Source organism: Martinezella rhizogenes, from assembly GCF_027460065.1.
GTDB classification, from domain to species: Bacteria; Pseudomonadota; Alphaproteobacteria; order Rhizobiales; family Rhizobiaceae; genus Agrobacterium; species Agrobacterium rhizogenes_C.
Genome location: NZ_JAPYZZ010000017.1, coordinates 1 through 57,671 on the forward strand (window position 1 = coordinate 1; position 57,671 = coordinate 57,671).

The following is a 57,671-nucleotide window of genomic DNA, read 5'->3' on the forward strand; positions in this document are numbered from 1 at the left end:
GGTTAAAGCCTGAATTGCCGTAACCCGCCATCAGACCGGTGGATTTCTCGTCGGCGTCGATACCACCTTCGATGACTTCAGGCTCGGCCTGATGGCGGGTTACGGCAATTCAGGCTTTAACCCGCGCCAAAACGCCTCATCGGGATCGAGCGACGATTATCACCTTGGTCTCTATGCCGGCACGCAATGGGGCAATCTAGCTTTCCGCTCCGGCCTTGCCCATACTTGGCACGAGCTTGATACTCGCCGCCGCGTCGTGATCGGAAGCTTAGAGGAGAGGCTTGATGCGAGTTACGGCGCCGGCACACTGCAGGCCTTTGCCGAGCTCGGATATCGCTTCGATGCGACGGCGGTGTCTTTCGAGCCCTTCGTCAATCTCGCTCACGTGGCCCTTCGGACTGCGGGGTTCACAGAAGACGGCGGGGCCGCCGCGCTCGACAGTTCAAGCCACACCACCAATACCACCATCGCCACACTTGGCCTGCATGCCGAAATGGATATTCGCTTGGGGGAAGCGAATGCCACCCTGCGCGGCATGTCGGGCTGGCRGCATGCGGCCGGTGATACCGTTCCGCTGACGACGCATACTTTTGCGGGAGGCGGCGACTTCACCGTCGCCGGCATCCCGGTGGCGCGCAACGCCTTCATCTTTGCTGCCGGGCTCGACTACGACCTCAACCCAAGCTCCACTCTCGGTATTGCCTATTCCGGCCAGATTGCTGAAGACGCCCAACAGCATGGGGTCAAAGCGACGCTATCGGTGAAGTTCTAAAATCCGCTTCCTACGGTGCGCCGGCATCCTTGCACTTCACGCTTTGAAAGCACGGAACGGCAATGCCGGAAATTCCTGCGATAAATGGCCTGCCAATTGCACCCTCGCCCATGGAACAAGGCTACATGGCGTCCATAGAGCGCCGGCGACCTCTATGACCGCTTCCGACCCGATTGCGGCCGGTCGATGATAGGAGACGAAGACGACTAAAGCGGAACATCTAGGTCCCTGTCATTTTGAATCATTTCTGCCGCAGGTTTCAGGAATTGTGCGACAGCTTCGTTCCAGTTTTCGATGCGATTTGTCAGTGTACTCTCAGAAGGTACTCCAAGCCCTGCGTGAAGCCACGCGGCGCGACGGTGAGGTGATCCTCGTCGTCGAAGACCGCTGACTTCAATTGCAGGTTCGGATACTTTCGACTCTGCAACGCTAGTTCTAAAGCCCGGTTGTCGGCGACCATATCTACCGTCTGGTTGTAGCGCAGGTCACCTTTGCGCTGCGCCTCATAGGCGCCGACATAAAGATAGACCTTCGCCGGCAGGTCCTTGTTCTGTGCGGCGTAATCCGTTTCGAGCTTCAAGGTGTGGCGCTTGTCGTACCAGAGAGAGGGGCTACCGAGGATATAACCGCTAAACAAGCCAGGTTCCGTGAACAGGATCTGTGCGCCAAGCAAAGCACCGTAGGAGTGGCCAAGGAAGAGCGATCTGGCGGGATCGGTCCGATAGCGGGCGGCGATAAATGGTTTCACCTGATCACCCAAATAACGCTGATAGGCCCGTCCCTGCCCATGGATCGCACCAGCAGGTGCGCTTTTTGGACCGTTCGACGTGGGGGTGTAATCGCGCTGACGGCTGACCTTGCCATCCTCACCCTTTCCATAAGACAAACCGACAAGAATGAACTCCTCGATCCGGGACCCTTCGACGTTCAGACGGCGGCCGATCTGCCGGATGATAGGGAAAGCGTAGTCAGCATCGGTGACGTAAAGCACGGGGTAACGCCGCCGAGGTTCCTTCGCATAGGACGGTGGTAAAGCGACGAAGACTTGGTAAGTGCGACCCGAAACCGGATCGGGCACATCCCAGACTTCGCTATCGATGATCTCGTATGCACGTCCCTCTCCCAACTGAGCTTTTGGAGTCGACTGAGCGTACGTGTGCGTCGGACCGCTAGGGACGCTGAAGCCGGCGATGACAGCTATCAGTAAGGGATTCAGAAAGCATCGTCGCATGTGAAGTCTCCGCGCGTGGGATTACTATGGTGTCGACCACTAATGGCGTACCCGCGCGGCATTAAGACTAAAATTTTATCGAATGGATTCGTACTTAACGAAACGTGACGGCTGAGATTGGTGGTTTTGGCTTTCAGCCAGCCAAGCCGTAAGGCTGTCCGTAATTTGTCGCAAAAACTAGGCAGACCGTCCGAAAACCCTTATCAGGAACCGCTCTGAGGGTTTTCGGACGGTCTGCAGGATATTTGCGACGAAAGCCTCGCGTCGTTATTGGCTATCACGAACGGGGAAAATTCATCGGCACTGCCACCGAGGTACGCAGTTCTGTTCTGGAAGCCCCGTGACGGAGAAACGCTCATTAATCTCGGAGAGTTCTTGATCGTTGACCAAGGTCACCACCCCATTCCCGATGCTGAAGGCATTCCTCGCAGATTCCACTCGGATGAGAATGGGGTTTAGCCGTTGAGCCAGTTCCGACGGCAATGCCATGCGAACATTGCCCAGATCGGCTGATAGACACTGGAGAGCTTCCTCTTCCGAGAAATCGTCATCTAGCAGGTGATCGAAGTCCGCACAGGCTTCAACGAGCTTGATGTACGCAAACTCGGCAAATGATCGGGCGCACCATTGGAGTTTGCCAGAGTCATGAAAGATCAAAGCGACCGGAGCCATGTCAGGCGTAATAGGAACCAGACTGTAGCAGTCACCAGCACCGCCCCGCCCGAAGGGCAGAAAGCGCATACCGTTTTGACGATCGGGATTTAACCACCGACCGATATTATCTTGCGATTGATCCGCATTGAGCCATTGAAAATCATAGATACTGGCAAGAGCCGGCGGTGAATTGAGCATTCGTTCCCGCCACGTCTCTTGCCAGTTCTCATAAACTGTCAGGCCACTTTCTACCCAATGTACCAAGAGCATTGGGAGAGGAATTCCCGTTTGGTCAGAAATCGATTGGTAGCTATTCATCGCATCACGTTTCTCGTCTGTCGCAAAATTCCCGCAGGCGGTCTAAAAACCTCAACGGAGATTCCTTACGCTAGCCTGCCATGATATATTTCTCCATGGCACATCTACCAGGAACAGACCGCTCACAACTACTCCTTCTGCCTGAATCAGTGGACGATTATGTCGGACCGGATAATCCAGTTCGCTTCATCGAAGCCTTAGTTGATGGCCTTGATCTTGCCTCTGCTGGGTTCATGCGCGTGACGGCGAAGGAGACGGGTCGTCCGGGTTTCGATCCTGCCGATCTGCTTAAGCTGTACGTTTACGGCTATATCAACCGGGTGCGTTCGAGCCGGCGGCTGGAGGCCGAGACGCATCGCAATATCGAGGTGATCTGGCTGCTGCGGCACCTGAAGCCGGACTTCCGCACGATCGCCGACTTCCGCCGGGTGAACCGCTCCGCGTTTCGGCAGGTGTTTCGCGAGTTCGTCATCCTATGCTGGCAACTCGACCTGCTCGGCCGGGAGTTTCTGGCCGTTGATGGCACGCGCATCAAGGCGGTGAACAACAAGGATCGCAACTTCACGCGCAGGTCGCTGGCGAAGTTCATCCGTGAGGCGGACGAGAAGCTGGCCGACTATATGAAGCGGCTCGACGAGAGCGATGCCGATGAGGGCAAGGTCGGCGGCGACACTGGTCCTGACGGTCGTGGTGGCAACCTGCGGAGAAGATCGCGGCGATCAAGGGCAAGCGGGATCGCCACAAGGCGCTGCTGGACGAGCTGGATCGCACCGGCGAGGACCAGATCTCGCTGACCGATCCCGATGCCCGCGCCATGGCGCGCATGACCAAGGTCGGCGTCGGCTACAATGTCCAGCTCGCCGTGGATGTGAAGCACAAACTGATCGCCGAACAGGAAGTCAGCAACCAAGTTCTCGACATGGGGCTTCTGGCGCCGACGGTCGAGGCGGCGATGAACACGCTCGGTGTCGAAAAGATCGAGGCGGTTGCCGATCGCGGTTACTTCAAGATCGAGGATATCGAGGCCTGCGAGAAAGCGGGCATCACCGCTTATGTGCCCAAGCCGATCCGCGGTCCCGCCGTCGCTCAAGGCTTCTTTTCCAAGGAGGACTTCAGCTACGATCTGGAAAAGGACGTTTATCTCTGCCCTGGTGAACAAATGCTTTCGCCGCGTCATTTTGGTAAATCGCGCGACAATGTGAAGATCGATTACGTCAATCGCGATGCTTGCAAGGCGTGTCATCTGCGCGAACGCTGCACCAAAAGCTTCCGCCGCGTCTCACGACTGGAGAACGAAGCCGTCCTCGACCGCATGGCGGCGCGGCTTGCCGCTCGACCGGACATTCTCGACCGACGACGCGAAAGCGTCGAGCATCCCTTCGGCACGATCAAGCAATGGATGAACCAGGGCGCATTCCTGATGCGTCGGCTCGACAATGTTCGTGGCGAGTTCAGTCTGACCGCGCTTGCCTACAATATCCGGCGAGCCATCACTCTCATCGGCGTTTCCGGTCTGATAGCGGCAATACGGGCATAAGATGCCTTGTTTTGCGCTGACACTGGCAAAAAATGGGCCTGCCACACGCCATCAAGGCCGCCCAAGCGCCCCGGAGACGGAAAATCCTCGAAATTGACTAAACTGCTGCCGTACACGCCGGGAACAAGCTACCCTCTATCGCGCAAAGAGTTCTCGGACGGTCTGTAGGAGTTGCGCGACAACACCGACGTGGGCTTGTCCTTCAGGCGGGAACGAGCTGCTTGCCGCCCTGTTGCCGCCGCGCTGGCTCGCTCTGGTGAAGATAAACGGCGAACGTATCCCACGGCGGGGTGATCGAAAGCTGCCAGAGAATGCGGCCCACCTCGCCCCGGTGATAGCCTCCATGCAGAGCAACATGGGTCAGCATTTCCTCGCGGGTCATATAGCCCTTGTCGCCATCGGTGAAGGCGAAGGCGACCGGTTCGGACAAGATGGCGGGAGAGACCGTGCGAAGATAGTCAAGATACCATTGGTCGGAGGACGTGACGGCGCTTAACAGCTCGTCCAGCGCCGGGGTTTCTTCAAGATTGTCGGACGTGAAGCCATGTGGGACGCCTTGGAGATGTCCGGCGAATATCCGCGAAACCACATAATAATGGCTGATCAGCCGAAGGGCGGTTTGCAGCTCCGTGCCGTATTTTTCCGCGTCCACGCTTTCCAGCTTCTTGAACAAGTCGACATTGGCCCAGGCGTGATAACCGTAAAGCGTTTGGAGCAAGGTACTCATTGCCACCGATCCTTTCGCGAGTTAGAAATGTGAGCAAGTCCTTCACATTCTCTCCGAGACAGGTTTCTTGTCTACTCGCATTGCAAAACGACCGTCCGTGATGCGCAAGGAGCCGCGACAGGCCCGATCCCGGGCGACCGTCGAAACGATCATCCAGGCCGGGGCTCGCATTCTGAGCGATGAAGGGTGGGTGGGGTTCACCACGAACCGGATCGCGGAACTGGCCGGCGTCAGTATCGGCTCCCTTTACCAATATTTCCCCGACAAGCTCTCTCTGGTCGATGCCATCCGCCATCGTCATCTGGACGATAGCATGGCGGTGATGCGGAACATTCGCGCGGACGGACTTTCTCCCGCAGAGTTCGCCTTGCATCTCGTCCGGGCCGTGGTCGCGGCGCATAGCAAGTATCCGGGCCTACATCGCGTCCTGCTGGACGAAGCTCCCAGTTCCGAAGAGTATCGAAACCCCAATAGCGCATTCGAGATTGAATATCTGTCCTATTACGCCGAGGCCGTCGCCACATACCGAAAGCGTCAGCCCAATTTGGCCGACCATGTTGCCGGTCGTGTGATCTCGGACGCGATTGACGGCGTGATCCACAATGCGGCGCGACGGGGTGCGATTGAGGACCAGGCAATGCAAAGAGAGTTGGTCCGCTTGATCGCCCTATACCTCGCGGAGCCGAATTAGATTCTCGAAGGTCAGGAATTCTGCGATTGCATTCCTTGCGTTTCTGAAGACGGCCGCCGGCGCAGATGGTAGAGGAAAACCAGTAGGAAAAGCGCGCAGACGCTGCAAGCGACGAGGAGGGCGAGGGTAGGCTTGGCACCAGCCCCGGCCAAAAGTCCCGACAGAACCGGCGCGGCAACAGCGCTTGTCAGGTTCATCGGCAGCGCTATCGTGGATATGGCGGCCGTGTAGTCGGCCTTACGGTAGAAGACGAGCGGCATGGTTGCGCGAGCCACCGCGAAGGCTCCACTCCCGATCCCAAAAACAGCCAGACAGGCCACCACGGACCACGGCACAGCACCGAAAATCAGAAGTATCATAAGCCCGGCTGGGATCATCGCTCCGGCCGCTATTCCGGTTGCCAGCGCGTCCCATCGCTTTCCGCCAAGCAGATCGATCAGGCGTCCGCAGACCTTGAGAACGCCAAGGAGGGATGCCATGCCGATTGCCCATGCCGGTTCTGCTCCGAGCGTGCCGAACAGTTCGATTCCGGTGGCCTCCATGCCGAACGTGACGAAGCTGTTCAGTGCGATCGCCGCGACGAGGAGCCAGAAAATGCGCCCCTTTCGCACTGCGCCGCTGCCTTCCGTTTTCTCCTGCGTGGTTCCGCCAACTTCGGGCAGTCCCAGCCAGATCAGTGGAGCGATGATGGCGATCATGCCTCCGGCATAAATCTGTGTAGTGCCGCGCCAACCAACCAAATGTTCCAGATACGCCGTTACCGGCCAAAACACGCTGCCGGCAAGGCCGGTGACGAGCATCAATGTACCGATCATCCCGCGCGCGCGCTCATCGGCAAAATCGGCTAGGTAGATGTAGGCGGCGGTTGTCAGAAGCATCGCGCCAGCCAAGCCGATCAGACCCCACGCGATCAAGTAAATCGCCACGGATTGGGCTGCTCCGACACTCGCTAAGCCCAAGCCGATCAGCACAGCGCCGACCGTCATAATTCTACGTGCGCCGAAGCGGCGAAAAGCCTTGCCGACAACCGGAGCCACCAACCCCATGACAACGAACATGACCGTGGAACCTATGAACGCCATCGGCAATGTCGTTCGCAGGTCTGCGGCAATATCCGGGGCCGTAACGGGAAGTATGCTGACGACACCCCATGCAGTGATCTGCGTAAAGGCGAGGATAACGAAAACAATCAGATTCCGACTCATCAAAACACGTTACGGCATCAGTATGTCAGTGCGAATGCATCCTTGCGCTGTTCCCTGAGAAAATCCATTCACATGCAGCCATTCAACACCCTTAAATATAATAGAGGATATTTTACATCTCCACAGGTTGTAATTAACCATTTTTTTAATAGCGCGCAGCCTAAGCTACGCAAAGGCATGACGCTAACCTGCGATTGAGGGTCCCGAATGAGCCGGGGGATAGTCTATTCTCACCGAAGCCGGCGTCATGATCTCATCAGTCAATAATATTTCCAGCAGTTCCGTCGCTATGTTGTTCGGGACGTCGGGAGCCGCGTCAACGGGTTCCTCCTCAGCAGCATCCAAGATTCTCGCGGACGCGACAGCCGCGACCTCGGCCGGATCGCGGAAGACAGACCGCCCCACCGATTCCACGGCTTCAAATCGCTGTTCGAACGCCGGCATGGCCTTTTCGCGGGCGACATCTTCAATACTGCGATCATGTCGGGTGATCGCCGGCACCAGAGGCTCGGGCTTGCCGGCCTCGGCCGATCCATACCCCTGCGCCTGGCGATCGCTATGCTGCTGCGCACGACCATCGCCGGCGCCAGCCGGCGACATGACATCCGACCAGCTGATGCGGCGAAGATCCGCATGCAGATCCTGCGCGAGTTCTGCGCTGGCTTTGCGAACAGGCCCGGCCAGATCGCCGGCACGTTCCTCGTAAACCTGCTGACGATCAGATGGCCGGTCCTGTTCATCCCGCACCGGATGGGCCGCGCGGGACAAAACGTCTTGGCGCTGCTTTTGGGCGGGAGCAAGGTCGATTTCGCTTCGAACTGTTCCGCGATCCCGCGCCGCTCGGCAAATTCTTTGATGTAATCCAGCGTGGTTTCTTTCGCGCCGGAACGCGACAGGCGGCTTTCGAGCTGCGGGTAAGCCAGTTCGCCACCCTCCACGACGCGCCACGAATTGTGCTCGGTCTGCGTGCCGTCCGGAAGGGTGACGGGAGTGGCCCCTTCATGCTGCAGGCCGATCCTGTCTCCGATCGCAGGCGAGGCCTCCTGCAGGGCGCGCTTGAGATCGACGCCCCACACCGTGCGCTGATCGGGGTTTGAGTAGCAACGGAGCAGAAAACCTACATAAGACTGCTTATCTCGCAGAAACATGACGGCAGGGAGTTTGTCGGCTATAGGTTTCTGCACGGGTATTTATGAATTTGACGACTTTTTCGGGAATTTTTGTGATCTGGTCCGCCGAGTCACATCAAACCGGGGTTTGTTGTATAGGCCAGCATCAAAAAATGGAGGACGAATGCTACACCACGCTTCACTAGGTGTTTCCGATATCGAACGCGCCGCTGCATTTTACGATGCAGCTCTTGCCTCACTTGGATACGTCCGGGTCTGGGAAGATTTGCGGCCGGGAGAGGCTGACCAGGCGATCGGCTATGGGCCGGAGGGTGGCGGCGATAAGCTTGCCATCAAGTTCAGGCCCGAGGGGCAGCGTCCGCCTGGGCAAGGCTTTCATCTTGCTTTTACCGCTCCGGATAGGAAGGCTGTCGCCAACTTCCATCAAGCTGCGCTCGATAACGGAGGGCGAGACAATGGTGGCCCAGGATTACGCGCGGACTACGGACCACACTACTACGCCGCCTTCGTCGTCGACCCGGACGGACATCACATCGAGGCAGTGTTCAACTCAGCCCCGTAAATCCGAAGATGGATGGAACGGCCCTGTGATCCTTATGTAGGTTTTCTGCTCCGTTGCTACTCAGGCCCCAGGTTGTAAAATAGCGCTGTCGCCTAAGCTGAAAGCTGGCTTGCCTGACGGCCACGTTGATAGGTTGCCAATGACGATCCGAGCAAATCGAAGAAAGATCCTCAAGTACATGGGAGCAACGATAATGGTCGGTACGACCCCAGCCATCGCAGACGGAAAACATACCGATTGGCAGATTGCCGTTTCGGGTGAGACAGAGTTCAAATCCGACCCCGCAACGCGTTTCGATGATCTGGCGAAAAGCGGAAAGTTATCGGGTGTGCACGGAGTTGTCGCCTTGCGCGGCGGTCGTATCGCCTTTGAACGTTATATCGACGGCAACGACATGAGTTGGGGACAGACGCTAGAAAATGTGAAGTTCGGGCCGGAAACCCTTCACGACATCAGATCCGTTACGAAAAGCATCGTCGGTCTACTCTACGGTATTGCGCTCGCTAAGGGGCGAGTGCCGGCGCTCGACGAGCCGATCATCGCGCAATTTCCCGAATATGCTGATCTTGGCCGTGATCCCGAGCGCGAGCGTATCACCATTCGCCATGCACTGACCATGACGCTGGCCATGGAATGGAACGAAGACGCCCCCTACACCGATCCTGCCAATAGCGAGATTGCTATGGAGCAAGCGCCGGATCGCTATCGCTTCATTCTGGATCGGCCGATCCTTGCCAAACCGGGAAGAGGCTGGATTTACAGCGGCGGAGCGGTTGCGCTGATTGGCAAGATCATTGAGCGAGGCACCGGGCAGAGTTTACCGGACTTCGCGAAAGAAGTGCTGTTTGATCCCCTCGGCATCGACGCCATGGAATGGATCCGAGGCCAGGATGGTGAGCCATCGGCTGCATCGGGGTTACGGCTGTCGCCTCGCTCACTGGCCCGCATCGGGCAGGTGATCTTGCAGGGCGGCGAATGGCAAGGCCGCAGTGTCATTCCAAAATCCTGGCTCGATGAAAGTTTCCAACCTGCCGCCATCGTTGATATTGGCTGGCGGGGAATGCATTACGGTTATCTCTGGTATCTCGGCGAGGAGGCTATAACAGACAAGACAGGAACCTATGGCGAGCGTTTCATCGCTGCGTTCGGCAATGGTGGGCAACGGCTGTTCGTCTTCCCCGGTGTTGACTTTGTCCTCGCCATCACCACCGGCAATTACAATTCCCCGGATCAGTGGGTGGCACCTGCCGCGCTGTTGTTTGACGTGTTCCTGCCCAGCCTCACTAAGACGTGAAAGCGGGCGTCTTTTCGTTCCTATGACGGCTAAACACCATTAACATTTGGGATTGGGAAGTCGTGTTGCGGCTTCAGGCTGAATGCCCGCCATGAAGGGCATTTTCGCCAACATCAGTGATCCGAATACCGCCGCAGAAGTTGTGATCGAGCTGTTTGGCGCAAATGCCGCGACCGCTGTCGCGTACTGCGCCCTTCAGGCTCGCGCAGACCAACGAAATGAAGACTGCAGGTTCTGGTTTGAGCCTTTCTGCCCTCTCACCGGGCTGCCATTAATGCGGGACGCACATTGGCCGAGCAACTGGTGAGCTTACCTCTCACAAACGAGCAGGCCGCAGTTGCGCCCACGCAATTCGATACGAGTTCCTTTTTTGTTCCGATCATGATATGCGTGCGTTCGAACCACAGAAGAGGCGCGGCGATGTCGAACCAGCAGATCAAATTCAATCGGTTAAAGGCTCTCCACGAAGGAAGGCAAGCGTTCGTCATACCCAATCCGTGGGATGCCGGTTCGGCTCGTCTGTTAACCAGTCTAGGCTTCGAAGCCCTCGCCACCACTAGCGCCGGTTATGCGTTCTCGAAAGGCAAGAGGGATTCCTTTGCAGGTCTTTCCAGAAGTGAGATTCTTGAGAATGCCGCCGAGATTGTCGGCGCGACAGAGCTTCCCGTCTCTGCCGACCTCGAGGACGGCTTCGGAGCCGCGCCGGAAACCTGCGCCGAAACCGTTCGTCTGGCTTGCGGAGTCGGCCTAGTCGGCGGATCAATCGAAGACGCAACAGGCGATCCCGCTGTTCCAATCTACGATCTTTCCCACGCCGTTGAGCGCATCCAGGCAGCATCGGAAGCAACTCGCGATCTGCCCTTCCTGCTGACCGCCCGGGCCGAAAATTATCTTTGGGAAAAGCCTGATCTGGATGACACGATCAGACGGCTTCAAGCCTTCTCCGAAGCGGGGGCAGATGTCCTTTATGCTCCCGGCCTTCCAGACATCGACGCGATCAGAACGGTGTGCCAGGCTGTCGACAAGCCTGTGAACGTTGTCATGGGGCTTAAAGGACAGAGCTATTCCGTTGCTGAGCTGTCCGAAGCTGGGGTGCGCCGCATTAGCGTTGGCGGCTCGTTCGCGCGGACCGCATTCGGCGCTTTAATAAGCGCAGCGCAAGAGGTGAAATCGGTTGGCACTTTCACCTATGCGGTGGATGCGATCCCCGCGCCGGTCATCAGTCAACTCATGTCACAGGACAAAAGCTCCGACCGGACATGAACTTTTCGGCTCTTATATCACGCGATCAACTGAATAAAGATTGTGAACCTTCGGCAGAATGGCAATTAGCTCGGGCGTGGCGGCATGGCGTAGGCGATGCCGACAGACCGTGAGACAGGCAGACGAGGACTTGAGGATGACGTACTTTATCTGCATTACATGCGGCACACAGTTCAGCGAGAGTTCCGAACCACCGGCAGCCTGCCCGATCTGCCAGGACGATCGCCAATTCGTGCCGCAAGCAGGCCAAGAGTGGACGAACAGTGCAGCGCTGAGCCAGACGCACAGCGTCATCTGGAACGAGGAAGCGCGCGGCATTCACAGCCTGCAAATCTCACCTCACTTCGGAATTGGTCAGCGTGCCTTTTTAATCGAAGGACCAGAGGGCAACATCCTTTGGGACTGTCTCAGCCTAGTCGACGAAGCAAGCAAAGATCGACTTTCTGCCATGGGTGGCTTGAGCGCAATCGCCATCTCCCACCCCCATTTCTATTCATCGATGATCGAATGGAGTGCAGCCTGCGGCGGCGTGCCGATCCATATCCACGCTGATGACGGCGAATGGGTGCAAAGATCCGGCGCGGCCCTAACGTGTTGGACGGGCGAGACGCTGCAGCTGGGCCTGGCGACCATGATCCGATGTGGTGGCCATTTCGCGGGCAGCTCTGCGCTTCATTGCCCCTGGCTCGAAGGTGGACGCGGCGCACTCTTCGTCGGCGACACAATGCAGGTAACCATGGATCGCAAATGGGTCAGCTTCATGCGCAGCTACCCGAACCTCATTCCGCTCAATGCCCATACCGTGAGAGAAATTGCGCAGGCGGTGCGGCCATATCGATTTGAGACCATTTATGGAGATTCCCTGGCAGAACGATCGAAAGCGACGGGAATAGTGCCGTGGAGCGGTCCATGGAAAGATATTTGACCGCCATTGAAGGCCAGCATGCATCTATGACTGCATCCTGATTCCGAGCGCCTTGAGCGGAATCGAACAGCCGTTCACCTAGTGCTTTTGCCTAGCACCAATTCATTTCTTCAGCGACAGCGTGTACCGGGTATGCCGACGTTCGCCTGTGCGCGTCAGTGCACCGATCTCTACGAGCTGCTGAAGGTCGCGTGTTGCTGTAGCACGGGATGTGTCTGTGATCGAAATGTAGTTTTCGGCGCTTAGCCCCCCCTTGAAGCCTGCCGTGCCCTCTTTGAAGATGCGCGCGACTACCTTTTCCTGCCGCTCGTTCAGCTGGCCCCGAAAACGATCATAGAACTTTGCTTTCTGAATGAAGAAATCGATGCGCTCAAGCGTCGCCCGTTGAGCATCCAGGACCGTTTCTGAAAAGAAAATGAGCCAGCCGGTGATATCAAGCATGCGCTGGTGCCGCTCAAGCTCGGAATAGTAGGCCTTCCGGCGCTTCTCGATTGTAAAGGCGAGAGAAATGAGACTTGGCTGCCCTATGTTTTGCGATAGGGATTTCTCAGCGAGCGCGCGCCCAATTCGGCCGTTGCCATCCTCAAATGGATGTATGCTTTCAAAATAAAGGTGTCCTACTGCGGCGCGCGTCAAAGCTTGAAGCGACGTTTGACCATCTGGCCCAGATTGATTGAACCATGTGATGAAGGTCTCCATCTCAGTGGTAACCTGGCGAGACGGGGGAGCCTCGAAGTGGATTGTGGGCTTGTCCAATCGACCTGACACGATCTGCATGGCGTCTTCGTGCGTGCGGTAAGCACCAACCGTTTCAATATATCGATTTCCGGTCATCAGCATTGAATGCCACTGGAACAGTCCCTCGTGACGCAGCGGCCCATGCCAACTTCGATAGACATCCGCCATCATCTCGGCGATCCCCCGCTCCTGGGGGCCGATCTGTCTGTCATCAGTGTTTAGCCCGAACTGTCGGCGGAGTGACGACTGGACGCTCACGCGGTCGAGATATTCACCCTCAATCTCTGAGGTCTTGACCGCTTCGTCGCTCAGCAACTCAATGCGAAGTTGGTTGCTATCGTCCTCGTTGAAATGTCGAACAGCACCGATAACCTCGCCCGCGGACTGCAGGAATTTCTGCTCCAACGTTACCAGGCTTGCGGTGTCGTATCTGAAGTTTGGCCAATCCGTGTTTTGCCAGTTCCATTTCATGAGTTATAGCGCCTCTCTCTATAACTCATAATTATTGCCAGAAATGAGCTATTGCAAGCCCGTCTATCGCTCGGCACCACATTCTGCAACGCTCCATTCAAGAGGCAGCGATCGACAGCTAACCACTTGTCCTAAAGATATTTTGTTAACGGGCGCCCCCTATTCCCGCTCGCCCTCGGCACTGGTGCCGAAAGAAACGGAATGAGTATGACCAAACACGACCTTTCATCACGTCATTTTCAGCGAAAAATTTCGGAATTCTGCGAGCTTCGCATCGCTCCGATCGCATCCAGGCGAGTGTTGGAGAATATACGACCTTATCTGTCCAGTTTGATTATCTACCGGAAATCGCCCCCGCTTCTAAATGGCCATATCGACTGGACGATGATCAGTCAGGCCTGTGGGATCGAAGCCGATTTGACAGCAGAACTGAAAAAGCAGCTCCGGCCAGGCTTGGATGCAATCATCCGCTGGCTCGGTACACCACCAGCGGCCGAAGAACGACGACCGCCAAAGCAGACAGCTAGCTCGAGCAAAATGGCGCCCGCCAAGAAGGCAGCTTCCGCATCCTCGACCAGAAAGCCGCAATGCGCGGCGACCGACGGTGCCTTTGCCCGGTCCGCGTCGACACAGCGCGGCCCTGAACCAAAACCGATAAGCCCGTTCCCGGACGCACTATTTGAAGCGACAGAAGATCCGGCGAGCTTTCAGGACGCATTGATGTATCATATGCGGCGGTTCGGCGACACCTATTGGCAGCTTTATCGCGCTGTTGTTCATCTGAATGAGACCTTCGACAATAAGACGCTGCTATCCTGGACCCAGGGCGAGCGCGTGCCCCGATCTGTTGCCAGTTTCAATATTCTTCGCCGCATCGAGCGACGCTATCGACTTTCAGAGGGGTATTTCAAAGAGAAACTGCCGCATCAGGCGCGCTCGCTGTATGGTCACGATCTCGGTGATATCAGCCCAGCCGAGCGTCGACGAATTTCATTGCACCTGCCCGAGGACTTCAACAGCCTGCCCTTTACCAAGCGCGAGGAGATCCTCGACTGGGTGCGCCGGGTGATCATTTCCGGCTCTACGGAATATCGCCGCTATCAGGCGGCGGCCAGCAAGCAGCGATACGCCATCCGCTTTCCCGGCGTCACCTATGGCAGCAGCTTTCTTCCCTCTCGATCATTGGCCTCGGCGGCCGGCGCCAATCAGAACGTTGCCGCAGAAATTGATGATCCTGATCTGCTCTCTGGCGTCGTAGACGCGCCGCCAAGGCTTGCCATGGAAATGGCTGATCTCATCCGCTTCAAAACCTCGACACTGACGGCGATTGGTTTCCAGCGAAATGGCGTCTGGGGTGAGGAAACGGCCTCCCAGAAGATTGAACACCTCGGCTTGATGTTTGGTGCGCTTGCTGCCTCGCCAAACGGCGTCGTCAAGGGTTTTGGTCTACCAGTCAGCAAGTTGAGCTTCGGCCTTCTCGTCTTCCCCGGTGTTTGGGACTGGTATCTGCAGTGGCGGGAAAAGCGACGCGGTTTCTATACCAAGTGGGAAGAAGACATGCTGATGGTCGCCCAGGCTCTTACTCGTGCAGACGTAGGCTGGATACGGCAGCACCCGGAGCTGCTTCGGAATGTCAGGCCCATCGCGGGCTTGATTGAGCAGGAAGAAATCGACTTCGCGGCTCGCGACTGGCATGGCGCGTGTGACGCGTTTCACCGACATGCCGCGAACCGTTCCAAGGAGATCCAGCGAGTGATGCGCGTGCATCGCGACCCATTTGAACCAATCATGTGCGTCCTTGAAGCGGACAGTCCGCTGGCGGAATATCGCAAGATCACGGACGAGATTCTTAAACGCATGCCGGATGAGAACAGATATCCACGACCGGCCGCCGAAGCCGTCAGATCATTCCTACTGCTTCGGCTTGGCCTGCACCTTGGGCTCAGACAAAAGAACCTTCGCCAACTTCGTGTCTGCCCTCGTGGACACTATCCGACATCGGAACGCCGGCTTGAGGACATGAAATGCGGAGAGTTGCGCTGGAGTGATCGCGACCATGGCTGGGAGGTCCTTATCCCGTCGGTCGCATTCAAAAACTCTGGTTCCTCCTTCTTCGGACAGAAACCGTTTCGGCTGGTACTGCCGGACCTGCTCGATCTCTACGAATATCTCGATGCCTATATCGACCGTCATCGGGGCGTCCTCCTTGGAGGAGCCAAAGATCCCGGAACCCTGTTCGTAAAGACGGCGAAGACCACCAGCATCGACGCAGCTTACAACTCGACCACATTCTATGAGGCTTGGAGGACCGTCATTCAACGCTATGGCATTTATAACCCTTATACCGGGCGAGGTGCCATCAAGGGCTTGTTGCCGCATGGACCGCATAACCTGCGGGACATTCTCGCGACGCATATCCTGAAGCAGACCGGATCCTACGAGCAGGCGAGCTACGCAATTCAGGATACGCCCGATGTCGTGCAACAGCACTATGGTCGCTTCCTGCCGCAGGACAAGGCGGCGTTGGCCGCCAAGATTTTGAACCAAGTGTGGGAGGCTGCCTGACCGCCGTGAAAGCCGACATACTGACGCTGCAGGATCACAGGACGCGTCAATCCTCACATGAGGATCTTTAGTAATCACTTGAATTTAATAATTATGCGCATATTATGCGCATAATTATTGGAGATGTAGATGGCTAACAAACTTAAGAAGTATAGAGTGGATGCTGGCCTGACCCAGGCTAAACTGGCTGAAATTGCCGGAGTAACCCAATCCACATACCAGAGATGGGAGACTGGCCAGATACCTATTCCGGATGGCAAGATAGAACGACTTGCGGCAGTGCTTGATAAAACTCCAGATGCAGTCTTAGGGCTTCGCAAGCCGGTGGAGGCGGCGTTATATGATGCCAAGGCGCCGGATTTCGCGCAGTATTATGGCGAAGTAGCTCTCCATTTCAAAGATGGCGGTGATCCGCTGCTATTGTCCATTTCAGAAAAAGCATACGGGCAATTCCATCAGGATCTGCAGGGCGACGATAAATTTTTTATCGTTCAAAGTCTGTCCAATCAGACCGTAATAATCCGTGCGGCTTCAATTGCAGATGTTTATTTTTCCAGTGAAGCGTACGATTACTATGGCCCAAAAGACCAAGTCTATCTCCGCAATTCTCCCTTGCAACTACCGGATTCCGGCGATTGGGAAATCATTGAAGCTATCGCCCATGATGTTATTGGAATGTATGACTTTGACAAAAACCACATCCAACGGGTCGAAGAGATTCTGTCGCTCACGTCTGACGAAAAGTTTGCAGAGTTAGTGGCGGAGGGCCTTCTGCAAGAAAGCGAAGTCGAGATTGAAAGGTCGCGAGAGCTAGAAACTCAAGAAGCGATTTTTGATGTGGCGACCAATATTACATATCAGCTGTCAAATGGCCAAAGGCGCTCCTTCACCGCAGAGAACGAAGTAATCTATGACGCTTTCTGGGAATTAATCGAGTTTCCTGATGCGCGCGATATTGAGATGATACGTATCGCCCCAGAGGGCTACCATCGTACAATCTTTGTAAACCCCAATGCGCTGGATTACATATCGCTGCCAACCCACAAATGGGAAGGTGGTAGCCTTGAGGCAGCAGCTGTTGAATTGGAAACGGCTGAAGCATAGCTTCTATGCACTAGCATGGAGCGATCTGGTGCCGCAAATTCTTCTAGCTTCGGAGCTGTGCAGCCGACTTGATGCCCGCAAGACAGAACCCTTAGGGAAGGCCTTGAAGCGGGGTCGAACCGCCGACCCTATAATTATGAAAACTATCCGTCTGAAATAACTCAGTAGTTACGGCCGCCGCGGCCGATCAGGCCAGATGCTGCTTTAGGAACGGCACGAGCTTTTCGAGCGCCAGGCCCACCGGCTCCGGCTTGTCGTAGAGATCGTAGTGTGACCAGTCTTCCAGTGAAACGAGCTGGCGATCCTTCGAGGCGACGGCGCGGCCGTAGGCTTCCATACCATCGCGGAAAGCGCCGAACGCGCCGACCTTCTGGCCGATCACGACCATCATCGGCTGGGTCAACAGTGTCTCGGTGAAGGCGAAGGCATCCCAGGCCAGCGTCTTCTGGGCATGGCTGAACAGCATCCGAGTCCAGCCGCCTTCCCGCTGACCGCGCGGCGTCTTGTAATAGTCGGTCGCTTCGAACACGTCGCGTTCGGTAAGACCGGCTTTCGTGGCCATGTCCGGGCGCGCGGGCAGCAGTTCGTTAACCTGCAATTCGCCACCACGCGCTTCCCTGGTGCGCTGCGCTGCCATGGCTTCCAGAGCACCAATCGGGTTGTACCCGCTGAAGCCCTCACGGAAGAGACGGCCGATATTGACCGGGGTGATGCCGACGACGGCCTTGATGCGCTTTTCCGTCAGGCTGGCGTTGAGCACGTAGCCGCCACCACCGCAAACGCCGATCACACCGATGCGGCCGGCATCGACATAGGGCAACGTCACCGCGTAATCGATGACATGGCTGATATCCTCGACCCGCTGGGAGGGGCTTTCGATCCAGCGCGGGCTGCCGCCGGATGCGCCCTGGAAGCTGGCGTCATAGGCGATGACGACGAAGCCCTGCTCGGCAAGTGCCTTGCCATAAACATTGCCCGAGGTCTGCTCCTTGCAGCTTCCGAACGGATGGACGCTGACGATTGTGGGATAGGTCTTCGCTTCGTCGAACGCCGGCGGGAACAGGATGTTGGCGGCAACATGCCAGGCCATGTCGGGGTTCTGGATTTGAACGGTTTTCATGTTGTTCTCCTTGTGAGGGGCGCGCAATCTGTGTGGACCGACGATGCCGGCCCGCAAGGCGTTCACCACGCCGCTATGACTCAGACCGAGAGCTTCGCCGTGAAGAACGGCGCGAGCACCGAGACGGCCTCGTTGACATATTTCTCGCCGTCATAGAATTCCATGTGATTGGCGCCCTCAACGATGTGGACGGACTTGTCGGTGCTGGCGGCGCGATCAAAGAGGTCGTCGCTCATCCACTTGCTGCCCGCCTCGCTGCCCGCGACGATCTGGATCGGTTGGGTCAGATAGACATCGGCCATGTGATAGGCGTCGTAGGTGATGATCTGGTTCAGGCTGCGCAGGGTCGCGACGCCCGGCGAGGTCGGGCACTGCGCGCGGGCAGTGTGGTAATATTCCCATGCCTGACGAAGCTCTTCGTTCGGCGCGTCTGCTTCGTTCACCGGAGCCAGCGGCATCGTGGCGGAGCCCGCCTTCGCATCCTCGGTGCGGGCGTTGGAGCCAGCCTCGATATAGGGCAGCGCATCGATGGACTTGACGGTGTTCTCCCAGCCATTGCGGAACATCGAGCCGATATTGACGGCGCTGACCGTGCCTATGGCCTTGATGCGGCGATCCTGGATCGCGGCATTGGCGGTGTAGCCTGCCCCGGCGCAGATGCCCATGGCGCCGATGCGATCTTTGTCCACGTAGAGCAACGTCGTCAGGTGGTCGATGACGGCACTGACGTCCTCGGTGCGGATGTAGGGGTTTTCGAGCTGGCGCGGCTCACCGCCGCTTTCGCCCTGATAGGAGGCATCATAGGCGATGGTCACGAAGCCGAACTTGGCGAGCTTGGCTGCATAGGTGCCGGCCGTCTGCTCCTTCACGCCGCCGCCGGGATGAGAGACGACAATCACCGGATACGTTTTGCTCTCGTCAAAGCCTTCGGGAAAGTTGATCACCGCTGACATGGTGATGGTCGGGTTGTTTGAGTTCTTGAAGCTGATCTTGCCCATGTTTTCGGTTCCTTTTCGATGCGGGATCGCATGTCCCTTGCCGATGGAGAAAATCTAGGACAAAACAATTGTCTCGATTAGAGGGATAATTACGCTTGGCCTTATCACTGAGGTGATGAATGAGACGGGATGAGATCGCCGATCTGGCAGCGTTCGTGGTTGTCGCCGAGGAGCGCAGCTTCACCAAGGCCGCCGCCCGTCTCGGCATGGCGCAATCCGCGCTCAGCCAGATCGTGCGGCGCAGCGAGGAAAGGCTCGGCCTGCGGCTGCTGTCGCGCACGACGCGCAGCGTCGCGCCGACCGATGCCGGCGAGCGTCTGCTCGCAACCCTCGGCCCGATGCTGCACGATCTCGACACGGCCATCGCTTCCCTGGGTGAGCTACGCGACCAGCCCTCCGGCATCATCCGCATCACCACGGTCGAGCATGCGGCCAAGACGCTGCTGCTTCCCGCGATGAAGAGGCTGCTTCCCCACAATCCGGACATATCCGTCGAGCTCACCATCGACTATGGCCTGTCCGATGTCGTCGCCGATCGTTTCGACGCCGGTGTGCGGCTCGGCGGGGAGATGTCGAAGGACATGATCGCGGTGCGGATCGGCCCCGACATTCCGATGGCCATCGTCGGCTCGCCGGACTATTTCCGCACGCACCCCATTCCCACTGCGCCCGCGCAACTCATCGATCATCGCGCGATCAATCTGCGGCTCCCGACCTCCGGAACGCTGAACAAGTGGCGTCTGATGCGCGGTGGCCGCGAGACGCGGGTCAGGGTCGACGGTCCGCTCGTCCTGAACACCATCGATCTGATCCTCGACGCCGCGCTCGATGGCCATGGCGTCGCCTATCTGCCGCTCGATCAGGTCAAGCCTCACCTCGCGTCCGGACGACTGACGCGGGCGCTCGCCAAGTTCACACCAGATCTGCCGGGCTATCACCTCTACTATCCGCACCGGCGGCATGCTTCCACGGCGTTTACAGCTTTCCTCGAGGCTGTGCGGTTTCGTGGATGAAGGCATCTCGCCCCCGCCAAGGCAACTTGTTGAGGGGGACCGGGGTGGCGAAAGGGGGTCGCATGGCTCTCGAAGTTCATTGACCAGATGGAGGCAACTTCCCAGCACAGCCCCCCAAATCGGTCAGTCCGTTTCCCACCCGTACTTGACTTGGCGGCGGCTTAGGAACTCGTGCACTATGCCCAGCGGCCTACCAAGTCCTTCGAAAGGTCGATGGTCACCTTGAAAGGAATCGAACCTACAACCTGGTTATTCAAAATGTACACCGGCGCCTGAAAAGCTTGAGGAAATGCCCTCGTCGATACCAAAAACGAATTCTTTCGGTGAGCTGCACCGCGTCAAGAACGCTCACTATAGTTTCGCCGACGTTCGATCCCAGCGAGCGATGAATTCGGTCGCGTTAGACATGACCCGGTCAATAGCTTCCGTGCCTTGCTTCCCGTTCTTGTTCGGCAGTGAAAAGGCCTTCTTGCAAAAGCTCAATGCAACACGAGCCTCGGCCAATGCGGATTGCCGTTGCAAGATGGTCGGATTATCGGCGGCATTATGCATTGTGATGTAAGCTCGAGCCATATGCGCAAAACCTAGAAGATAACATCCAAACCTTTCAGCGGCGGCGTCAACTGATTCGAGGAGCGAAATTGAAAGATCGGCTTTCGCCCGGTCGGAGGCCCGGAGGCTCCATGTATTTAGTGACGAACATCTTTCAAACAAAGCTTGCTGTAACCGTTTGGGAAACCGCTGCTTTAGGATTAACTCCTGTGTCGCATAGGCACTATCAGCCATAGAGAAATGCATATCGTCGCCCGTTAACGACCCGAGACCAGAAGACGCAGAACCCGCCCTGCCCAAGAAATAGAGTTGGAGATAGGGAGCCTGCGCATAGGAGGAGGCGCCTGCAAACAACTCACCAGAAACCGCGGTCAGTCTTCCTGCAACGTTAAGTTTGGGAAAGCGTTCGTCGAAAAAACTGATCCCGAATCGCTTCAGAATTAGTGACGCGGTATCTGCGAATGCGATGGCCCAGAAGAGCCGCGCGATTTCCGTGCATGCAGGCTCCATTTCAAGGATCCAAACCATGACGTCTTCATATAGGGACACGTTAATGGAAGTGCTGGCAATTGAAACTTGCTCTTCCACCAAGCTCTCGAAGACTGACGATCTAAGGTCGGGCGGTAGCTGCGCACATTCCAACAGGCCCCAACTGCGCCTCAAGAACCCAACTTGGATTTGGCTGATCCCTTCGCTCTTGAGCAGGTCGAGGGGGTCGAACGATGCCAAGAAGGCAATGCAGAGCCTCTTTGTTCTGGCCTTTGTGGTGGACTTAAAGATGCGAAACACGGACAGCGCATCGACCTCACAGTCAGCTTCGTTGGCATCTCTGTTATGGGTAGCTTTGATAAATTCGATCTCAACGGCGATATGGTCGAGAAGATCACGATGCTCCGGCCGTCCTTGAAGGCTTTGGGCAGCCCGTTCGATCGTCGCCAAGCCATTGCGGATTTCGAGCAGATCGATCCCGGCCCAAGCTCGTCTACGAAAATGTGAGGCGAAGATAGATGCAGCTTCACCGAACTGGCGCAGCTCCTGCTTCTCACAATATAAAGCACTCAGCTTTTCCGCGTTCGCCAAAGCGTCGTCCCAGTCGGAAATCCTCGACGACCGCAGGCAGATCTCCGTTAACAACCTGTTCAAGCTAACGCGGATGGCCTTGGCGGTTTCGTTGGTGAAGCCCGCAAGATCGGAGGAAAGAAGCAGGGATGATTTTTTTGCAATCAAACGAAGATAGTCGAGCGATAACGGTTCTGGCGACGTGAAAGCATTGGTTTGCTCGTCGAGAACTTCGCGGGTTACCGCTTCTGCAATCACATTATTGATTTCACCTGCGCCGACCTGCAATTTCAGCTCGCGCAGGTGAGCTGCCTCTGTGCTCTTTCCCATGATCTTGATGATACTGTGGTTCGTTTCATCCAGTCGCTCTCCCCAGATAATCACGTCACAGCTCGCTTCGTTCAGCCAGCGACGCGCAACGGCTTTGTTGCGGTCGTCGCCCTCTTCGTCATCGCCAACAGCTGCTAGACTCAACGGAAAGGAAACTACATTGATCGGAGCGATATTCGCAGTTGGATCGGCGGCATAATTGGTGGTGATATTACTACGGACGATCTTGGAAAGCCTTCCCCTTGTATCGCCTTCGAACTCGCAGACAAGCACACAGATCCCCTCACCTTTGCGCGCTTTGAGGCGCTTCGCTTTAAAGCGGCAGATGACTGGCTTGTATGTTCCGCTTTTTACAAGAACCGCCAACAAACCTGCGACGATCGTCGACAATACGCCGACTATCAATTCAGGAGACTTTTCAATGACTTGATGAAGGATAGATGCCATGGCCGCCAGAAAATCTGTGATTGGTAACGAGGTTCGTCATTATGCGGAATGCCCGCTGAGGGAGTATTACCGAACCTTGTTGTCTTTGCATCTTCAACTTCGCCTTGATTAAAGAATTAACGCCGAGCAAAGTTGATTTTTGGCAGTTAAAAGGATTCGAACCTAAGGCCCTGTCGTCGCGACGGAGCTAACGCGCTGAAAATTCTCAGTTTGGAGGTGGGTGTTTTCGCGAACGGACTGCTGTCAAGTTGGAATGAGACTGACGGCTTCTAGCGGCGCGAAGACATCGCATAGTCTGCCACGCGGATCGCGCGATTTGCCCTGCTAGTCCATCAAGTTGGCGCATATTAGTTAACCGTAGCAAGGAAAGAAAATCGCCAACTACCAAATATCGGAAATCTCTCTAACTTTAAAAAACATATATTTTTCAATCTATTAGATAATATCTAAATTATGACTTACGGTAAATTTCCTTGTATTGACGTCGTTTATCGAATGCAGTACAGATTATTTATCGTTGATTGAGTATGAGAAATGGCTATTGGAGACCGAGTGCGACAAGAGCTCGATGCGCTCGAGCTTGAATTCGTAGCTGTTGAAGAATTCAGAGGCCTGGCAAAAACTCCCGGCGGACGTCTTACCGATTTTGGGCGGGCATTTCTGGATTTTGCGCATAAAAACGGCGTGAGACAGATACTTGTCGCTAGACTTCTGGGAATCTCACCCGGGGCTGTTTCGCAACACCATCGTCGTTGAAGCTAGAAAGCGGGCCTGCGGTATCCGGTGACGTCTGGACCGCGAACTCGTCGAGCTTGGGCCGGCTCGACACAAGAGTAGAGCATGACGTTGACATCGAATTGCAAATCAAGACCGGCTCGATGATCGGAATAGCTGGGCGAGAAAGAGCCTCGATGCCCTAAAACACTTACGAGAACATCACATGACCGCTATTTTCATAAGTCACGCAGTTGCCGACAAAAAGCTGGCGAAACTTTTTACTGATTTCTTGAAGGAGGCCATTGGCATTCCGCACGACGAGATCTTCTGCTCGAGCATAGAAGGCCATGGTGTGCCGATGACCGAGGACTTCAACAAGTACATGAAGGATGAGATTCAAGAGCCTGAACTAGTCCTCCTGTTAATGACACCGTCGTACATGGAAAGCGCGTTCTGCCTTATGGAGCTCGGAGCATCGTGGGCGTTGTCAAATCGCACGTTGCCGATTGTCGTACCGCCCGTCTCGTTTTCGGAGGTGACGAAAACATTGGGACTGGTTCAAGCTTGGGACATCCAGAAAACACCCGGGATCATCGATCTGAGAAAAGCAGTGAGGAAGACTCAAATCTCCCTTGAGCCGCGCGATGATCACGTTTGGGAGAGCAAGAAGGCCGAGTTCAGCAGGGCCATCAAGAAGTTAATAGATAAGTTGCCCGCGGCCACAAAGGTGGCAGCCGAAGAATATCAAAAGGCGCTTGACGAGATAGAGGCCCAGAAGGACGAGATCGAAGGTCTTGAGAAGCTTGTCGGTGAGAGAGATGCGCTGATCGAAAAGCTTAAGGACGCGAAGGACGCGGTTGCCGTCAAGGCGATATTGAAGGACGCAGGCGACAACGATCCAGAAGAGGAATTTGATAGCTTGATGGATGACGTCAGAGCCACGCTACCGGACGTAGCCTACATCGTGAAAATCCACATTCTTATGGATCATTACGGTAAAGCATCGCGGATTGATTGGAACAACGACCGACAGGAATTTGAGACTGCTGTTCAGAAGAAGCTCATAGATGCCGATATTGGTCACGATGTCTTGTGGTCAGGGCCAAAGCTGAAAAGGCTTGATAAGGCTTTGCGAGCGCTGGATCGGTTCATCGAAAGTGATGAAGGCAAGGATTATCTAGAAGCTAAGGACAATGGTCTGATTGAGGCTGACGACATCGATTTCTGGAGGGAGTATCTTTAGGTCTGGGGCGAGTTTGAGAGTTGATTCCGTCATGGGTCAATTGATGGACTATAGCACAATCACTTTGAGTGCGTACGTCACGTGGTCGAACATCTTCACTCGAGGGAATAGTGCAATTGCTTCGGACGCGCGGGTCTTTAATCATGAGAGGCCAGACCCAGGCGATCAGTCCGATTCGCATACAAACCCAGCTTGGTACTCCTCTCAACACAGGACGGAACGGCATCGCCTATCCCAATTTGACCGGAGAAGAAATTGTCTGAACTCGGACGTTACTGCTGCTTCAATTGCCCCAAGCCGGACCAGGAACTCAAAGCGCTGACGGATCGCTGCCCGGATTGCGGCTACGCTTATGGATTTCCTCTATTCGATGTTCCAAAGTCGATCGGCAAGTTCGAGGTCCAGCGATCGCTTGGACGCGGCTTCTACGGCGCAGCGTTTGTCGCAAAGCGACAGGGCGCGGTGCGCGCGCAAAGAGTGTTAAAAGTCTCACCAAAGGCGATGTACAGCCACTTCAATAAATCGTTTGAAGATGAGGTAGCGCGTCACTCCGAGGTGGCGGAAGGCTCCGAATTCATCGTCGGCGTTGAAGACCTGTTCGAAGCTGACATTACCTTCGGCGACCTTTCGATACCGTGCCACGTCGCCGAATTGCAGTATCTCGACGGTGAGCCGTTGCAAGCCTACCTGAACGGATCGGAACCCCTGAGCGCGTCGGAAGCCGCGCAGATAGCTTGCGACCTGTTCCGAATGCGAGAGGAATTCGAGGTCCGACTCAAAAACCACAACGACCTTCATGCCGCAAACATTGTGGTCCAACGCCTTCCGAAGGCTTCTTGGCGACGAGGTGACGCGATAGAGCCCGCAATTCGCGCTATGGCGATCGACCTGGGATCGGTTGCCGAAGACCGACGTTCGGGAGGCGGCTATGTCGGCGACCTCCACTGGATAGTCGACCACATCACGAAAATGGCATTCCAACTTTTGGAAGGCGGCGACAACACCGCCGACCTCGAAAAGCGGATAGCCTTGAAGCTGTTGTCGATCGCTCAGTCGCTCACGGGAGCCATTGAAAACCAACGCCCGCCGTCGGCGGAGGATATGGTCCGGCTGATCAGCGACGAGTATCATCAGGTTGCGCAGCCCTGGCGACCCTGGCGCAACAATCTGGTGCTTCGCCGCTTTGAGGAATCCTTCAACGCTCAGACGATGGATGCTTGGTACGTGCCGGAGCTGCTCGTCGATCCAGATGGCAATTGGATTAAGCGTGTGAGTGCGCCGGGGCCTCTTGTCATGACCGGCATGCGCGGTTGTGGCAAGACGATGCTTCTCCATTCCGTACAGTTCCACGCCCGAGCCACATTGCGTGTGCAGGAGACGGACGCGCACGCGCTCAAGCGAATATCTGGTGACGGATATGTCGGGCTGTTTGTTTCTGCGCAGCGCCTCATCCCTGTCGGAAGCAGTGCAAAGGAGCCTTCGGCTGCGATGCTCAATGCCCGGCTCTTAGTCGCTTACGCGGCCGCGGCCGCTCGAGCGATAGCACATCTTTCTGATTTGGACGGCGCGTCGGTCGCTCCCGACGCGCCGTCGACAATTGCCAAGGCGGTCGCGGATGTAATCTCGCCGGCGATCCCGGTTGCGGCGCCGGCGACAATCGAGCAACTCGAGAGGTACTTTATTGACCTGCTAGTCCGCATGAGCCGAAGCGATAGTCTGTTCGAGCTCGCGACGACGTCGGCGACCGCGTTTCCGCATCTCGCCGAAGCCGTCCGGAAGTCGTCGCCTATCTGGCAGGACTCCCAAGTTCTATTTCTTCTCGACGATGTATCAACCCGCTATCTTGACAGCAGCAAGATCGAAGAACTCCTCTCGGCTCTTATCTTCCAGCACCCGGTCTGCGCATTCAAACTCACGTCGGAAGCGCAAACGATTTTTCTCACGCTAAAATCACCGGGCCAACTCCACCCTGCGTCCGCTGGCCGAGACTTCCAGACGTTCGATCTCGGTGCTGAAGTTTACGAGACCCTGAAACGTCCAGGCGGGGGCAAGGCTTTCATCAATAACGTGCTTAGGGCCAGAGCAAAACTTTACTCCGGGCATCCCAGCGCGGAACCGAGGGATGTGCTTGGCGATATCGATCTTGAGTCGATCGCGAGAACTATCGTGTCGTCACAGCCGACCTCGACCGATCGCAAGTATTGGGGCCTAAGCGCCCTTGCGGGTGTCTGTGTCGGAGACATCGGGAGCGTGATTCAAATTTATCAGCAGATCCTGGCACGACGCGGCAAGGCGCTGCCTGTTCCGCCGCAAATCCAGAATGACGCGTTTCAGGATTTCTGCGCGCGTTACCTATACCACCTGGATCGCCGCGGCAGTGACCTAAAGGCTGTTGCCATGAGCTTCGCCGAAGCGTCGTATCAGCTTCTCATGCAGTCCGGCAAAGACCCAGCCTCGAAAAGGCTCAGGCAGTACAACTCGATCTACATACGCATCACTTCCGGCGATGTGGAAGAGCAGATGAAGAGGCTGCGCGATCTGGTAGACGCCGGGGTCTTCGTTTTCACCGGGGCCGCCCCGCGGACGAAAACCCGGGATTCCAACCCCACGCAACAGTTTCAGCTGACGTACCGAAAGATATACGGTCTCGTGAACTTTATCGGTTTGTCGGAACGAGACCGCTTCGAGTTATCCGGTGACGGGTTGCAAGAATGGCTCGTGCATCCGGCCCAAGGCAGAGAACTTCTCGTCAAAAACTTGGCGAAGCAAGAATTCGACGAGCCCGGCGTCCACGTTGAGGAAGTGGTGGAAGCCAAACCGCGGAAATTTGAACGGTCGCAACCTGTGCAGCTGATGCTACTCGAGCACGGCGCGCCGACCACGACGAGCTCCCGCGCGCCGAGCTTCGAAAAATCGCCGATTGCGATTCCCAAAGTATCGAGATTGACCCGCAGTGATCTGCCGGCGCATACTGATACACTGGTGGTTGGTCTCGGCTTCGAGGAGCGCACAGCCGTTTCGTTCGAGCGATTGCTGGAACGAACGAGACCTTCGAAGGTCCTTGCCGTGCGATATGAGAACCAAGGCTATGCCGACCGTATGCTTGAGCATGCGCGATCGAGGGGCATCGCGGTGGAGGAGACTTCGTACACGGCCGTCAAAACCGGAGGTTTGCCATCTATTGTTGGAGAATCGGCGATCGACATCACCGGGCTGGCGAAGCCGGCGCTCTTCAACGTCGTACGCCATGCTGTGAGGAACGGCTCAAGGTCGACCTTGGCATACACTGCTGCCGGTGTGTACTCGCCTCGCGAAAGCGATCTTACCGCGGTCCTCGAGGCACACGCTTCCTACAACCGGCACGACACCCTTGCGGCCTTAAAACACGTCCTTACGGGAGAACAAGGTCCGTATAAGTCGCATTCGCTTTTGACGACGGAGACAGACGGGACCCGGAGTCGAGGCCTCTGCGCATTCGCCTCCGCAAAGCACGAACGCATACTTCGGCTTATCGAACAACGTGAATACGATGTCGTGGAAATCATGGTCGATCAAGCGGATACAGCGCGCGCGAAAGTGGCCGAGATGGCCGCGACCGTGGCTTTAGAAGAGTGCCGTGCAGGCGAGATCGTGGCGGCCGACGCGGTGGATCTGGAGGCCGTCCTTAGGATTTTGTGGAGCCGGCACCAGCAATGGTATGTAAAGGGTGGCCTAAACTTCGAACTCGGACTCACCGGAAACAAGATTCAGGCAACCGCCGCAGCGATCGTGAGCGCACTCCTGCCGGTCAATGAAGTCTGGTATCTCGAGCCGGCAAGGTTCGACGTGAACGGCTTCACGCAAGGGACCGGGGATTCTTATTACTACAATCTGACGGGTTCAGCCAACCCGCTTAGGCGTGGCTGACAGGCGCGCAATACGGGCTCAGGGATCGATCGTGGTAGCTGCCCGATGTAGCCAACTCTTGCTGGACCCTCACGATCAGCTAACTAAGAATCAGGCAGTTCCAGTTTTGAAACGCTTCAGCGTAAGCATATGCAGCCTATCTTGCTCGTGCGGCCAGTATACGAGAAAGGTGGCATCGCCGTACGCCGCTGTCCGGCAGGTGAGCTCCACCGGCTCCCCACGAATGAGATCGGTTCCATTTGCAGCCGCTTGCGTACGGAGCAGTGTCTCTAGATCTAGAGGAACCTCGATCATCACCAATTCCGCCAGCGGCAAGCGCTTGTCGATGAGAGGATAGATGCCGTCCGGCAAGTTTGCATCCATCGGTGCGCCTCCTCTAAACTACAGAAAAGCGACATATACCGCATCAGCACTCTGCGTCACAGGAAACCTTGTAGCTGTTCAGCGATACTCTCATCGCTGCGCGCTTCGCACTCCCAAATAACAAGGACGGACCAGCCGTCCTTTTGAAGATCCTCGATGGCGCGAGCGTCACGCTCGGCGTTACGTCGAAGTTTTGCTTCCCAGAATTCGATGTTCGATTGAGGTATTCGCGCGCGCTTGCAGTCATGCAAATGCCACAGGCATCCATGAACGAAGATAACCTTCCGCTTTCCCGGAAAGACGATGTCGGGATTTCCGGGGAGGTCCTTGCGGTGAAGCCGAAAGCGATAACCAAGCCGATGGGCGCATCTGCGGACCGCCATCTCCGGCTTGGTATCTTTCGACCGAACACGCCCCATCAGCCGAGAGCGATCGTATTGGCTGAGCTTGTCGACCATGTCCTCTCCTCCAAATGGGCGGCGATTAGAGGCGCTTTGAATCCGCCGTTTTCATGTCTTTGTGCGCCGCCTCTTCGATTTGTCGCCGAAGATGCTCGCACAGAGAGCGCGCAAGCTGAACCGGGACGGCGTTGCCGATCTGCATTCCTGCAGCCATCAAACCGCCCTCAAACACAAAATCATCCGGGAAGGTCTGGAGGCGCGCGGCTTGCCGAGCCGTGATCCCATGGTGCTCTGTCGGATGCACGAAGCGACCTTTTGACGGATTAATGCACGCGGTCGTCATGGTGGGGGACGGTTTTGATGGATCGATCCGGCCGTAGACGTCACGATGACCGTCATGCTCCGCATGGCACGCCAGAACCCTGTTGGATTGGTGGCGGGACCCGCCGTTTGGAGGCGTGCTTCTGAACGTTTCGATCAACCCGGCGGAATGAGACATATGAATATTGTTCGGGTCTCCTGCCAGAGCGCCGACGAAGGCGTCCGCGGCCGTTCGCCAAGCAAGTCGTTCGTCGGACGGCGAGAGCTTAGCTGGATCGCCATGTGTGGCACGGGGCGGCCAAGCCAAGTCGAACTCCAACCGCTTGGGATCGTATCCGAGGATGAACACGCGTTTTCTACTTTGCGGGACGCCATAATTCTGTGCGTTGACCACGATGGGATCGAAAACCTGGTAGCCTTGTGCGCGTGCGGAGCTGAGGAACGTCTGCAGGTAATCCGCATGCTTGGGTTGAAGCATACCCGGCACGTTTTCCAGCAGGAACATCGTGGGCCGAATGGCGCGCACGAAAGCGAAATAGCGCAGCACGAGAGCATTCCGCGGGTCGTCGACCCCCGTGTCTCCCAGGCGATGCGATGAGAACCCCTGACACGGCGGACCACCAAGCAGCAGGTCGCATTGTCCCTCGATCAACCCTGCCTCGTTCATGACGTCAAACGGATCGAGTTCGAGGATATTTTCCTCGAAGACCGCCACTTTCCTGCCGCTGCCATTGCGGATCTGCTTGCGGTATGTGGCCGCTGCGTGCTTGGAATGCTCGATCGCCGCGCGCACCTCGAAACCGGCCTTGATGGCTCCGAGCGAGAAGCCGCCAGCGCCAGCGAAAAGGTCGACACAAAGAGGGATCGTGGTCGGCGAGGCGACTGCAGGGGTTTTCACCTTAACGCGATGCTCAGGCGCGCGTTTGGCGGTGGACGGAGGCGGGAAGTCCAAGACTCAGTCCTCCAGCGGCGACTGGGAGTCGCGATCGTCGACAAAATCGAGACCGATCCTGGACTGCGAAGTAATGAAGCGCGATTGGATTTCCAGAGCGTACTCATACCGCAGCATTCCGCAAACGGTCGCCGTCGCGTGCTTCATCTGGAGGTTCTTCGTTCGCTTCGTCTTGGGCGGCGAAACATAACTGACTTCGCAATGCGGAGCGTCTTCACCTGGCAGATAGCCGTCGTTTCGCACGTACATCATCATCCAGGCCGGGGAAGATCCGACGTTTCTAGCTGCGGAAAACGCAAGCCGTTCCGTGGTGCCGTCGTCGTTTAGGATGTTCGCGAAGATATGCCCTCCCCGAGAGGCATCCAGAATGGCATCCTTGTCCTTTTTCTTCAATAGCTGAAGGGCCGTGAACCGCTTGATGCCGTCCATTCGATCCCACGGCCGCCCGCGGTGTACCCTTGGCACCATATCGCAGGCAGGAGTCAGGCAAAGCCAATACTCCTGACCGATTTTCAGTATGTGTCCCAGCTCCAGATGCGGGCTTCTCGCAGGTTTGCTGCCCACGAACGCGTTGTGACCCATCCGTGCCTTGGTGAGAACGGTCATATCCTTTAGATCGACTTTGAAGTGCGATTTGACGACCTCAGTCGGATCACGCCCTTTGTCCACCAGTCTGATTTCTTTGGCGAACGCACTGACGTTGGGGAGCAGTCTATCCATCAGTTGTTCCGCGTGGTTCCGAACGGTGCGATTGACGATGGCGTCAAGGTCGTGCTGATCGGCTTCGAGCACTCGGCGATACCACATCGCGCCTACATCGGGTTCTCCGAGGGCCGCGTCCTGAACCTCGATCCCCCGTTCGTTCATTTCCGCCCTAAGTTTCGTTAACATCAGACGAGGCGGACGCGGATTCCATGCACTCAATGCCTTTTGAACAGCAGGCAGCAGCTCCTCGCCGTCGTTCTTGGACTTGAAAGCGATGAACCCGCGCGAACCTCTGATAAACATCGCGTCGTCCTGACCCCAGTAGGAAACGCCGAGGTCAATTTTCGCGAAGCGCGCCGCGTTCCTGTCCTCAAATATCTGCAAGGCGTACTTTGCCGCTCCGAACCATGCCCTTCTGTGCAACTTCGATTTTTCCAAAAGTGCCTTGAGGTCGCCCCATGGAGCCGTTCCTGAGTGAACTGCCTTTGTGAGAACACTGTCGTCGCGATTGTCGGCTTTCGTCGTCCAGATATATTGGCTATCCTTAACTGCACTCAGCAGTTCGTCCTCGTGCTCATCTATGAAATCCTGGAGTTCCTGAGGAGAGGTTTCCGCTGGAAGCCCGTGGCGCGGAACGGAAAGACCAATCAAAAATTCCTGGAAAACCCTGTCCAGATCTTCCTGCGTGTGCACCAGGATCAACGTGAAGTGCTTGTTTGCGAGCGCAGCACGGGCATATGCGACTGCTTTCGATCCATCGCCGGCCTTGTTCTTGTCCAGCTGATAATCCAAGATCAAAAGATCAGTCTGATGGAGCCGGTGGATTTGTTCTTCCTCGGTATCTTCAGTTGGCGAGGTACCGTCGTGAATATCAAGGAGACACGGCGATGCCGAAGCTCGAAATTCTTCAATCACTTTCCGAACTTTGTCACGGTTCTGCTTCCAGTTCTTGTGGCCGTGTTTCGTGTCGCGAACACGGTCATCCAGCAGGATCTCGTGCAGAGTCGGGTAGTCGTCGTCTACAATCAGCACCGAGCGAATAGGCTTAATAAACGCCTCTGTGATGAGGTCGTCGTAGTTCTTTTCCATCATTCCCCCTGCGGCCCCAAATCCGCATCCCGAAACTCGATATAAAACGCCGCGCCCGACAGCGTTGGCGGGTCTTCCACAGTCTTGTAGCGGATCGAATGTCCGCCAGCGGCAAGATTTGCCCTCGCCAGATACAGCCCCACGCCTCGGCCCGATCGCTCCTTGCGTGTGAAGAACAGCCGAAATATCTGGGAGGTATCCTCATCGGAAACACCCGGTCCGCTATCGGCGATCACGACCTCGTTGCCGACGATGTCGAAGAGGATTTCACGCGTGGGCCTCGCCACCGTCGCCACCCAGTAGACGCTGTTGTTCACCAGGTTCATAAAGACCGGGAATATGCGGGCGGGCCTCTCGTAAAGCCTCATCTGCAGAAACTCGTCCGTCGCCCTGAACCGTATTCCCGACTCGGCGAGCTTCGGCGCGAAGAATTGTCGGATGAACTCGGCGATCTCCGCACCCGTAATCCATCTCTGCAGGCGATCGCCCGACAGGCGTAGCGGCGAGAGGAAACGCAGTTGATCTGTTAGGCCTTCGATGCCTAGTCGGATGTCCCTGACTTCCGGCGCGTTTCGTATGTCTTCTGGCAGCGAGTTCAGGCCCGCAGTCGCCATTTCGTCGAATTCTTGGAGATCATGCGCTGCAATCTCGACCGCAATGCCCAGTTGAGCCAGCGCGGTGAGACGATCAAGCTCGGCGGAGGCTTCTCGAAGGTCTTGATTTTGAACGCTTGCAAGCGTCTCTAGGTCGATCTCCGCCTTCACGTTTTCCAGCGCGGACACGTATATGCCAAAGATTTGCCGGTTCTCCGAAATCCAGTCATCTCTCAACTGAGCCAGAAGACCAATAGCCGAGCCGACGTCGACCAGCTTTGCCGAAACCCTTGCGACAATAGCGTCTGCATCTTTCCCGAAATCCGCAATCCTGGCCTGCGCTAAGGTACGGACGAGATCGTATTGCTCACGCTGCAGCCCGACAATGCTCGATTGAAATTGCTCGACTTGATGACGAACCGCGTCGGTCGATTGTCTTATCTGCTTGTCGAGGAGCCGGCCGGGTTCCGCGGCTTGAAATTCTTCTAGGGCGTTACGGAATTTCGTTTCATACGTAGAGATCAGTTCGGAAACCGTGTCGGCATTGTTTCGCGCAGCCTGGTATCGGCTGGTCAAGCGAGCGGAGCCCGACGGTTGCGGCCGGATGCTGGTGTCGGCAAGCGAGCTCCTCCAGTCGGATATACGATCGGCAGCGGCAACGACCTGATCGTCTTCTGTGATTGCAAATCCCTTTAGCTCGCGACTAATCTCGGTGAGAAGCGGTGGCAGGCTCTGTTCGGCACGCTCGAGCTCGGCCTGGAACAATTTCCGTTCTCGATCGCGAAGCTTCTTTGCGTCTTCCTCGGCGCGTTGCGCACGGTTGCTTGCCTTGTTTGCATTTATCCGCGGCTTGCGGATATCGGACGCGGAGCCGAAATACCGCCTTGCCGATTGATCGAGAATGTTGCCGATCAAAACGCGGAAGGTCTTCGCAGCGGTGTTGTCGATAAAACCTTCACGCCCCGCCTTGTCCTTGAGGTTCGGATTGTGGTGTCTCGTCAGCGCTATACGGCCGAACATCTGGCGGTGGTTCCAGAAGTACCGCCCGGCGTTCTTGCTGCGTTTGTACTCTATCGAGAAAAAGTCATTGTCCTCACGTCCGTACGGCAACACGCGCAGACCATCGCGATAGATCATCAAGCCGGCGTAGTCTTCCGCCAGCGCCAGATAGCGGATGTGTTCGGCTCGTTCGTGGCTGGAGTTGGCTTGTTCAAATTCCATCGAGGCGATGTAGATATCGAATGGCCCGACACGCGTCGCTGCCCGTTCCGGCATGTACAAGCCTTTCGGCAGTTCGAACTCGACTGCTCCGTCAATCCAGTATCCGAACGCCTTCAGCCGTCCCCGAAACACTCCGTCGTCACCGACCGATCCCTCGATCTGATGCTCCATGTCCTGGACTTGAGACCGATCGATCGCTCTCTCTGCGCCGACCAATATCTTGGCGCGCGCGCCATCCGGCCCCGGACTCCGTACATCGACCGAGTAATCGAAGTCCGGCCTACCACGGCCTGTGGAATACGGATCGACGAAATTCGAGAGCGTCCGCTCGAAACGGTCGATGACCTCGGCTCTCACAAGATCGGTGTCACCTGTAGAGGGAAGCGCTTTGAGGGTGTCGTCGAGATCGAAAACCAACATTGCGGTTCCGGGCCCGTCCCATTTTTCGAGGTGCTCAGGCCGAAACGGGATGCGCTTCATGCTCTGGATGATCCGCTGGGACGGCGGGAGACCGGCGCGCAGCGGCTCCTCGCTAAGCCACTCGTCATCGAAGCGTTTCCACGCGGCTCGCGCCGGTCGTTCGGTGGTCCGCCAGCCGTCGGCCATGGCGAGAACTGAACCCATCAGATCGTCCACCATCGCCGGCAAGGCGTTGAAGATGTCGATCTTGGTGTCGAAGGAGCCGGTCGCGACCGCGACCTCGGAGAGGTTCAGATAAGGATTCTCGAACATCCGCCAGTCCAGGAGGGCGGCGACATATTTGTCGGATCGGTGCTTGCTGATCAGAAGGAGGACAGATCCAAGTTTCGCGCTCGACAACCTGCCGATACCTTTTTGACCCTGCCGGGCCCTGATCGGCAGCCCGCCCCGATCCGCGGAGGCAACGGGATGTGTATCTGATATCTTGCTCTCGGTGCCGATAACCAGCCACCGCCCGAACAGGTCGGCTTCCCGCATGCCGTGGCCGTCGTCCGTTAGAACGGCGACGGATGGCTCATCGTTGAATACGTGGAGTTTCACAGTCCGCGCGTAGGCGTCCCAAGAATTCTTCCAAAGCTCGGAGACTGCTGTTGGGGCGTCAGCAATCTGCTCTCGCCCAAGATGGTCTATGGTCCGCGCCCGGGTTGCGAAGCTCTTCGTGACGACGCTGGCTTTATCCACTTTTAGTCAACTCTCGGGTTACGACGACAATCTCGCGACGATGTTTTATTTGCCACATTACGCATCGAACGGTTAACGGAGAATAGTGAAAACAGTGCGTTTTCATACCCAAGCGCGAGTTGCCTCAGAAGAATACAATCAAATTTTCTGTTCGTCACGCTTCCAAAAAAGTCGAACCGACATACGTTCCTCATGTTACTTTTCACTACAAGTCACAGTAGACCCCATGCCCGAAACCTCCCCCTCCCGGTCATCTCGCGGAGCCCGAGTTCCAAAACAATCCGCCGCGCCGCCTGCGGCGTGACCTGGAGTGTCTTGGCCACCATCCCGGCCGACACCAATGGCTTTGCCATGACGAGCTCGACCAGCTCCGGCAGTTTTGACGACGTTCGTCGTCCCTCGAGTTTTCGTTCGAACATCGTTCTCGCTAGCACCAGTCGGTCATGCTCCTTCACGCCGATCTCCGCAGCCGCGATCAGCCCGTGGGCGATGGCGAGCAGCCGGGTTTCGCGATCGCGATGCCGGCGCCGGCCGACTGGAATGGTTTTGAGGCCAAGGTTGATCGCAGCGAGATGCGCGCCTGACGTGATGTCGGCCCGCCGTAGGATGGATGCGGCCAACAAACGGCCGAGCCAGGGCACATGTTGCAGGACGAAAATCTCGTTCCAGGCATCGAGGGCGACGATGGCCTGCAGCACTGCCGGCAAGTTTTCGGCCTGGCGCAACACGCCGCGCCATTCGTCGAGCCGGGCATCCTCGTCCCAATCGAGATCATAGACCAGCGGATCGGCCGGAGCCCGGCCGGGCCTTTTGGCTTGTTCGATCGCCGCGTCAGAGCGCGCGAGGATCGCATCGATGGCCGCGTAATCAACGCCAGGCAGATTCTCGGCTTCGTCACCATCGTCCCCCTCCCCTTCCGCGTCGATCGCCACCGCGGGTCGCATGACTCCTGCCGGCTCCACCGCCTCGACACCGACAGGATTGATATCCGACGTCTGTCGCAAGGTTCGGATACCGTCGGCGGACAACGCCCAATCCGGCGACTGCCCCGAAATTCGTCGACGGGTGCGGAGCACGTCGCGGGCGATGGTGAGCTCGTGGGTGGGTGTGCGGATATCTTTCGTGGCGTCGTGGAGGACGAGGTCTTCGAGATGGACGAGCTCGCCGCCGATCCAGAGAGACGCACAGGCATCGGCGAAGTGGGAGCGCTCAATCCAGCCCTGGCCGACCGGCGAACGGGCGACACGCTCGTCGAGCCGGGTGAGTGCGACACCGGCGTCGAAAGCCGGCCGCATCAGGGCAGTCATGCTGTTTTTCGCGAGATCGTAAGCCATTGATTTTATGGTAAATGATTTTCTAAACGAACGCTATATGAATATTACAGTTCCTCACATGGTATGATTGCCAGTTGAGGTTATAACCATCGATAAGTACCTCTTATCGATGGTAGATCGACAAACGCCGCGAATCCACCTAATCTGTGCCAAATCACGCTCAGCTAAGGCTCTGAAACATGGAAGATCGCGTCCGCTTCGCCCTCGAAAAGTTGCTCAACGTCGCCCACCAGGATACCGGCCAGGGTGGGCGCGTCGCCAATTTTTTGCTCGCCTGGTGGAATGCTGATGTGCATGGCGGTTTCGATCTGACCGGTCTGGCCAATGTCGATCGCGACATCGCCGAGGACATCGTGACAATTTTTACCTGGCTGGCCCGCGAAGAAACACTTTTCTATCCGGACGCCTACAAGCCGGAAATCGTCGAGATTATTCGCCGCTGGCGGCCGCACGTCGAGATCGATTGATGTCCAAATCTCGCAAACCAACGTCCCTGTCCGACATCGAACGGCGCGCTGTCGAACTGGACACGATCGCCTCGGTGCTACCGATCGATCGTCGTGACGAACTTGCCGAACTGCTGACCGACCAGGATGTCGAAACGCTAAAACATCTCGTCAACCAGGGCATGGGCGACAACACGCTGCGGGCACTGACCTCCGACCTCGCCTATCTCGAAGCCTGGGGATTGGCGGCGACGAAAAAATCCCTACCCTGGCCGACGCCCGAAGCCTTGCTCTTGAAGTTCGTCGCGCATCATCTCTGGGATCCAGAGATGCGTGCGACCGATCCCGATCACGGCATGCCTGATGATGTGGCGGCCAACCTCCGGCGTCAGGGTTTTCTGAAATCCACCGGCCCGCATGCGCCGGCCACCGTGCGCCGTCGACTGGCCTCGTGGTCGACGCTGACGAAATGGCGCGGGCTTTCCGGTTCATTCTCCTCCCCTGCCCTCAAAAAGGCGATCCGGCTCGCGGTCCGTGCGGTTCCCCGGACGCGTCGTCGAAAAAGCGCCAAGGCGGTTACTGGCGACGTGCTCGCCAAGCTACTGGCGACCTGTGACGGCGAAAATTTACGAGACATCCGCGATCGGGCGATTCTGATGGTCGCGTTTGCGTCGGGTGGCCGTCGACGCAGCGAGATCGCCGGGCTTCGCGTCGAGCAATTGAGTCCTGAAGAACCCGTCGAAATGCCGGACGGCACCGCCCTCCCCTCGCTTGCGATCCATCTTGGCCGTACCAAGACGACCACAGGCGAACAGGACGACGTTGTCTATTTGACCGGGCGGCCGGTGGAGGCGCTGAACATCTGGATGGCCGCCGCAAAAATCGACAAAGGCAGCGTGTTTCGCGGGATCGGGCGTTGGGGTAACGTCTCAAGACGGGCAGTCGATCCGCAGTCCATAAATGCCATTCTCAAGCAGCGTGCCGAAATGGCGGGGTTGGAGCCTGCGGAGTTTTCGGCGCATGGATTGCGGTCCGGATACCTGACGGAAGCGGCCAACCGCGGCATCCCCCTGCCGGAGGCGATGGAACAGTCGAGGCATCGGTCGGTGCAACAGGCTTCGAGCTACTACAACAACGCTACTCGGCGAAGTGGGCGCGCCGCAAGACTGCTGTGAAATGGTGGGGAACTTGTCGATCGAGCATCGTGCCTATGCCGGCCGTCCTTAATGAGCGGAAACGCATGTTGAGGGCTCATTTTCATGGCTTCGCCGCTTAGCATTTTCCCGAAGAAAGTCATGCCTCCTCGTTTATCCAAACGCGTCTAATCATCCTTGTAGTTATGGAGAAGCGATTCATGATCGCAAGGATGATTAGACGCAGGATTGAAAATGAGCTCGTTTTCTGATCAGCGAAAGCCCAGCCGTTGCGCTGCTTCGGACCCATCAGATTGGCAAAACGACAATGCAATACCCGGCCCTCAACCTATCTCGACCTGGAATCGGACGCTGACCGGGCCAACACGCACGCCAGGAACGGACGATAGGATCCGACCATCCTTGCGGCGATTTCAAGTGGGAGAAAGCTATACATCCCACTCTCTCACTGCCAGTGCAGCATTAGAGGTCCCACGGTGGACCTCCCTCTCGAACGGCTGTCCGTTGAGGCGCCGATCGGAGCTGCCGATAGCCCTCCCCTCCCCTGGCTTGTAACTGATTTCGAGACCGACCAAAACCATGAGTGGTGAGCATGATGAGATCGTTCTTAAGGCCTGAACAACGGCTATAGAGATCGACAAGGGTAGTGTGTTCCGGGGAGTTGGGCGTTGAGGTAACATTTAGAAGCGGATGATCGATCGCAGTGGACTAGGTTGTGAACCCATAAACGGGCGCAAGGCGATTAAAGCACATGCGGTCGCGAACGTTGCCACTGGCAGCTTCGTAAGTCGCGAGAAGGTCGGCAAATGCGTTTCGCCCTTCTCCGCTAAAATCGCAGCGCCGGCTGATATCGATAATCAGTCGATACAACACAATCCCAACATCACGATTCGCCATGCAAGTTCGCGAAGCTGAACTATACTATTATGTTTCACCACGGTGCGGGGCACACCCATATCTCTGAAATCCGAAGAAGCGTGGCTCTGAGCGAAACCACGTCATGCTGTCCACCGCCGACGCGATTTGTCATCAGGAACTAGCGATTCTTTGCCGGAGCGCGCACCGGGGTCGCAGTGAGCTGCTGGATCCCATTGTGAACACGCTAAAGAAGGAGACAGAGCGGAGTATTCCGTGCCTTCGGGTAGGCATGCGCTCAGATCTGCGTCGATGCCGTGCCATGGGCGGAGGAGGGCGCAGATTATCCACACCGAAGCGGGTGTGCCAAAACCTTGTCAGCTGACAAGGTTTGTTGCGGATCGAGACATCTTTCGGCTGTTCGCTATGACGCGACACTGAGAAGATCCGCCAGACTTCGCGACCAAATCGCCGCGGTGGAACCTTGTCAGCTGACAAGGTTTTAGGGCGAGGCTAGCTGAAACAGATTTTCGAACTAAACCCAGGTTTATGATGAGTTGAACTGGACCTATTGACCAAATGGAGGAGGCGCGATTAACCGGCAATTGCTATTGCGGCAGCGTAGTCCATACCCAAAAAAGGCGACCGACCGGCTACCGGGGGGAGGGGAGTAAGCTTCAACGGTGCGCCTCCATCATTGACGAAGTCGAACTCAATTCCACTTTCTACGGCCCCTGAGCATTAAAGGGGCACAGATATACGGTAGTCGGATGAGATCGAGAACGGCAGGGGCCGGAAGCCGGAATCATCAAGCGAAAAGGCGTATCGGCTTCCTGGCCGCATTTGCTCGAAGTTCTGAGCGGTCAGGCGGCGACCTCCTGGGCCATACGGCTGACACGATGCGTCGGGACAGCCTGAAGCACATCACCGGAAAGGCCGACATGCCGCACGGCCTCAAGCCGGTCGATCAAACCCCGCATCGCCGTTCTCCGGCTTTCCCGGGCGGTTTGCGTAACCAGGATATCCCACTTTGTCGGACTCGTGGCCCCATACCCAGCAACGCCTCCATCCTGACGATAACGTCTGGCGATAGCCTTGCGGCAACATCGACAAACAGAGCTTCTTCAGCCTCGGTGCGGGCCTGCCCGGCCATCCATTCGATCACGGTGATGCCGGGAGTGACGGTACGCCGGCGGCGCATCTCATCGGCCAGAGCGGCGACGACGAATTTGTCTTTGGTCGAGGCGATCTCCAAAAGGCTAAAAGGTCGGCGCGCGTCGGGTGGCTCAGTTCGTTGAACCCGTAATGTTGGCGAAGGGCGGCCTGTTGCTCGTAGCGGGTGGGTGCTCTCTGTGCAAAGGTAGCAAGAGCTTCCGGCTTGATCTGGAGCTGATCGGCCAGAAAGGTGAGTGAGCTTTTCGGGATGACCTCCCCACGCTGGATGAGACGGCCAGGATAACGGAGCGCACAAAGCTGAAGCACCAGGCCAAGGCGAGTATCGTCTCGCCGGCGCGTTTCGAGAAGGCGATGGTCTCCATCGTTGAGGCTCCAATGGCGGATCAGGGTGTCGTCGTCGGTGGGCAGGGCGAGAAAGTTCTGCCGTTCGGCATCCGTCAAAATCATGCGGCGAGGCATCGGCGCTCCTTATGTTACAAAAATAATGGAGATAACCGTTTGCGGAGCTTACTTTGCAAGACGGGTTATGTGACAATCTACAGGCTTTGGTGCGGCCAAATCGAAATTGTCACGCATACGGACGAACAAATGACAGCTCTCATCGGATATGCGCGGATATCGAAAGCTGACGGGTCGAGGACCTGGTCGTGACCCTTGAACGCAAAGCGTCATCACGGCCGATGAGGGGACTGCCCTTTATGGGGATTACCTTGCCGAAGGCCGCCCTCACGCAGCAGCTTTTGCCGAGGAGGCCCAGCCAGGTGCACAGAAGCTTCATGTTCGTGATCGACTTGCCAAAGCCCTCGCCATGGCCCGCGAGGCTGGTCCACTTGCTCCCAGCGATCACAAGAAGGAAACCGATGAGATGTGGGGCGAGGAATGAAGTTCATCAATCCAATCCCTTTTGTCCGCGATATCAAACGTTCCAGGGAGTTTTACCAAGAGACGATCGGGCTGAAGGTGTTGGAGGATTTTGGGAGCTTCGTTCTGTTCGAGACCGGCTTTGCGATCCACGAGGGGCCGGCGCTTGAGGAAACGATCTGGGGGAAAGCGTGTGGTACGGAGGAGCCTTATGGCCGGCGAAATCTGCTGTTGTATTTCGAGGATGAGGACGTGGATGCGGCCTTTGAGCGTATCGCCCCGCATGTCGAGTTGATCCATCCGATAGAACAGCAAGCCTGGGGGCAGCGTGTCTTCCGCTTTTATGATCCCGACCGACATGCGGTAGAGGTGGGTGAGCCGCAGAATCTTCCGGCACCGGAGAAGCCCCAGAAATCCTAACGATCGCTATGAAACAGGTTGGGGTATTTTCGCAAAAGAGGAGAGCCACATGAAAACCGACTGGAATCTGATCCGGGAAATGATGAGCGTGGCGATTGATGCTTGTGAGCGGATCGAGGTGGTCGGCTACGCTGAAAACGACCGAGACGCGACCATTGACGTTAAAGGCCAGCAGATCAGCGTTCACGATTTTCTTGTCAGTGCTTGGACGCTACCGGAGAACCTTCGCTATCAGATCATCCGCGAGCGCCACGACCAAGCGACAGACCTTCCCTATGTGCCGGAGGCGGCCCGTGTTCTTGTTGTGATGGCACAGGCAAGCGCGGAATTGATCGGCGCAGGCGATACTACCCCGACCGGGGATGGTATCCAGAAAATGATTCAGTGGTTTGAGAACCATGCCACTCCCGGTGTCGAGCAAGCTATCGCTGATCGTCGTCGCGGTGTTGTGTAACTCCTGATTATCACACCGATATATATATGGGAGACGTATCCACCGCTTGCTTGGAATTTCGTCTTCAGTTCCAGAACGATATCTTAATAGCAATACATACGGGCACGGTATTGCTGCAGGTTTTGGATGCAATCCAGATTTGATTCGCTGTATTCTTTGCAATTATAGGGTAAACAATACATTAACTTCAAAGTAGCAAATCTATCATATTCAGTTTCTGTCAGCGATGCAGCTGATCGGTTACGCCCTTTGACTTCGACAATGAGTGCTCGGCGGAGTGTGGCACAAGCTCAAAGGGAGCATCGATGTCATTCCTTCAACATGCCCGCATCCGTACCAAGATCCTTGCGCTCGTCTTGCCACTATGCCTCGTCGGTATTGGCGGCGATCTGGTTATCGCCAGAAACTACAACACTTCGGGCAACACCTACACGGATTTCATTTCCAATGAGACCGCCGTCGAGATCAACATGGCGATCGCCAGCCAGCGGTTGGTAGCTGTTGTCTACGATGCCTATCAGGTACTGGCCTACGATCCGGGAACGCTGGAAATAAAGGCCGCTCAGGACGACTACCAGGCAAGCGCTAAACGATTCTTCGAATTGATAAGTGAAGCGCAGACTCTTCTGCCACGCGAAAAAGCCAGCTTCGCTACCTTCGAAGCGGACGGAAAAGCGATTGTCGCAATCACCGATAAGGCGATGGACGCAGGTGCAGTCAACAATGATACTGAGGCCAAGCAATTTCTTGCCAACGCCGACAAGCAGGTTGCCGCTGCCCTCCCAAAGATGCGCGGTTGGATCAACGAATACTCCAAGGGTATACAGGCGAAAACCGCCGTGCTCGGTGAGCAGACCAGCAACACAATCTTTTATAGCCTTGCTGTAGTCGGCACGGTGTTCTCAGTCGGTATCGTGCTTGCATTGCTCCTGATCTCCCGTGGTATCACGGGTCCGATAGCCATCCTGCGTGAGCGTATGTTGTCTCTCGCGACTGGCAACACGGAGGCCCTGGTAGATGGCACCGAGCGACGAGATGAAGTTGGCGAGATGGCCAAAGCCGTCGCAGTGTTTCGCGACAATGCTATTGAAAGGCTGCGGCTAGAACAGGAAGCCGATGAAAGCCGGTCAGTGACTGAGCAACAGCGGGTCGAACGCGAAGCTCAGAAGGCACGTGAATCTGCTGATACAAAATTGGCCGTCGATGGGTTGGCGACCGGATTGCTCGAACTTTCCAAGGGAAATTTAGCTCATCGGATCGACACGCCGTTCGTCAAGCAGTTGGATCAGCTACGAGTGAACTTCAATGCTTCGCTAGAAAAGCTCGAAGCAACGCTGGTTCAGGTCGGGCAGAACGCGCGCGGCATCGACGCCGGCGCCAACGAAATCCGGTCCGCGGCAGACGACCTCTCCCGAAGAACCGAGCAACAAGCGGCATCCGTTGAACAGACGGCTGCGGCCCTGGAACAGATCACCACGACGGTCAAAGATTCCACCCGACGCGCCGAAGAAGCGGGTGCGCTTGTCGCAAGAGCTCGTGATGGAGCGGAGAGATCCGGCGAAGTGGTGCGCAACGCAGTCGCCGCCATGCAGGCAATCGAGAAGTCATCGATGGAAATCAGCAATATCATCGGGGTCATCGATGAGATCGCTTTTCAGACGAACCTGCTCGCACTGAATGCCGGCGTAGAGGCGGCGCGGGCCGGAGAAGCTGGTAAGGGTTTCGCCGTCGTCGCCCAGGAAGTCCGTGAATTGGCACAGCGCTCTGCCGTCGCGGCCAAGGAAATCAAGACCCTCATCCAAGCGTCCGGAGGCCATGTTCAGGCCGGTGTCAGCCTGGTCGGTGAGGCGGGCAAATCACTCGAGACAATCTCCGGCGAAGTTCAGGAGATTAACCGTCACGTGAGCGCAATCGTTGAGGCGGCGCGTGAACAATCCACCGGCCTTCAGGAGATCAACACGGCTGTTAACACCATGGATCAGGGCACACAGCAGAATGCTGCCATGGTCGAGCAATCGACGGCCGCCAGTCATAGCCTTGCAAAAGAGGCAGGATCGTTAACGGCGCTACTCTCACACTTCGTCCTCAGCGGTTTAACATCGGCTCAGTCATCCGTGTTGCGAAGTGCTGCGCGTGCGATGGCCACTCCGACCTCGCAACCAGTGCGCGTCGGAACAGAAAGAGCGTCGGCACGGCGCGTCGCTGGTGTGGGCCAAAGTTCGCAAGAAAATTGGGAAGAGTTCTGAGAATACGTGCCACATTTCCCAGTGAAGTTTTTTGAAAAGCTGCATCGACCGTCGAAATCTATCGCAAAAGCCGGTCTTGCGAGACTGACTTTTGCACCTGATTTTCGCGACAGAAATTTCCTTGCAGACTCAGCATCGGCGATTTTGTCGTAAAACTTAGGCGCCCTTCTATGAAGTCTCTAATGCACGGTAGGCGCTCGCCCTCCCAATGCCGAGACGGCGGGCTATTTCAGCAGGACCAATACCTTCGGTCTTCAGCTTGCGGATTTCAGCCGTATCAATTTTCAGGAAAGGTTCCATATAGGTTACACGGCGATCTCCGGACGGTGTGCTCCCTTTCATACCAAAATCATCGCTGCCACGGCGAGCGAGGCCGTCCATGTTCTCGACGCGCTTCTCGAAACCGATGTTGGTCTCGACATCATTCACCATCATGTCGATGGCGGTGCGTTAGCGATCTCGTCTTCGCCTTTTGCCATGCGCTCGGCTTTGCTTTTGTCCCTCGTATTCCTGATCTCGACGGCCGATGCCTCTATGGTTTCGGACCTGGCAAACAGTACGGAGTTTTCCATAATGTCATGGGTGATCGCATCGACGCCGACCTGATACGGGCGCACTGGAACGATATTCTGCGCCTCATGACCTCGCTGCGTAGCGCACCGTTAGCGCATCACTCATGCTCAAAAGACTGTCGGCGACGACAAGGCAGAGCGGACCCTGTTCACCCTGAACTGGATCAATGACGAAGATCTGAGAAAAACGACAACGGCAGAGCTGAACAAAGGCGAAAGCGCGCAACAGTCTCGTGCGCGCCGTCAATCTCCACCGGCCGTGTCGTCGAGGCCTTGCATGGCGCAAGACACAATGTGCCCGATCATCTGCTATCGGGCCTGTCGCCGCTCTTTTGGGAGCACGTCAACCTCACCGGCGATTACATATGGGAAGACACGCCGGCGCTTGATGATTCCGGCTTCCGGCCCCTGCCGTTCTCGATCTCATCCGACTACCGTATATCTGTGCCCCTTTAATGTTCAGGGGCCATCATAGGAAGATTTCCCGAAGACGGCTTGCCGAACTAACGGCGGGCTTATTTTGCGGCACGCCAATGTTTCAGATTCCTAGGCGGGCGCGATTACGGTACTCAACAGATATCGGCCGGACATGGATTGATCTTGTCACCAGCTCGGCGAAGTGAATGGGACGGATCAATGAAGGGCAGGGCAGGTGGTGATAATTGGCATGTCCGGTTTCCTGGCATGAGCAGTTAAACGGCTCACCACCTTAACTGTGGTTCCTAAGTCCCAGGCTGCGGCCATCATGACGAAATCACCTCCCCAAGCCAACCATCATCCTGCGGCTTTGACCTGGTGGCCGCCAGCTCGCAGCAGAGCCATCAGCACCGGACCAAGTGAGAATTCACCGCGCTTCGCCTTATTTGTCAGATCCCGGAGATATCCGCCCGGCGAATTGATGTGACCGCCACGCTCTAGGATGCAGGCGATCGTTACCGCAGCATTCTCTGGGCCCATTACCTCACAGGCCTCCTGATATGCGGACGGGCTAACCCCAAGCATCGACCTGACGACCACAGCGGCTGTCATGAGCTCCCGCCAACTCCCGATTTGTCCATCAGGCCCGTAGCTCGAAATCTCGGGGCAGGCCCGCAAGACGAGACCAATTGGGAAAGCCTTGATCGGCGCATGCACGGCCCGCTTATTTTCACTCGGCTCCGCCCCCAGCTCTTTTCTTGAGCTAGGTTCAAGTTCATAGGGAGGGTTGGTATTTGAATTCTGTATGTGACGCTCAATTTGGGCATCATTGGTGCTCATTTCAGAAGAAAAATCGCCGAAATTCAGGAGTTTGACGATTTCCTCGCGCAAATTAAACATTCTGGCAGCCAGACCGCCAAGCTCATTCAAGCTTGGATTGCGCGGAATTTGCCGCACGAGCATAAGATAGCGCTCCTCAAGCTCGTCCCAATCGCCTGGAGCGCCCTCCTCGACGGCCGCCGTGATCAGCTTACGGATATCACGCCGGCAGATGGTCAGGGTTTCCTTCGCTCGTCTAAAAGCAGCTCGATCAGCAGCAACCTGCTGGGCGAGGCATGCGAGCTCCTCGGCCCGCATAAGAAGCGGCGATATGTCGAATCCGAAGGCGTGCTCGATTGATCCTTCGTCATCTTTTCGAGCGTATCGTTTGCCGTTCGCACTGTCCTTGCGGATGATCAACCCGGCCTCAACGAGAAGGGCAAGGTGCCGCCGCAAAGTGGCGCCTGCAATGCCATGGGCGCGAATTGACAGCTGAATGTTAGATGGGAAGACGATGAGCTGTGCATCCTGGCGCAGTTCGTTTTCCGGATAGAAGCTCAAAAGCGCGTCAAGCACGGCGAGGCTACGATCCTGCAGACCGAGCACTTCTCGAGCTTCCGATGCATCGCGGAAAACCTTCCATTTGTTTGCCGACTTGCCTTCCTCGATCTTGCTCGTGTCAATTTGCCGCTTCACAAGCGCAAGCGTAACCTGTCGCCGCCCAAAGGGCGTCGTCACTTGTCCACCTTCCATGTCTTCGCCTCTCAAAAAGGCAAAAGATCAACGCTCACCGAAATGGTGCCAAAGACTCTTGACTAGAATTCATGGAAATGCGATTCTCAAGTTCTCACACAGCGAGAAGGGCTTCCATGACGGCAACGTTTCGGGGGCCTTTTTCTTTTGCTCGATTTCCTTCCGTAAAATCGTCTCGAAGTCCGCTTTTGGCTTCGATTAGTTCTTTAACTTCTCATGAGTGAAGCGTTCAGCCAGCGCCGGTAGCTCCGATTCAATAAAGCTCAGGAATTCCGCCCCGGCCGGCGTATCCGCCGAAATGCGAACCTCCTTGACCGTTCGCAAATACCTGCCCAGCGGCTCACCTTCGGGACCGGCAATGGTTTTACCGCTTTCCTGCAATGGAGCTCTGGGCTTCAGAGCATTAAAAGCTGCCAGAAACTTCTGGTCGGACCCGAAGCGCTTTTCGGCGGTGACCGATAGCACCTTGCGCACTTCGTCATGCAGATCAGGGCTCTCAGAGAAAGTCTTTGCAAATTCGGCCCACCTTGGACGGCCAACCTTGGCCGCCCTACCGATTGCCTCTATGATTTCGATCGGAACGGCGCGGTAGACTAACCGCATGCGCGCAAGCTCGGGATCGTCGATCGACAGGGCAGCCTTGATATCCCGCGGCTTCACGTCGGCATCGTCCATACGGCGTGCAAACAGGGCGCGCTCAATCCAGCTCAGATCCTGGCGATCGGCGTTTTCGATACCCTGTGCGATGACGAGTTCGACGTCGGAAATCTCGACCTCGATAGCCTTGACCGGAATTCCGAGATCTTTGGCTGCCCGCAACCGGCGGTGGCCGTAGATAACCTGATAGCGGTCAGGTGAGGCCGGTGATTTGCGGACCTGGATGGGAACCTTCTGGCCTTCGGATCGGATTGAGTTCCTGAAGGTCTCGAAATCGGAGCCGTCGTCGTCAGGAAGACGATCGGGAAAGGGCGAGGGGTCGACTTTCGACGGATCGAGTTCGCGGATCGCGCCTCCACCGGCTTCAACAAGCGCCTTCAGCCGGTCGCGTTCCGACTTGATGTCGTCAATTGCCCGGTGCGCCGCACCGATCACGCCGGCGCCGACCCGCGCGGGTGGAGCCTGTTGTGGAACTGCGGCAGGGTTCTCCGTTGACAGCCGGTTTTCCAGCTCTGCAGACAGCAGTCCGAAGTTCGCAACGATGGATTTACGCGATGACTTGCTGGTCATGTGCGCCCCCAGCTGGTGTTGATGAGTTTCAATATCGCTTCGTTGACGGCGTCGACCGCCTCACGGGCGCGCTTGTGCGTATCACGGCCGATCTGGCCCATTTCGAGTTCGTAGATAGAACGCTTTGCAAGTCCCGCTGCCTCGACAGCCGTGCTTTCAATCAGCGTGGGTAGAAGCACATCGGTGCCGAACAGATGGCGCATCATCGCGACAACCTGCGACTGCGGTGCGTCGTTCGGATCGTGGCGGGTGACAAGATACCGGATGAAATCCTGATCGAGCTGTGCTCCGCTCTCGTTCAGCACGCTGATCAAGTCGCCCATCATCAACAGGAACTGGCTCATCGAAGCCACATCAAGCATAGCCGGATGTACCGTGATAATCATGCTGGTCGCGGCATAAATTGCGCTGAGCGTCAAAAACCCGAGCGACGGAGGCGTATCGAGGATGACAACGTCATAGTCCTGCTCGACCTCCGAAAGGGCAAGTTTGAGACGCTCGAAGAAGATTGCGCCCGAGCCCGATTTCTGTGCCAGGACGCGCGGCGTTTCATGTTCGTATTCCATGACTTCGAGGTTGCCCGGAATAAGGTCGATACCATCAAAGTAGGTTTTGCGAATAATGTCGCGGATCGGGCGACGCTCAGCATCGTCATAGCGAAGGGCTGCGTAGATCGTCTCATTGGCACCGACGTCGAATTCAGGTTGGGCGCCAAATAGTGCGGACAACGATGCCTGCGGATCGAGGTCCAGAGCAAGAACACGATAACCCTGCAATGCGAGATAGTGAGCGAGGTGAACGCAGGTTGTTGTCTTGGCGCTGCCCCCTTTGAAATTGGCGATGGCCACGACCTGCAAATGCTCCCTCTCGCGCCTTCGCGGAAGAAACCTTAGTGCTTCGGCCGGTTTCTGAGCAGCAAAAAACTCGCGTAACTCGTTTATCTGGGCAAGCGTGTAGACACGATGATTGTTTTCCAACCGCCCGGGGATGGGCCCACGCCCTTCACTCGACATGAGCTTAAGGGTAGAATCAGGTATCGAGGTCAGCTTGGAGACTTCGTTCGTCAGGAACGGCCGCAGGCTCTTCTCCGATTTGGGAGGATACATGCGGGTGCGAAGCTGCTGTAACTGCTGTGACAGAAGGCCTGCATGGCGCATGATCTTGCCGCCTGCGTCTTCCTTCTGACCGCTCATCGTTTCTGCTTGTCTCGCTATCGCCATATCGCCCCCTTGGCGGACAGTCTTCGGTTTGCCGACCATTGCCCGCCAAAGATACAACACGATTCTCGTCGGACGTCCAGCCGTTTAGGGTTAACAAAGTCTTAACGGACCCGTTCCTGCGGCATTGAAATAATGAACCGAAAACTGATATTTTCTTTATTTTTCTGTACCTTAATAACATACCGGTAGTCGCTGGCGATCAAGTTTCTTCAGGATCAATTGGACAGAGCAACGATTTTGGAAAGCGCGCTCCGCGCACAAGAAACGGTTTGAGCACAAATAATCTACTAACACTTTTGTCAGTTCGGTAGCGACTCCCATTCCTCGCCATGATCGCCTCTCTGTGCCGACACCCACAGAATCAGTCACTGATACTTTTGGCAGTAGATCAAAGCTGCGCGCCCCGGCAAATCTCGGGTAGTTCCAACTCAAGGAGATTTGCGGGATGCGCATCGTTGCCGTCAGGAACCCTAGAACTAAAACTGAACAGCACCTCATCCTTGAAATGTATCGGCTTCGAGCCAAGGTTTTCCGAGATCGCCTTGGATGGAATGTCAATTGCACCTCAGACATGGAAAGGGACCAGTTCGATGAGAGGCGGCCCACATATATCCTGTGTTTAGGCTCTTCCTCGACTGTTGTCGGGTGTGCTCGGCTTTTGCCCGCTATGGGCGGCACCATGCTGCAGGAGGTGTTTCCGCAGCTCCTTCACCAGCATCAGCTCGCGACACACGGAAGAATGGTTGAGAGTTCGCGCTTTTGCGTCGATACCGAGAACACCGCCGATCGAGAGCATGGCGGACTTCACCCGGCAACGCTCGCCATGTTTGCCGGGATTGTCCAATGGTGCATTCTCAGCGGCTACAACGAGATCGTCACGGCGACCGACCTGCGTATCGAACGGATTCTTCGACGCGCCGGCTGGCCACTTTCGCGGCTAGGCGAACCCAGCATGATCAACGAAACCCGCAGTATTGCAGGTTTTTTGCCTGCGGACTGGCAGAGTTTTGATCTCATACGGCCAACCACCTATTCCTCGGACTTTTCAAACGCTCAGGAAGAGGCAGCATGATCAGCAGCCAGAACCGCTCACTGCCAAGGCTCTTGAGTAAACTGCAAAATGCCCTCGGTGATCACCTCTGCGCCGCGCTTGACGATCCGGGCGTCGTCGAGATCATGCTGAACCCCGATGGCAGGCTATTTATCGAGCGCCTCGACCTGGGAATAGCGGCGGCAGGCGAAATGACGCGTTCCGCGGCGGAGACCGTCATAGGCAGCGTTGCCCACGTCCTAAACTGCGAAGTCGACGATGGTCGTCCCATCATATCCGGTGAACTTCCGATTGGAGGACACCGCTTCGAAGGGCTCCTGCCGCCAGTCGTGTCCGGGCCCTCATTCACGATCCGTCGTCGCGCTTCCCGGCTTGTCCCGCTCGATGACTACATCGCCAGCAAGGTAATGACCCCACGACAGGCGGATATTATTCGCAACGCCGTTCAATCGAAGTTCAACATCATTGTCGCTGGAGGCACCGGCTCGGGGAAAACAACGCTGACCAATGCCATCCTGACGGAAATCGTAGTGTGTTTTCCGGACGATCGCCTCGTGATCCTGGAGGATACCGCGGAAATTCAATGCGCCGCCGGCAACGCGGTCAGTCTCCATACCAGTGCAAATGTGGACATGTCACGCCTGCTCAAGAGCACGATGCGCCTTCGCCCAGACCGGATCATAGTCGGCGAGGTTCGTGATGGTGCGGCGCTCACCATGCTCAAAGCCTGGAACACCGGCCATCCCGGCGGCGTCGCCACTATCCATGCCAACAGCGCCCGTTCCGCCCTTCAGCGCCTCGAACAGCTGACTGCCGAGGCCAGCCATCAGCCCATGCAAGCGGTGATCGGCGACGCCATCGATCTCATCATCTCGATCGAGCGCGCCGCCAAGGGCCGCCGGATCAAAGAGATCCTTCACGTAACCCGCTTTGCAGGCGGGCAATACCTGACCGAACCCTACACAGAGGAATGCCGTGATGCAGCCTAGGAGATCCGCCCTCACCCTCGCCCTGATCACCGTCGCAGCAATGATCGCAGCAACACCAGCTCTTGCCAGTTCTGGCGGAAGTCTTCCATGGGAAGGGCCTCTTGAGCAAATCCAGAAATCCATCACAGGCCCTGTCGCTGGCTACATTGCACTCGCCGCTGTCGCCGTTGCCGGCGGTATGCTGATCTTCGGCGGCGAGCTGAACGATTTTGCACGCCGACTGGTGTACGTGGTCTTGGTTGCCGGCATCCTCCTCGGCGCCACGACGATCGTCGGCCTGTTCGGCGCGACCGGCGCTTCGATCGGCACGGTGGCCGATCAGGTTACGAAACGCAACTCGCTCGGAGAAGGGCAGGGCGCCCGATGAGCCTCCAGCGTAATCGCATCCATCGCGCATTGTCTCGTCCCAACCTGTTGATGGGCGCGGACCGGGAGCTTGTCCTGATCACCGGCCTTGCAGCGACAATCCTCATCTTTGTCGTGCTAACGGTCTCTTCGGCCCTCCTTGGATCCGCCGTCTGGATCGTCATCGTCGGCCTGTTGCGGATGATGGCCAAATCCGACCCGCTCATGCGGCAGGTCTATATCAGACAGATCTCCTACAGGCCCTATTATCGGCCGACAGCCACACCGTGGCGCAAATATTGAAGAGGACCTTATGGCTGCCCTCAAGCGATTCCGCGCGACCGGTCCATCCTTCGCAGATCTTGTCCCTTATGCCGGACTCATCGACAATGGCATTCTGCTACTGAAGGACGGAAGTCTCATGGCTGGCTGGTTTTTCGCCGGACCTGACCTGGAAAGCGCCACCGATCTCGAGCGAAACGAACTATCACGCCAGATCAACACAATCCTCGCCCGGCTCGGCACAGGCTGGATGATCCAGGTCGAGGCGATCCGCATACCGACAGTCGACTACCCTTCTCCGGAAAAGTGCCATTTCCCCGATCCGGTCACGTGCGCGATCGATGCCGAGCGCAGGGCCCACTTCCTGCGCAGGCAAGGGCATTTCGAAAGCAAGCACGCAATCATCCTGACCTACCGCCCGCTCGAACCGAAAAGGGCGGCGCTCGGCAAATACGTCTATTCCGACCCGGGGAGCCGAAAGAAGACCTATGCAGATACGGTCCTCCTCGTCTTTCGCAACGCGGTGCGAGAAATCGAGCAGTATCTGGCAAACACCTTGTCGATCGTCCGCATGCAAACGCGCGAAGTCCGCGAACGGGGAGGGGAGAGGACCGCTCGCTACGATGACCTCCTTCAATTCGTCCGTTTTTGCATCACAGGAGAAAGCCACCCCGTCCGCCTGCCGGAAATCCCCATGTATCTCGACTGGCTGGCGACAGCGGAACTTCAGCATGGCCTGACGCCGAAAGTCGAGAACCGGTTCCTCGGCGTTGTCGCGATCGATGGCCTTCCGGCGGAGAGTTGGCCCGGCATTCTCAATAATCTCGATCTTATGCCGCTGACCTATCGCTGGTCGTCGCGATTTATTTTCCTTGATGCCGAAGAGGCGCGCCAGAAACTCGAGCGCACGCGCAAGAAATGGCAACAAAAGGTTCGCCCGTTTTTTGACCAGCTCTTCCAGACCCAGAGCGGTTCGGTCGATCAGGATGCGATGTCCATGGTCGTCGAAACCGAAGACGCCATCGCCCAGGCTTCCTCGCAGCTTGTTACCTATGGCTATTATACGCCAGTGATTATCCTGTTCGACGAGCATCTCGTGGCGGTACAGGAGAAGGCTGAGGCCATTCGCCGACTTGTCCAGGCCGAAGGCTTTGGAGCCCGGATCGAAACATTGAACGCGACGGATGCGTTTCTCGGTAGCCTTCCGGGAAACTGGTACGCCAATGTTCGTGAGCCGCTGATAAATACGAGCAATCTGGCGGACCTGATCCCATTGAACTCGGTCTGGTCGGGTCATCCGAGCGCTCCATGCCCCTTCTACACGCCAAACTCGCCTCCGCTGATGCAGGTGGCCTCGGGCTCGACACCATTTCGCCTGAACCTCCACGTCGATGATGTCGGCCATACCCTGATCTTCGGCCCGACCGGCTCCGGCAAGTCGACACTTCTGGCGCTCATTGCGGCGCAGTTCCGACGTTATGAGGCGGCGCAGATTTTTGCGTTCGACAAGGGTAACTCCCTTCTCCCGCTCACGCTCGCCGCCGGGGGCGATCACTATGACATCGGCAACGATCAAAATGGAGAGGGAAGAGCGCTGGCGTTCTGCCCGCTGTCCGATCTTTCGACGGATAGCGGGCAGGCCTGGGCAACCGGGTGGATCGAAACGCTCGTCGCCCTGCAGGGCGTGACGGTTACACCTGATCACCGCAACGCCATTTCACGACAGATCGCACTAATGGCTACGGCACCCGGAAAGTCGCTGTCGGATTTCGTCAGCGGCGTCCAGATGCGGGAGATCAAGCAGGCCCTTCATCACTATACCGTCGATGGACCGATGGGCCAGCTTCTCGATGCGGAAGAGGACGGCCTGACCCTGCGGGCGTTCCAGTGCTTCGAGATCGAGCAACTCATGAACATGGGCGAACGCAATCTCGTCCCCGTTCTCACTTACCTTTTCCACCGCATCGAAAAGCGCCTCGATGGCTCACCCAGCCTGATCCTGCTCGACGAGGCATGGCTGATGCTCGGACATCCTGTGTTTCGCGACAAGATCCGTGAATGGTTGAAGGTTCTCCGAAAAGCCAACTGCGCCGTCGTTCTGGCGACGCAGTCTATCTCGGATGCCGAGCGATCCGGTATTATCGATGTGCTGAAAGAGTCCTGTCCCACGAAGATCTGCCTTCCGAATGGGGCAGCGCGAGAAACAGGCACGCGTGAATTCTACGAGCGGATTGGCTTCAACGATCGCCAGATCGAGATCGTCTCAAGCGCCATCGCCAAACGTGAATATTACGTCGCCACGCCAGACGGGAGGCGACTTTTTGACATGTCACTTGGACCGTTGGCACTGAGTTTCGTCGGCGCCTCGGGGAAGGAAGATCTGAAGAGAATCAAAGCACTGGAGGCGCAATACGGTCGAAGATGGCCGCTCCATTGGCTGGAGACGAGAGGAATTCACGATGCAACGTCGCTGCTCACTATCGAATAGGCTGATAGTCGCCGTCGTGGTTGGGGCGAATGCACTCATACCCGCCGGTCCCCTACGGGCAGGCGCGGCTACGGGTGCCGCTACCGAGTGGACGCAACTTGCCAATAATGCGCAGCTTGTCGACCTCCTCAAGAGCTCGGGGCTGCAGGTCGACAATCAATTGACCCAGATTACGCAGTTGGCGGAGCAGATTGAGAACCAGCTGAGGATTTACGAGAATATGTTGCAAAATACTGCACGGCTCCCGGATCACCTCTGGGGCGAGGTGGAGAACGACCTGAACCGGCTGCGTCGCATTGTCGACCAGGGGCGGAGCATTTCGTTCGTCATGAGCAATGCGGACGACGTTCTGCAGCAAAGGTTCAAGAGCTACGCCGATCTGAAGACCAAGCTGCCGAACGCCGAGTTCTCAGACACCTACCAGAGCTGGTCGGACACCAACCGGGACACGATCGCCAGCACATTGAGGGCTGCGAGCCTGACAGCGGATCAGTTCGGCACGGAGGAGAGCACGATGGCCGCGTTGCGAGCCATGTCACAATCGGCTGATGGTCAGATGAAAGCGCTCCAGATCGGACACCAGATCGCGGCACAACAGGTCTCCCAGATGCAGAAGCTCCGCGGCCTTTTTTCCCAGCAGATGACGATGACGGCAACCTGGCTCCAGGCCGAGCAGACCGACAAGGATATCGCCCAGACCCGAAGGGAAAAATTCTTCAACGCGGATGTCAGGACCGTCCCGGGTGGTCAAAAAATGGAGCCTCGCTGGTGAGCCGTCCGTTCAACACCACCGTGGCACAGGTCTGGGCAGCCTTCCTTTCCAGAGGTTCTTCCTTTCTCGCCATTCTTTTCGGTCATCCGTCAATGCTGCCGCGGAGCGAGGCGCCAAGGGCTGGCAATTGTGCAATCGCAATGGTTGAGGAGATGCACGCGATGGCAGTCCAATCACGTCGACAGGCCGTCATACTCGCCGGCGTCACATGCCTCCTCGTGAGCACACCGGTTTTTGCGCAGCAGGGCCAAGTCCTGACCGAACTTGAAAACCAGGTCTCCGCAGCCGCGAAAGGCTGGGAAGCGACGATCATGGACGCAGCACGATCATTGTTCTGGATCCTTGCAGGGATAGAAGTCGGCATCGCTGCGGTCTGGCTGGCATTGCAGGCGGCGTCACTTGATAGCTGGTTCGCCGAACTCGTCCGGCGGATCATGTTCATCGGCTTCTTCGCCTTTGTGCTCGCCCAGGGCCCTGCATTCGCGAAAGCGGTCGTCGATAGTCTTTATCAGATTGGCGCAGGTGATGGTTCCGCATCACCGGCCGAGGTCTTCGATGCCGGAATTCGGGTGGCGTCGCAGATCTCGCAGCAAGCCAAATTCGGCGTGTTCGAGGACAATGCGCTTGCGATCGCAGCCGTCCTTGCCATGGGTATCGTCGTCATCTGCTTTTCGCTGGTCGCGGCGATCTTCATTGCCGTGATGGTCGAAATGTATGTCGGTTTGCTGGCCGGAATGATCATGCTCGGCCTCGGAGGCTCTTCGTTTACCAAGGACTTTGCCATTCGCTATCTGACCTATGCCTTTGGCGTCGGCATGAAGCTCATGGCACTCGTCATGATCGCAAGGATCGGATCCGATGCTCTTCTCAGCCTCGCGCGGGCCCCTGCGACTGAAACCGATCAGTTCATCACGACGCTTGCGATCGCCGGCATATCTGTCGTCGTGTTCATCATCGCCATGTACGTCCCCAACATCATCCAGGGTGTCGTCCAGGGCGTCTCCATCTCTGGCGGCATGGAAGCCATTCGTCATGGTGGCCAGGCGGCCACATTTGCGGCGGGCGGCGTATTTCTAGCTGCGGGTGCAGCGAGCACCGGTTTCAAAACGGCCCAATCTTCCAGGGCGGCAGGCTCCTCATTTGCCGGCGCGGCCCTGCGCGGCATGGCGACGGGACTTGTTTCAGCCGGCGCGGCCACGGGGTCGGCGGCCAAAGAAAAGGCGATCGGGTCGCCGGGTGCGAATACCGGCTCGATCATGGGACTGGCAAATGCCAAGCTTGACCAGAGCCGCGCAGCTCAAGTCGGTCCCAAACCACTTCGCGAACGAAACATCAGATCATAGACAGGAAGGCAGAGAGCATGGCAGCAAACCAGCCGCCCGAAAGCCCTTATCTCGCGGCACGCCAGGAATGGACGGAACGATACGGCACCTACGTCCAGTCCGCCCGCGCGTGGCGTACCGTCGGCATTCTTGGACTGTCGATGGCCGTGATCGGCTTCACCTATGCGATGTATCTCAGCACGCAGGTCAGACTTGTGCCCTACATCGTCGAGGTCGACAAACTCGGAACCTCAGTGGCGGCTGGCTTCCCCCAGCAGATCGAATATGCCGATGCCAGGGTCGTGCGGGCGACGCTTGCAACTTTCGTGACCAGCTTCCGATCAATCACGCCCGACGCCCTAGTCCAGAAGCAATATATCGACCGCACCTACGCACTTCTTCGAACCTCCGATCCATCTACCGAGAAGATCAATGCCTGGTTTCGCGGGAACTCCCCATTTGAAAGGGCGAAGACGTCAACGGTCGCCATCGAGGTCAATAATATCGTGGCGCTCTCAAACCAGTCATACCAGATCGACTGGACCGAATTTGAACGCGACCGCAAAGGCAAGGAAACCGGAACCAGGCGATTTCGCGGAGTGGTGACCGTCGCACTGACGGCGCCCCAGGACGAGGCGATCATTCGCCTCAACCCGATCGGCCTTTATGTCCGGGACTTCGACTGGACGGCACAGCTTTAGGGCAGGGGAAATCACATGCAGACAGCAGGATTGATCGCAGCCGCGGGCTGCCTGGCGGGGCTCGTTCTTGCCGATTGCGGCATGGCGCAGACCATGACATCGAACGAGGTGAAGGGCACCACGATTTCGCAAAAGTGGCGGGGCACGCCGGGACTGGTCACAACCGGTCCTGATGGCAAGGTCATCTTCCTGTTCGGGGAAACCCAGCCTTCCGTCATATGTTCGCCGCTTCAGGTCTGCGACATCGAACTGCAAGGCGGTGAAATCGTTCGCGACGTTCTCGTCGGCGACACCGTCAGATGGAAAATCGAACCCGCTACGTCCGGCGCTACCGGGGGGCAGGCAATTCACCTGATCGTCAAACCTTCCGAGCCCGGACTTATTACCTC

General features: G+C 56.8%; 41 protein-coding genes and 5 pseudogenes (1 of these 46 running past the window's edge). 27 read left to right on the plus strand and 19 right to left on the minus strand.

Annotation, left to right across the window (positions count from 1 at the left end; translation table 11 throughout):
• Window positions 1-13 precede the first annotated feature (13 nt).
• Window positions 14-772, plus strand: coding sequence for an autotransporter outer membrane beta-barrel domain-containing protein (locus O8B93_RS21665; RefSeq protein WP_269712055.1), 759 nt, complete (start codon window positions 14-16; stop codon window positions 770-772).
• Between the two features lie 304 nt (window positions 773-1,076).
• Here O8B93_RS21665 and O8B93_RS21670 read toward each other — a convergent pair whose 3' ends face one another.
• Window positions 1,077-2,003: an alpha/beta hydrolase gene (locus O8B93_RS21670; RefSeq protein WP_269711944.1), complete on the minus strand. Its 927-nt coding sequence runs from the start codon at window positions 2,001-2,003 to the stop codon at window positions 1,077-1,079.
• Window positions 2,004-2,297: 294 nt separating this feature from the next.
• Window positions 2,298-2,975: a hypothetical protein gene (locus tag O8B93_RS21675; protein ID WP_269711945.1), complete on the minus strand. Its 678-nt coding sequence runs from the start codon at window positions 2,973-2,975 to the stop codon at window positions 2,298-2,300.
• 95 nt (window positions 2,976-3,070) lie between these two features.
• Between O8B93_RS21675 and O8B93_RS28010 the strand changes: the two are divergent.
• Window positions 3,071-4,512: pseudogene (locus O8B93_RS28010) on the plus strand (IS1182 family transposase).
• Window positions 4,513-4,714: 202 nt separating this feature from the next.
• On the opposite strand, the gene O8B93_RS21690 reads toward O8B93_RS28010, so the two are convergent.
• Window positions 4,715-5,239 carry a DinB family protein gene (locus tag O8B93_RS21690; protein ID WP_269711948.1) on the minus strand — a complete coding sequence of 175 codons (525 nt, stop codon included), beginning with the start codon at window positions 5,237-5,239 and terminating at the stop codon, window positions 4,715-4,717.
• A gap of 100 nt (window positions 5,240-5,339) precedes the next feature.
• On the opposite strand from O8B93_RS21690, the gene O8B93_RS21695 reads away from it, so the two are divergent.
• Window positions 5,340-5,930, plus strand: coding sequence for a TetR/AcrR family transcriptional regulator (locus O8B93_RS21695; RefSeq protein WP_269711950.1), 591 nt, complete (start codon window positions 5,340-5,342; stop codon window positions 5,928-5,930).
• 11 nt (window positions 5,931-5,941) lie between these two features.
• Here the strand turns inward: O8B93_RS21695 and O8B93_RS21700 are convergent, their stop codons facing one another.
• Window positions 5,942-7,135, minus strand: a complete 1,194-nt coding sequence (locus O8B93_RS21700) for an MFS transporter (protein WP_269711951.1) — start codon at window positions 7,133-7,135, stop codon at window positions 5,942-5,944.
• Window positions 7,136-7,498: 363 nt separating this feature from the next.
• Window positions 7,499-8,223 (minus strand): annotated as a pseudogene (locus O8B93_RS21705) (Ti-type conjugative transfer relaxase TraA); the annotation flags it as partial.
• 205 nt (window positions 8,224-8,428) lie between these two features.
• Between O8B93_RS21705 and O8B93_RS21710 the strand changes: the two are divergent.
• From O8B93_RS21710 to O8B93_RS21725, 4 genes and pseudogenes are all read left to right on the plus strand, one after another.
• The gene (locus tag O8B93_RS21710) at window positions 8,429-8,827 is read left to right on the plus strand and encodes a VOC family protein (RefSeq protein ID WP_269711952.1); all 399 of its coding nucleotides are present in this window, start codon (window positions 8,429-8,431) and stop codon (window positions 8,825-8,827) included.
• 193 nt (window positions 8,828-9,020) lie between these two features.
• Window positions 9,021-10,121 carry a serine hydrolase domain-containing protein gene (locus tag O8B93_RS21715; RefSeq protein WP_269711953.1) on the plus strand — a complete coding sequence of 367 codons (1,101 nt, stop codon included), beginning with the start codon at window positions 9,021-9,023 and terminating at the stop codon, window positions 10,119-10,121.
• 420 nt (window positions 10,122-10,541) lie between these two features.
• Window positions 10,542-11,384 carry an isocitrate lyase/PEP mutase family protein gene (locus tag O8B93_RS21720; RefSeq protein WP_269712056.1) on the plus strand — a complete coding sequence of 281 codons (843 nt, stop codon included), beginning with the start codon at window positions 10,542-10,544 and terminating at the stop codon, window positions 11,382-11,384.
• Window positions 11,385-11,520: 136 nt separating this feature from the next.
• A pseudogene (locus O8B93_RS21725) lies at window positions 11,521-12,350 on the plus strand (MBL fold metallo-hydrolase).
• A 61-nt stretch (window positions 12,351-12,411) separates the two neighbouring features.
• Here O8B93_RS21725 and O8B93_RS21730 read toward each other — a convergent pair.
• Window positions 12,412-13,518: a Fic family protein gene (locus O8B93_RS21730; protein WP_269711954.1), complete on the minus strand. Its 1,107-nt coding sequence runs from the start codon at window positions 13,516-13,518 to the stop codon at window positions 12,412-12,414.
• A gap of 201 nt (window positions 13,519-13,719) precedes the next feature.
• Between O8B93_RS21730 and O8B93_RS21735 the strand changes: the two genes are divergently transcribed.
• Window positions 13,720-16,083 (plus strand): hypothetical protein, encoded by a 2,364-nt coding sequence (locus O8B93_RS21735; RefSeq protein ID WP_405049078.1) that lies wholly within the window; start codon window positions 13,720-13,722, stop codon window positions 16,081-16,083.
• 129 nt (window positions 16,084-16,212) lie between these two features.
• The gene (locus tag O8B93_RS21740; RefSeq protein ID WP_269711956.1) at window positions 16,213-17,187 is read left to right on the plus strand and encodes a helix-turn-helix transcriptional regulator; all 975 of its coding nucleotides are present in this window, start codon (window positions 16,213-16,215) and stop codon (window positions 17,185-17,187) included.
• 187 nt (window positions 17,188-17,374) lie between these two features.
• Here O8B93_RS21740 and O8B93_RS21745 read toward each other — a convergent pair whose 3' ends face one another.
• Together O8B93_RS21745 and O8B93_RS21750 are read right to left on the minus strand one after the other, a co-directional pair.
• Window positions 17,375-18,307, minus strand: a complete 933-nt coding sequence (locus tag O8B93_RS21745; protein ID WP_269711957.1) for an alpha/beta hydrolase — start codon at window positions 18,305-18,307, stop codon at window positions 17,375-17,377.
• A gap of 80 nt (window positions 18,308-18,387) precedes the next feature.
• The gene (locus O8B93_RS21750; protein ID WP_269711958.1) at window positions 18,388-19,305 is read right to left on the minus strand and encodes an alpha/beta hydrolase; all 918 of its coding nucleotides are present in this window, start codon (window positions 19,303-19,305) and stop codon (window positions 18,388-18,390) included.
• 119 nt (window positions 19,306-19,424) lie between these two features.
• Between O8B93_RS21750 and O8B93_RS21755 the strand changes: the two genes are divergently transcribed.
• A complete protein-coding gene (locus O8B93_RS21755; protein WP_269711959.1) occupies window positions 19,425-20,318 on the plus strand; it encodes a LysR family transcriptional regulator in 894 nt (297 codons plus the stop codon).
• A gap of 351 nt (window positions 20,319-20,669) precedes the next feature.
• On the opposite strand, the gene O8B93_RS21760 is transcribed toward O8B93_RS21755, so the two are convergent.
• Window positions 20,670-22,706 (minus strand): hypothetical protein, encoded by a 2,037-nt coding sequence (locus O8B93_RS21760; RefSeq protein ID WP_269711960.1) that lies wholly within the window; start codon window positions 22,704-22,706, stop codon window positions 20,670-20,672.
• 940 nt (window positions 22,707-23,646) lie between these two features.
• Between O8B93_RS21760 and O8B93_RS21765 the strand changes: the two genes are divergently transcribed.
• Window positions 23,647-24,666, plus strand: a complete 1,020-nt coding sequence (locus O8B93_RS21765; protein WP_269711961.1) for a TIR domain-containing protein — start codon at window positions 23,647-23,649, stop codon at window positions 24,664-24,666.
• A gap of 255 nt (window positions 24,667-24,921) precedes the next feature.
• Window positions 24,922-28,572 (plus strand): ORC-CDC6 family AAA ATPase, encoded by a 3,651-nt coding sequence (locus O8B93_RS21770; RefSeq protein WP_269711962.1) that lies wholly within the window; start codon window positions 24,922-24,924, stop codon window positions 28,570-28,572.
• A 90-nt stretch (window positions 28,573-28,662) separates the two neighbouring features.
• Here O8B93_RS21770 and O8B93_RS21775 read toward each other — a convergent pair whose 3' ends face one another.
• From O8B93_RS21775 to O8B93_RS21800, 6 genes are all read right to left on the minus strand, one after another.
• Entirely contained in the window at window positions 28,663-28,935 is a 273-nt protein-coding gene (locus O8B93_RS21775) for a hypothetical protein (protein WP_269711963.1), read from the minus strand.
• Between the two features lie 56 nt (window positions 28,936-28,991).
• Complete coding sequence (locus O8B93_RS21780; protein ID WP_269711965.1) at window positions 28,992-29,393, minus strand: very short patch repair endonuclease; 402 nt, start codon at window positions 29,391-29,393, stop codon at window positions 28,992-28,994.
• A gap of 25 nt (window positions 29,394-29,418) precedes the next feature.
• Window positions 29,419-30,609, minus strand: a complete 1,191-nt coding sequence (locus O8B93_RS21785; protein WP_269711966.1) for a DNA cytosine methyltransferase — start codon at window positions 30,607-30,609, stop codon at window positions 29,419-29,421.
• 3 nt (window positions 30,610-30,612) lie between these two features.
• Window positions 30,613-32,403 (minus strand): response regulator receiver domain, encoded by a 1,791-nt coding sequence (locus tag O8B93_RS21790; RefSeq protein WP_269711968.1) that lies wholly within the window; start codon window positions 32,401-32,403, stop codon window positions 30,613-30,615.
• Window positions 32,403-35,378, minus strand: coding sequence for a sensor histidine kinase (locus O8B93_RS21795; RefSeq protein ID WP_269711970.1), 2,976 nt, complete (start codon window positions 35,376-35,378; stop codon window positions 32,403-32,405). The genes O8B93_RS21790 and O8B93_RS21795 overlap by 1 nt, the downstream gene beginning before the upstream one ends.
• 212 nt (window positions 35,379-35,590) lie before the next feature.
• On the minus strand, window positions 35,591-36,721 hold the full coding sequence (locus O8B93_RS21800; protein WP_269712057.1) for an RHE_PE00001 family protein: 1,131 nt from the start codon (window positions 36,719-36,721) through the stop codon (window positions 35,591-35,593).
• A gap of 170 nt (window positions 36,722-36,891) precedes the next feature.
• On the opposite strand from O8B93_RS21800, the gene O8B93_RS21805 reads away from it, so the two are divergent.
• Both O8B93_RS21805 and O8B93_RS21810 read left to right on the plus strand, forming a co-directional pair.
• Entirely contained in the window at window positions 36,892-37,179 is a 288-nt protein-coding gene (locus O8B93_RS21805; protein WP_269711971.1) for a DUF7673 family protein, read from the plus strand.
• A complete protein-coding gene (locus O8B93_RS21810; protein ID WP_269711973.1) occupies window positions 37,179-38,333 on the plus strand; it encodes a site-specific integrase in 1,155 nt (384 codons plus the stop codon). Before O8B93_RS21805 ends, O8B93_RS21810 begins: the two co-directional genes overlap by 1 nt.
• Window positions 38,334-39,986: 1,653 nt before the next feature.
• On the opposite strand, the pseudogene O8B93_RS21815 reads toward O8B93_RS21810, so the two are convergent.
• A pseudogene (locus tag O8B93_RS21815) lies at window positions 39,987-40,802 on the minus strand (DUF4158 domain-containing protein); the annotation flags it as partial.
• 420 nt (window positions 40,803-41,222) lie between these two features.
• Between O8B93_RS21815 and O8B93_RS21820 the strand changes: the two are divergent.
• The 4 genes and pseudogenes from O8B93_RS21820 to O8B93_RS21840 all read left to right on the plus strand — a co-directional run.
• Window positions 41,223-41,624, plus strand: coding sequence for a VOC family protein (locus O8B93_RS21820; RefSeq protein ID WP_269711975.1), 402 nt, complete (start codon window positions 41,223-41,225; stop codon window positions 41,622-41,624).
• 49 nt (window positions 41,625-41,673) lie between these two features.
• Window positions 41,674-42,078 carry a hypothetical protein gene (locus O8B93_RS21825; protein ID WP_269711977.1) on the plus strand — a complete coding sequence of 135 codons (405 nt, stop codon included), beginning with the start codon at window positions 41,674-41,676 and terminating at the stop codon, window positions 42,076-42,078.
• 305 nt (window positions 42,079-42,383) lie between these two features.
• The gene (locus tag O8B93_RS21830; protein ID WP_269711978.1) at window positions 42,384-44,324 is read left to right on the plus strand and encodes a methyl-accepting chemotaxis protein; all 1,941 of its coding nucleotides are present in this window, start codon (window positions 42,384-42,386) and stop codon (window positions 44,322-44,324) included.
• 306 nt (window positions 44,325-44,630) lie between these two features.
• A pseudogene (locus tag O8B93_RS21840) lies at window positions 44,631-45,352 on the plus strand (Tn3 family transposase); the annotation flags it as partial.
• Window positions 45,353-45,670: 318 nt separating this feature from the next.
• Here the strand turns inward: O8B93_RS21840 and repC are convergent.
• From repC to repA, 3 genes are all read right to left on the minus strand, one after another.
• Window positions 45,671-46,885 carry a plasmid replication protein RepC gene (gene repC, locus O8B93_RS21845; RefSeq protein WP_269711980.1) on the minus strand — a complete coding sequence of 405 codons (1,215 nt, stop codon included), beginning with the start codon at window positions 46,883-46,885 and terminating at the stop codon, window positions 45,671-45,673.
• 198 nt (window positions 46,886-47,083) lie between these two features.
• Entirely contained in the window at window positions 47,084-48,112 is a 1,029-nt protein-coding gene (repB, locus tag O8B93_RS21850) for a plasmid partitioning protein RepB (RefSeq protein ID WP_269711982.1), read from the minus strand.
• Entirely contained in the window at window positions 48,109-49,371 is a 1,263-nt protein-coding gene (gene repA, locus O8B93_RS21855; RefSeq protein ID WP_269711984.1) for a plasmid partitioning protein RepA, read from the minus strand. The genes repB and repA overlap by 4 nt, the downstream gene beginning before the upstream one ends.
• 406 nt (window positions 49,372-49,777) lie before the next feature.
• Here repA and traI point away from each other — a divergent pair, with 406 nt between their 5' ends.
• From traI to trbG, 9 genes are all read left to right on the plus strand, one after another.
• On the plus strand, window positions 49,778-50,404 hold the full coding sequence (traI, locus tag O8B93_RS21860) for an acyl-homoserine-lactone synthase (RefSeq protein WP_269711986.1): 627 nt from the start codon (window positions 49,778-49,780) through the stop codon (window positions 50,402-50,404).
• Window positions 50,401-51,372: a P-type conjugative transfer ATPase TrbB gene (gene trbB, locus O8B93_RS21865; RefSeq protein WP_269711988.1), complete on the plus strand. Its 972-nt coding sequence runs from the start codon at window positions 50,401-50,403 to the stop codon at window positions 51,370-51,372. The genes traI and trbB overlap by 4 nt, the downstream gene beginning before the upstream one ends.
• A complete protein-coding gene (locus tag O8B93_RS21870; protein WP_269711990.1) occupies window positions 51,362-51,739 on the plus strand; it encodes a TrbC/VirB2 family protein in 378 nt (125 codons plus the stop codon). The genes trbB and O8B93_RS21870 overlap by 11 nt, the downstream gene beginning before the upstream one ends.
• Window positions 51,736-52,020, plus strand: a complete 285-nt coding sequence (locus O8B93_RS21875) for a conjugal transfer protein TrbD (protein ID WP_269711992.1) — start codon at window positions 51,736-51,738, stop codon at window positions 52,018-52,020. The genes O8B93_RS21870 and O8B93_RS21875 overlap by 4 nt, the downstream gene beginning before the upstream one ends.
• A 10-nt stretch (window positions 52,021-52,030) precedes the next feature.
• Complete coding sequence (locus O8B93_RS21880) at window positions 52,031-54,487, plus strand: conjugal transfer protein TrbE (RefSeq protein ID WP_269711994.1); 2,457 nt, start codon at window positions 52,031-52,033, stop codon at window positions 54,485-54,487.
• On the plus strand, window positions 54,459-55,259 hold the full coding sequence (gene trbJ, locus O8B93_RS21885; protein WP_269711996.1) for a P-type conjugative transfer protein TrbJ: 801 nt from the start codon (window positions 54,459-54,461) through the stop codon (window positions 55,257-55,259). Before O8B93_RS21880 ends, trbJ begins: the two co-directional genes overlap by 29 nt.
• A 152-nt stretch (window positions 55,260-55,411) precedes the next feature.
• On the plus strand, window positions 55,412-56,602 hold the full coding sequence (trbL, locus tag O8B93_RS21890; protein WP_405049080.1) for a P-type conjugative transfer protein TrbL: 1,191 nt from the start codon (window positions 55,412-55,414) through the stop codon (window positions 56,600-56,602).
• 17 nt (window positions 56,603-56,619) lie between these two features.
• Window positions 56,620-57,282: a conjugal transfer protein TrbF gene (locus tag O8B93_RS21895; RefSeq protein WP_269712000.1), complete on the plus strand. Its 663-nt coding sequence runs from the start codon at window positions 56,620-56,622 to the stop codon at window positions 57,280-57,282.
• Window positions 57,283-57,297: 15 nt separating this feature from the next.
• A protein-coding gene (gene trbG, locus O8B93_RS21900) for a P-type conjugative transfer protein TrbG (protein ID WP_269712002.1) crosses the window boundary here: on the plus strand, window positions 57,298-57,671 show its start. The gene runs 445 nt beyond the window's last position; only the first 374 of its 819 coding nucleotides appear in the window; its start codon is at window positions 57,298-57,300; its stop codon lies beyond the right edge, outside the window.

Excerpts from the sequence above, each read along its gene's own strand:
- O8B93_RS21670 (WP_269711944.1), bottom strand. The coding sequence starts at position 2,003 with ATGCGACGATGCTTTCTGAATCCCTTACTGATAGCTGTCATCGCCGGC.
- O8B93_RS21675 (WP_269711945.1), bottom strand. The coding sequence starts at position 2,975 with ATGAATAGCTACCAATCGATTTCTGACCAAACGGGAATTCCTCTCCCA.
- O8B93_RS21690 (WP_269711948.1), bottom strand. The coding sequence starts at position 5,239 with ATGAGTACCTTGCTCCAAACGCTTTACGGTTATCACGCCTGGGCCAAT.
- O8B93_RS21695 (WP_269711950.1), top strand. The coding sequence starts at position 5,340 with ATGCGCAAGGAGCCGCGACAGGCCCGATCCCGGGCGACCGTCGAAACG.
- O8B93_RS21700 (WP_269711951.1), bottom strand. The coding sequence starts at position 7,135 with ATGAGTCGGAATCTGATTGTTTTCGTTATCCTCGCCTTTACGCAGATC.
- O8B93_RS21710 (WP_269711952.1), top strand. The coding sequence starts at position 8,429 with ATGCTACACCACGCTTCACTAGGTGTTTCCGATATCGAACGCGCCGCT.
- O8B93_RS21715 (WP_269711953.1), top strand. The coding sequence starts at position 9,021 with ATGGTCGGTACGACCCCAGCCATCGCAGACGGAAAACATACCGATTGG.
- O8B93_RS21720 (WP_269712056.1), top strand. The coding sequence starts at position 10,542 with ATGTCGAACCAGCAGATCAAATTCAATCGGTTAAAGGCTCTCCACGAA.
- O8B93_RS21730 (WP_269711954.1), bottom strand. The coding sequence starts at position 13,518 with ATGAAATGGAACTGGCAAAACACGGATTGGCCAAACTTCAGATACGAC.
- O8B93_RS21735 (WP_405049078.1), top strand. The coding sequence starts at position 13,720 with ATGAGTATGACCAAACACGACCTTTCATCACGTCATTTTCAGCGAAAA.
- O8B93_RS21740 (WP_269711956.1), top strand. The coding sequence starts at position 16,213 with ATGGCTAACAAACTTAAGAAGTATAGAGTGGATGCTGGCCTGACCCAG.
- O8B93_RS21745 (WP_269711957.1), bottom strand. The coding sequence starts at position 18,307 with ATGAAAACCGTTCAAATCCAGAACCCCGACATGGCCTGGCATGTTGCC.
- O8B93_RS21750 (WP_269711958.1), bottom strand. The coding sequence starts at position 19,305 with ATGGGCAAGATCAGCTTCAAGAACTCAAACAACCCGACCATCACCATG.
- O8B93_RS21755 (WP_269711959.1), top strand. The coding sequence starts at position 19,425 with ATGAGACGGGATGAGATCGCCGATCTGGCAGCGTTCGTGGTTGTCGCC.
- O8B93_RS21760 (WP_269711960.1), bottom strand. The coding sequence starts at position 22,706 with ATGGCATCTATCCTTCATCAAGTCATTGAAAAGTCTCCTGAATTGATA.
- O8B93_RS21765 (WP_269711961.1), top strand. The coding sequence starts at position 23,647 with ATGACCGCTATTTTCATAAGTCACGCAGTTGCCGACAAAAAGCTGGCG.
- O8B93_RS21775 (WP_269711963.1), bottom strand. The coding sequence starts at position 28,935 with ATGGATGCAAACTTGCCGGACGGCATCTATCCTCTCATCGACAAGCGC.
- O8B93_RS21780 (WP_269711965.1), bottom strand. The coding sequence starts at position 29,393 with ATGGTCGACAAGCTCAGCCAATACGATCGCTCTCGGCTGATGGGGCGT.
- O8B93_RS21790 (WP_269711968.1), bottom strand. The coding sequence starts at position 32,403 with ATGGAAAAGAACTACGACGACCTCATCACAGAGGCGTTTATTAAGCCT.
- O8B93_RS21805 (WP_269711971.1), top strand. The coding sequence starts at position 36,892 with ATGGAAGATCGCGTCCGCTTCGCCCTCGAAAAGTTGCTCAACGTCGCC.
- O8B93_RS21810 (WP_269711973.1), top strand. The coding sequence starts at position 37,179 with ATGTCCAAATCTCGCAAACCAACGTCCCTGTCCGACATCGAACGGCGC.
- O8B93_RS21820 (WP_269711975.1), top strand. The coding sequence starts at position 41,223 with ATGAAGTTCATCAATCCAATCCCTTTTGTCCGCGATATCAAACGTTCC.
- O8B93_RS21825 (WP_269711977.1), top strand. The coding sequence starts at position 41,674 with ATGAAAACCGACTGGAATCTGATCCGGGAAATGATGAGCGTGGCGATT.
- O8B93_RS21830 (WP_269711978.1), top strand. The coding sequence starts at position 42,384 with ATGTCATTCCTTCAACATGCCCGCATCCGTACCAAGATCCTTGCGCTC.
- repC (WP_269711980.1), bottom strand. The coding sequence starts at position 46,885 with ATGGAAGGTGGACAAGTGACGACGCCCTTTGGGCGGCGACAGGTTACG.
- repB (WP_269711982.1), bottom strand. The coding sequence starts at position 48,112 with ATGACCAGCAAGTCATCGCGTAAATCCATCGTTGCGAACTTCGGACTG.
- repA (WP_269711984.1), bottom strand. The coding sequence starts at position 49,371 with ATGGTCGGCAAACCGAAGACTGTCCGCCAAGGGGGCGATATGGCGATA.
- traI (WP_269711986.1), top strand. The coding sequence starts at position 49,778 with ATGCGCATCGTTGCCGTCAGGAACCCTAGAACTAAAACTGAACAGCAC.
- trbB (WP_269711988.1), top strand. The coding sequence starts at position 50,401 with ATGATCAGCAGCCAGAACCGCTCACTGCCAAGGCTCTTGAGTAAACTG.
- O8B93_RS21870 (WP_269711990.1), top strand. The coding sequence starts at position 51,362 with ATGCAGCCTAGGAGATCCGCCCTCACCCTCGCCCTGATCACCGTCGCA.
- O8B93_RS21875 (WP_269711992.1), top strand. The coding sequence starts at position 51,736 with ATGAGCCTCCAGCGTAATCGCATCCATCGCGCATTGTCTCGTCCCAAC.
- O8B93_RS21880 (WP_269711994.1), top strand. The coding sequence starts at position 52,031 with ATGGCTGCCCTCAAGCGATTCCGCGCGACCGGTCCATCCTTCGCAGAT.
- trbJ (WP_269711996.1), top strand. The coding sequence starts at position 54,459 with ATGCAACGTCGCTGCTCACTATCGAATAGGCTGATAGTCGCCGTCGTG.
- trbL (WP_405049080.1), top strand. The coding sequence starts at position 55,412 with ATGCACGCGATGGCAGTCCAATCACGTCGACAGGCCGTCATACTCGCC.
- O8B93_RS21895 (WP_269712000.1), top strand. The coding sequence starts at position 56,620 with ATGGCAGCAAACCAGCCGCCCGAAAGCCCTTATCTCGCGGCACGCCAG.